51 protein-coding genes (1 of these 51 running past the window's edge) are annotated in these 56,004 nt (G+C 72.3%); 26 read left to right on the top strand and 25 right to left on the bottom strand.

Annotated elements, in window-relative coordinates; genetic code table 11:
* Positions 1–165 precede the first annotated feature (165 nt).
* From ACH41F_RS06805 to ACH41F_RS06795, 3 genes are all read left to right on the top strand, one after another.
* On the top strand, positions 166–1,485 hold the full coding sequence (locus tag ACH41F_RS06805) for a hemolysin family protein (RefSeq protein ID WP_398833527.1): 1,320 nt from the start codon (positions 166–168) through the stop codon (positions 1,483–1,485).
* Positions 1,482–2,504 (top strand): CNNM domain-containing protein, encoded by a 1,023-nt coding sequence (locus ACH41F_RS06800; protein WP_391231991.1) that lies wholly within the window; start codon positions 1,482–1,484, stop codon positions 2,502–2,504. Before ACH41F_RS06805 ends, ACH41F_RS06800 begins: the two co-directional genes overlap by 4 nt.
* 112 nt (positions 2,505–2,616) lie before the next feature.
* A complete protein-coding gene (locus ACH41F_RS06795) occupies positions 2,617–4,341 on the top strand; it encodes a hypothetical protein (protein ID WP_398833525.1) in 1,725 nt (574 codons plus the stop codon).
* 73 nt (positions 4,342–4,414) lie between these two features.
* Here ACH41F_RS06795 and ACH41F_RS06790 read toward each other — a convergent pair whose 3' ends face one another.
* The 7 genes from ACH41F_RS06790 to ACH41F_RS06760 all read right to left on the bottom strand — a co-directional run bounded on the left by ACH41F_RS06790 (position 4,415) and on the right by ACH41F_RS06760 (position 15,733).
* The gene (locus ACH41F_RS06790) at positions 4,415–5,056 is read right to left on the bottom strand and encodes a cutinase family protein (RefSeq protein ID WP_391231994.1); all 642 of its coding nucleotides are present in this window, start codon (positions 5,054–5,056) and stop codon (positions 4,415–4,417) included.
* A gap of 177 nt (positions 5,057–5,233) precedes the next feature.
* Positions 5,234–6,448, bottom strand: a complete 1,215-nt coding sequence (locus tag ACH41F_RS06785) for a helix-turn-helix domain-containing protein (RefSeq protein WP_391231995.1) — start codon at positions 6,446–6,448, stop codon at positions 5,234–5,236.
* A 122-nt stretch (positions 6,449–6,570) separates the two neighbouring features.
* Positions 6,571–7,512 carry an alpha/beta hydrolase gene (locus ACH41F_RS06780; protein ID WP_398833524.1) on the bottom strand — a complete coding sequence of 314 codons (942 nt, stop codon included), beginning with the start codon at positions 7,510–7,512 and terminating at the stop codon, positions 6,571–6,573.
* A gap of 21 nt (positions 7,513–7,533) precedes the next feature.
* Positions 7,534–11,532, bottom strand: a complete 3,999-nt coding sequence (locus ACH41F_RS06775) for a beta-ketoacyl synthase N-terminal-like domain-containing protein (RefSeq protein ID WP_398833522.1) — start codon at positions 11,530–11,532, stop codon at positions 7,534–7,536.
* Positions 11,529–13,298 (bottom strand): fatty acyl-AMP ligase, encoded by a 1,770-nt coding sequence (locus tag ACH41F_RS06770; protein ID WP_398833520.1) that lies wholly within the window; start codon positions 13,296–13,298, stop codon positions 11,529–11,531. The genes ACH41F_RS06775 and ACH41F_RS06770 overlap by 4 nt, the downstream gene beginning before the upstream one ends.
* Before the next feature lie 132 nt (positions 13,299–13,430).
* Positions 13,431–14,954, bottom strand: coding sequence for a carboxyl transferase domain-containing protein (locus ACH41F_RS06765; protein ID WP_391232000.1), 1,524 nt, complete (start codon positions 14,952–14,954; stop codon positions 13,431–13,433).
* 242 nt (positions 14,955–15,196) lie between these two features.
* On the bottom strand, positions 15,197–15,733 hold the full coding sequence (locus tag ACH41F_RS06760) for an AAA family ATPase (RefSeq protein WP_398833518.1): 537 nt from the start codon (positions 15,731–15,733) through the stop codon (positions 15,197–15,199).
* Positions 15,734–15,966: 233 nt separating this feature from the next.
* Between ACH41F_RS06760 and ACH41F_RS06755 the strand changes: the two genes are divergently transcribed.
* A complete protein-coding gene (locus ACH41F_RS06755; RefSeq protein WP_391232003.1) occupies positions 15,967–16,539 on the top strand; it encodes a dihydrofolate reductase family protein in 573 nt (190 codons plus the stop codon).
* 201 nt (positions 16,540–16,740) lie between these two features.
* Here the strand turns inward: ACH41F_RS06755 and ACH41F_RS06750 are convergent, their stop codons facing one another.
* Together ACH41F_RS06750 and ACH41F_RS06745 are read right to left on the bottom strand one after the other, a co-directional pair.
* Positions 16,741–17,607: a fructosamine kinase family protein gene (locus ACH41F_RS06750; RefSeq protein ID WP_391232004.1), complete on the bottom strand. Its 867-nt coding sequence runs from the start codon at positions 17,605–17,607 to the stop codon at positions 16,741–16,743.
* A 23-nt stretch (positions 17,608–17,630) separates the two neighbouring features.
* Positions 17,631–18,074, bottom strand: a complete 444-nt coding sequence (locus ACH41F_RS06745) for a GNAT family N-acetyltransferase (protein ID WP_398833515.1) — start codon at positions 18,072–18,074, stop codon at positions 17,631–17,633.
* Positions 18,075–18,174: 100 nt separating this feature from the next.
* On the opposite strand from ACH41F_RS06745, the gene ACH41F_RS06740 reads away from it, so the two are divergent.
* The 3 genes from ACH41F_RS06740 to ACH41F_RS06730 all read left to right on the top strand — a co-directional run bounded on the left by ACH41F_RS06740 (position 18,175) and on the right by ACH41F_RS06730 (position 20,516).
* Entirely contained in the window at positions 18,175–18,810 is a 636-nt protein-coding gene (locus ACH41F_RS06740; protein ID WP_391232007.1) for a YciI family protein, read from the top strand.
* Between the two features lie 4 nt (positions 18,811–18,814).
* Positions 18,815–19,387, top strand: a complete 573-nt coding sequence (locus tag ACH41F_RS06735; protein ID WP_398833513.1) for a GNAT family N-acetyltransferase — start codon at positions 18,815–18,817, stop codon at positions 19,385–19,387.
* Positions 19,388–19,556: 169 nt separating this feature from the next.
* Positions 19,557–20,516, top strand: a complete 960-nt coding sequence (locus tag ACH41F_RS06730; RefSeq protein WP_391232009.1) for an expansin EXLX1 family cellulose-binding protein — start codon at positions 19,557–19,559, stop codon at positions 20,514–20,516.
* Between the two features lie 15 nt (positions 20,517–20,531).
* Here the strand turns inward: ACH41F_RS06730 and ACH41F_RS06725 are convergent, their stop codons facing one another.
* Positions 20,532–21,176, bottom strand: coding sequence for a TetR family transcriptional regulator (locus ACH41F_RS06725; protein ID WP_391232010.1), 645 nt, complete (start codon positions 21,174–21,176; stop codon positions 20,532–20,534).
* A gap of 92 nt (positions 21,177–21,268) precedes the next feature.
* On the opposite strand from ACH41F_RS06725, the gene ACH41F_RS06720 reads away from it, so the two are divergent.
* From ACH41F_RS06720 to ACH41F_RS06700, 5 genes are all read left to right on the top strand, one after another.
* Positions 21,269–22,330, top strand: coding sequence for an oxygenase MpaB family protein (locus ACH41F_RS06720; RefSeq protein ID WP_398833510.1), 1,062 nt, complete (start codon positions 21,269–21,271; stop codon positions 22,328–22,330).
* A gap of 216 nt (positions 22,331–22,546) precedes the next feature.
* Complete coding sequence (locus ACH41F_RS06715; RefSeq protein WP_391232012.1) at positions 22,547–23,782, top strand: cation:proton antiporter; 1,236 nt, start codon at positions 22,547–22,549, stop codon at positions 23,780–23,782.
* A gap of 219 nt (positions 23,783–24,001) precedes the next feature.
* Positions 24,002–24,256 carry a DUF3040 domain-containing protein gene (locus ACH41F_RS06710; RefSeq protein WP_391232013.1) on the top strand — a complete coding sequence of 85 codons (255 nt, stop codon included), beginning with the start codon at positions 24,002–24,004 and terminating at the stop codon, positions 24,254–24,256.
* A gap of 86 nt (positions 24,257–24,342) precedes the next feature.
* Entirely contained in the window at positions 24,343–25,245 is a 903-nt protein-coding gene (locus tag ACH41F_RS06705) for a PfkB family carbohydrate kinase (RefSeq protein WP_391232014.1), read from the top strand.
* Between the two features lie 248 nt (positions 25,246–25,493).
* On the top strand, positions 25,494–26,558 hold the full coding sequence (locus ACH41F_RS06700) for a P1 family peptidase (protein ID WP_391232015.1): 1,065 nt from the start codon (positions 25,494–25,496) through the stop codon (positions 26,556–26,558).
* A 24-nt stretch (positions 26,559–26,582) separates the two neighbouring features.
* On the opposite strand, the gene ACH41F_RS06695 is transcribed toward ACH41F_RS06700, so the two are convergent.
* The gene (locus tag ACH41F_RS06695) at positions 26,583–27,161 is read right to left on the bottom strand and encodes a hypothetical protein (protein WP_391232016.1); all 579 of its coding nucleotides are present in this window, start codon (positions 27,159–27,161) and stop codon (positions 26,583–26,585) included.
* 166 nt (positions 27,162–27,327) lie between these two features.
* The gene (lpdA, locus tag ACH41F_RS06690) at positions 27,328–28,731 is read right to left on the bottom strand and encodes a dihydrolipoyl dehydrogenase (protein WP_391232017.1); all 1,404 of its coding nucleotides are present in this window, start codon (positions 28,729–28,731) and stop codon (positions 27,328–27,330) included.
* A 253-nt stretch (positions 28,732–28,984) separates the two neighbouring features.
* Between lpdA and ACH41F_RS06685 the strand changes: the two genes are divergently transcribed.
* Together ACH41F_RS06685 and ACH41F_RS06680 are read left to right on the top strand one after the other, a co-directional pair.
* The gene (locus ACH41F_RS06685) at positions 28,985–29,824 is read left to right on the top strand and encodes an endonuclease/exonuclease/phosphatase family protein (protein WP_391232018.1); all 840 of its coding nucleotides are present in this window, start codon (positions 28,985–28,987) and stop codon (positions 29,822–29,824) included.
* 87 nt (positions 29,825–29,911) lie between these two features.
* Entirely contained in the window at positions 29,912–30,790 is an 879-nt protein-coding gene (locus ACH41F_RS06680; protein WP_398833506.1) for a GNAT family N-acetyltransferase, read from the top strand.
* Positions 30,791–30,822: 32 nt separating this feature from the next.
* Here the strand turns inward: ACH41F_RS06680 and ACH41F_RS06675 are convergent, their stop codons facing one another.
* The 5 genes from ACH41F_RS06675 to ACH41F_RS06655 are packed head-to-tail and all read right to left on the bottom strand — an operon-like array spanning position 30,823 to position 36,141.
* Positions 30,823–31,689, bottom strand: coding sequence for an STM4011 family radical SAM protein (locus ACH41F_RS06675; RefSeq protein ID WP_391232020.1), 867 nt, complete (start codon positions 31,687–31,689; stop codon positions 30,823–30,825).
* A 10-nt stretch (positions 31,690–31,699) separates the two neighbouring features.
* On the bottom strand, positions 31,700–33,196 hold the full coding sequence (locus tag ACH41F_RS06670; protein ID WP_398833504.1) for an STM4012 family radical SAM protein: 1,497 nt from the start codon (positions 33,194–33,196) through the stop codon (positions 31,700–31,702).
* Positions 33,193–34,008 (bottom strand): STM4013/SEN3800 family hydrolase, encoded by an 816-nt coding sequence (locus tag ACH41F_RS06665; protein WP_398833668.1) that lies wholly within the window; start codon positions 34,006–34,008, stop codon positions 33,193–33,195. Before ACH41F_RS06665 ends, ACH41F_RS06670 begins: the two co-directional genes overlap by 4 nt.
* Before the next feature lie 7 nt (positions 34,009–34,015).
* Positions 34,016–35,170, bottom strand: coding sequence for an STM4014 family protein (locus ACH41F_RS06660; protein WP_391232022.1), 1,155 nt, complete (start codon positions 35,168–35,170; stop codon positions 34,016–34,018).
* Positions 35,171–35,181: 11 nt separating this feature from the next.
* On the bottom strand, positions 35,182–36,141 hold the full coding sequence (locus ACH41F_RS06655; protein ID WP_398833502.1) for an STM4015 family protein: 960 nt from the start codon (positions 36,139–36,141) through the stop codon (positions 35,182–35,184).
* A gap of 172 nt (positions 36,142–36,313) precedes the next feature.
* Here ACH41F_RS06655 and ACH41F_RS06650 point away from each other — a divergent pair, with 172 nt between their 5' ends.
* The 4 genes from ACH41F_RS06650 (at position 36,314) to ACH41F_RS06635 (ending at position 39,681) form a co-directional block, all read left to right on the top strand.
* Positions 36,314–36,640, top strand: a complete 327-nt coding sequence (locus ACH41F_RS06650; RefSeq protein ID WP_398833500.1) for a hypothetical protein — start codon at positions 36,314–36,316, stop codon at positions 36,638–36,640.
* A 254-nt stretch (positions 36,641–36,894) separates the two neighbouring features.
* Entirely contained in the window at positions 36,895–37,950 is a 1,056-nt protein-coding gene (locus ACH41F_RS06645; RefSeq protein WP_398833498.1) for a DUF6745 domain-containing protein, read from the top strand.
* Positions 37,951–38,238: 288 nt separating this feature from the next.
* On the top strand, positions 38,239–38,943 hold the full coding sequence (locus ACH41F_RS06640; RefSeq protein WP_398833496.1) for a SigE family RNA polymerase sigma factor: 705 nt from the start codon (positions 38,239–38,241) through the stop codon (positions 38,941–38,943).
* Between the two features lie 15 nt (positions 38,944–38,958).
* Positions 38,959–39,681, top strand: a complete 723-nt coding sequence (locus ACH41F_RS06635) for a hypothetical protein (RefSeq protein WP_398833494.1) — start codon at positions 38,959–38,961, stop codon at positions 39,679–39,681.
* Positions 39,682–39,696: 15 nt separating this feature from the next.
* Here the strand turns inward: ACH41F_RS06635 and ACH41F_RS06630 are convergent, their stop codons facing one another.
* The 6 genes from ACH41F_RS06630 to ACH41F_RS06605 all read right to left on the bottom strand — a co-directional run bounded on the left by ACH41F_RS06630 (position 39,697) and on the right by ACH41F_RS06605 (position 46,371).
* Positions 39,697–41,073 carry an AbfB domain-containing protein gene (locus ACH41F_RS06630; RefSeq protein ID WP_391232029.1) on the bottom strand — a complete coding sequence of 459 codons (1,377 nt, stop codon included), beginning with the start codon at positions 41,071–41,073 and terminating at the stop codon, positions 39,697–39,699.
* A 160-nt stretch (positions 41,074–41,233) separates the two neighbouring features.
* Entirely contained in the window at positions 41,234–42,583 is a 1,350-nt protein-coding gene (locus ACH41F_RS06625) for a jacalin-like lectin (RefSeq protein ID WP_398833492.1), read from the bottom strand.
* A 224-nt stretch (positions 42,584–42,807) separates the two neighbouring features.
* Entirely contained in the window at positions 42,808–43,551 is a 744-nt protein-coding gene (locus ACH41F_RS06620) for a leucine-rich repeat domain-containing protein (protein WP_398833490.1), read from the bottom strand.
* A gap of 61 nt (positions 43,552–43,612) precedes the next feature.
* Positions 43,613–45,316, bottom strand: a complete 1,704-nt coding sequence (locus tag ACH41F_RS06615; RefSeq protein ID WP_398833666.1) for a dolichyl-phosphate-mannose--protein mannosyltransferase — start codon at positions 45,314–45,316, stop codon at positions 43,613–43,615.
* Positions 45,317–45,403: 87 nt separating this feature from the next.
* Positions 45,404–45,760 (bottom strand): hypothetical protein, encoded by a 357-nt coding sequence (locus ACH41F_RS06610; RefSeq protein WP_398833488.1) that lies wholly within the window; start codon positions 45,758–45,760, stop codon positions 45,404–45,406.
* Positions 45,761–45,864: 104 nt separating this feature from the next.
* The gene (locus tag ACH41F_RS06605) at positions 45,865–46,371 is read right to left on the bottom strand and encodes a SigE family RNA polymerase sigma factor (RefSeq protein WP_398833486.1); all 507 of its coding nucleotides are present in this window, start codon (positions 46,369–46,371) and stop codon (positions 45,865–45,867) included.
* 600 nt (positions 46,372–46,971) lie between these two features.
* On the opposite strand from ACH41F_RS06605, the gene ACH41F_RS06600 reads away from it, so the two are divergent.
* From ACH41F_RS06600 to ACH41F_RS06570, 7 genes are all read left to right on the top strand, one after another.
* A complete protein-coding gene (locus ACH41F_RS06600) occupies positions 46,972–48,084 on the top strand; it encodes an ATP-binding protein (RefSeq protein WP_391232036.1) in 1,113 nt (370 codons plus the stop codon).
* 20 nt (positions 48,085–48,104) lie between these two features.
* The gene (locus tag ACH41F_RS06595) at positions 48,105–48,932 is read left to right on the top strand and encodes a roadblock/LC7 domain-containing protein (protein ID WP_398833664.1); all 828 of its coding nucleotides are present in this window, start codon (positions 48,105–48,107) and stop codon (positions 48,930–48,932) included.
* Positions 48,925–49,308, top strand: coding sequence for a DUF742 domain-containing protein (locus ACH41F_RS06590; protein WP_391232038.1), 384 nt, complete (start codon positions 48,925–48,927; stop codon positions 49,306–49,308). The genes ACH41F_RS06595 and ACH41F_RS06590 overlap by 8 nt, the downstream gene beginning before the upstream one ends.
* 3 nt (positions 49,309–49,311) lie before the next feature.
* Positions 49,312–49,872: an ATP/GTP-binding protein gene (locus ACH41F_RS06585; protein WP_391232040.1), complete on the top strand. Its 561-nt coding sequence runs from the start codon at positions 49,312–49,314 to the stop codon at positions 49,870–49,872.
* A 10-nt stretch (positions 49,873–49,882) separates the two neighbouring features.
* A complete protein-coding gene (locus ACH41F_RS06580; RefSeq protein ID WP_391232041.1) occupies positions 49,883–51,259 on the top strand; it encodes a cytochrome P450 in 1,377 nt (458 codons plus the stop codon).
* A gap of 92 nt (positions 51,260–51,351) precedes the next feature.
* Positions 51,352–52,599, top strand: coding sequence for a cytochrome P450 (locus tag ACH41F_RS06575; RefSeq protein WP_398833482.1), 1,248 nt, complete (start codon positions 51,352–51,354; stop codon positions 52,597–52,599).
* Positions 52,596–53,360: an enoyl-CoA hydratase-related protein gene (locus tag ACH41F_RS06570; RefSeq protein ID WP_391232043.1), complete on the top strand. Its 765-nt coding sequence runs from the start codon at positions 52,596–52,598 to the stop codon at positions 53,358–53,360. The genes ACH41F_RS06575 and ACH41F_RS06570 overlap by 4 nt, the downstream gene beginning before the upstream one ends.
* A 237-nt stretch (positions 53,361–53,597) precedes the next feature.
* Here ACH41F_RS06570 and ACH41F_RS06565 read toward each other — a convergent pair whose 3' ends face one another.
* Positions 53,598–54,893 (bottom strand): FAD-dependent oxidoreductase, encoded by a 1,296-nt coding sequence (locus ACH41F_RS06565; protein ID WP_398833480.1) that lies wholly within the window; start codon positions 54,891–54,893, stop codon positions 53,598–53,600.
* Between the two features lie 224 nt (positions 54,894–55,117).
* On the opposite strand from ACH41F_RS06565, the gene ACH41F_RS06560 reads away from it, so the two are divergent.
* Complete coding sequence (locus tag ACH41F_RS06560; protein WP_398833478.1) at positions 55,118–55,486, top strand: ArsR/SmtB family transcription factor; 369 nt, start codon at positions 55,118–55,120, stop codon at positions 55,484–55,486.
* A 17-nt stretch (positions 55,487–55,503) separates the two neighbouring features.
* On the opposite strand, the gene ACH41F_RS06555 is transcribed toward ACH41F_RS06560, so the two are convergent.
* Positions 55,504–56,004 carry the 3' end of a phosphodiester glycosidase family protein gene (locus tag ACH41F_RS06555; RefSeq protein ID WP_398833476.1) on the bottom strand. 1,059 nt of this gene lie beyond the right edge of the window, so only the last 501 of its 1,560 coding nucleotides appear in the window; the start codon falls outside the window, past its right edge; its stop codon occupies positions 55,504–55,506.

Genomic DNA, 56,004 nt, shown 5'->3' with positions numbered 1-56,004 from the left:
GGAACTGCCCGCCCGCTCCGTTCGTTCTCCCACCGCACATCAACTGAAGGAGCAAGACGTGTCCGCCACATCGACGGACTCCCCGGGGCACAGTCCCGGGCCACCCCGCCTCGCCGAGCGTGATCGCGGCACCGGACAGGGCGCCCCCTCTCGGTCGACACGCCGATGAGTGTCGTGAACGCCCTGCTCGGCCTGCTGGCCGTCTTCGTCCTCACCGCCGGCACCGGCTACTTCGTGGCCCAGGAGTTCGCCTACGTCTCCGTGGACCGGCTCGCGCTCGCCCGTGAGGCGGAAGCGGGTGACCGAAGGGCCGCCCGCGCCCTGACGGTGCTGGAGCGGCTGTCCTTCATGCTGTCGGGCGCCCAGCTCGGCATCACCGTCACCGGCCTGGTCGTCGGCTTCATCGCCGAGCCGTCCGTCTCCGCGCTCCTCGAGCCCGCCCTGACCGGCATCGGCATCCCCGAGGGCGCCGTCGGCGGGATCTCCGTGACCCTCGCCTTCGTCCTGGCCACCGTCGTCCAGATGGTGCTCGGCGAGCTGGCCCCCAAGAACCTCGCGATCGCCGTGCCGGAGCGGCTGGCGAAGTCACTGGCCGGCTCCACGCTGGCGTACCTCAAGGTCGTCGGACCGCTCGTCCGGGTCTTCGACGGCGCGGCCAACCGGCTGCTGCGCAAGGTCGGCATCGAGCCCGTCGAGGAACTGCACCACGGCGCGACCCTGGAGGAACTCGGCCATCTCATCGGCGAGTCCCACGAACAGGGCGAGCTGCCCAAGGAGACGGCCGAACTCATCGACCACGCACTGGAGTTCTCCGAGCGGACCCTGGACGAGGTCATGGTGCCGCGCGTCGACGCCGTCTTCGTCCGCAAGGACGCCACCGCCGCCGAGGCCGTCGACCTGATCGCCAAGCACGGCCACTCCACCTACCCCGTCCTCGGCGACCACCCGGACGACGTCCCGGGCGTCGTCGGGGTGCGCGAGCTGACGCGGCTGCCCGCCGCGATGCTGGCCGCCACGACCGCGGGCGCGCTGGCCCGGCGTCCGCTGCTGCTGCCCGACACCCTCCCGCTGCCGGACGCCGTGGAGCAGATGCGCGAGGGGGACGACGAGTTCGCGGTGGTCCTCGACGAGCACGGCGGCGTCGCCGGCATCGTCACCTACGAGGACATCGCCGAGGAACTGGTCGGCGACATCGCCGACGAGACCGACACGGTCATCGAGGTCGCCGTCGCGGACGGCACGGGCTGGCTGGTCGACGCGGGCCGCCGCCTGGACGAGGTCGCCGACGCCACCGGCGTCGAGCTGCCCGAGGACGACGACTACGACACCGTCGCCGGCCTGATCGTGGACCGGCTGGGCCGCTTCCCGGCCATCGGCGACCGGCTGACGGTCGAACTGACCGACGGCGGCAGCGCGGTCATCGTCGTACGCACCCTGGACCGGCATGTGCCGGAGCGGGTCCGGATCCACAAGGAGCGGTCATGAGCTTCCCGATGGCGCTCTTCGTCACCGTGCTGCTGCTGATCGGCAGCGGGTTCTTCGTGGCGGCCGAGTTCGCTCTGGTCGCCGCCAAGCGACACCGCATGGAGAAGGCCGCCGCCCAGGGACAGCGCGGAGCCAAGGCGGCCCTGGCCGGTATGCGCGAGCTGTCGCTGATGCTGGCCGGCGCCCAACTCGGCATCACCGTCTGCACCCTGGGTCTGGGCTCGGTCTCCAAGCCCGCCATCTCCCACCGACTCGATCCGCTGCTGCACGACCTGGGCCTGCCCAGCGCCCTCAGCTACGGCATCGCCTTCGTCTTCGCGATGGCCGTCGTGGTGTTCCTGCACATGGTGGTCGGCGAGATGGCCCCCAAGTCCTGGGCCATCGCCCACCCCGAGCACTCCGCCATGCTCCTCGCCCCGCCCTTCCGGGCCGTGGTCAAGGCGGTCCGGCCGCTGATCGCGGTGCTTAACAAGATCAGCAACGCCCTGGTACGGCTGTGCCGGGTCACCCCGCGCGACGAGCTCGCCTCGGTCCACAACCGGGAGCAACTCACGCACCTCGTCGAGGAGTCTGAGCGGCTGGGCCTGATCAGCGAGAGCGACTCGGAGCTGCTCACCCGCTCGCTCGTCGAGCCCGAGACCCCCGTCGGCGAACTCCAGGTCCCGGCCGCGGAGATCACCTCGGTGGACGGCGACGCGGGCATCGACGACATCCTGCGCCGCGCCGCCGAGCACGACCGCACCCGCCTTCTCGTACGGGAGGAGGGCGGGCAGGGTCGGGTGCTCGGCTCCGTCCACGCGCGCGACGCCCTCGTCGCCCGCGCCCAGGCTCGCGCCACGAACGCCCGTGTCCTGGCCCGCCCGGTGCCGGAGCTGACCCACGGCACCACGGTCGCCGACGCCATCGAGCTGCTCCGCCGCAACCGTGCCTCGCTCGCGGTCGTACGCGACGAGAGCGGGGCGCTGACGGGCATGGTGACGCTGGACGACCTGCTGGCCCGGTATCTGCAACCGGCGTGAAGCGCCGCCCGGGAGGGTGGCGCTGTGCCCGGATGACAAGGCCGCGGCGGAAAACTGAGTTCCTGCCAGCACTGCCTGAGGGAGGTGCCACCCGCCTCCTAGCGTCCATGGCATGGACATGATTCGCAGAAGGAAGGGAAGGGCGTGGCGCTGTGCCGCGCTGTCGGTGCTGCTGACCGCGGGGACGCTCACGGCGGCGGCCTCCGGCGCCCGGGCGGACGGGGCGCGGACCGAGACGCCGGTGGTGTCGAGCTCGCCGATCACCGGGGTGCGCGAGTCGGTGGTGCGGGTACGGGTGCCGTTGCCGGCGTCGGCCGGCGCCCGTCCGGCGGCGTGCGACTGGCTGTCGTATCTGCGCTACCGCGCGGTCGGCGGTCCGGCAGCCTCCGTCGACGCGGACCGGATCCTGATCGCCCAGCCGGGCATCCTGGAGGGCGCCGGGGCCTTCGACAGCGTCGCCCGCAACACCGTGGCGGCGGCCGCCGCACAGGGCCGGCACATCGAGTTCTGGGCGCTGGACCGGCGCTCCAACTGTCTGGAGGACCGCACCGGGATCGCCTCGGGCGACCAGCACGCGGCCGTCGACTACTACTACCGCGGCAAGCAGGTCGCGGGCCGGACCTTCGACGGCTTCGTGGGCAACGGGCAGTTGGGGTGGATGGCGGGGCTCGGCATCGAGCAGACCGTCCGCGACCAGTACGACCTGCTCGCGGCCGAGCTGCCGGGCCAGACGCTGCGCAAGCGGAAGGTGCTGTGCGGCGGGCATTCGCTGGGCGGGGTCGTCACCGGCTACTTCGCGGCCGCCGACTTCGACGGGAACCCGCGGACCACGGCCGACGCCGGGTACAACCAGTGCGCGGGCTACTTCGCCCTCGACACCACCGTCTCCACCTCGCTCGCCGACCTCAGCGGCAACCTGCCGGACGACGTCAACCTGCCCGACATCGGCCTCGGTCACGGGGTGGTCCAGGCCGGGCTCGACAGCGGAGTGCTGCCCCGCTCGCTGTCCGCGCCGGTCCTGCTCAACCCCGAGACCATGACGCTCCTCGCGATCGCCGGTCTCGGCGCCCTGCGCGGCCCGGGCGCCGAGGCCGACCTGCCCCGCTATCTGCCCTCCGGTCTGAACATCGACGCCACCAACCGCTTCCTGTTCTCCAAGGACACCGCCACCTTCGTCACCGGCACACCGAGCGTGAAGGACTTCCGGCTCACCAACGAGGCGGTGCTCGGGTCGCTGATGGACGACCACTCCGTGCCGCTCGCCTTCCTCCAGAGCAGTGTCGGATTCTTCGACGGGGGACCGCTCGCCGACAAGAACTTCCCCGTGGCCAACGGGGACCAGTCGCGGCCCGGGCTGTACGGCACCGAGTACAAGGCCATCCCGGACCGCCCCCGGGGGCCGCTCTACACATGGCGCAACTTCGACCGTGTCGGGGACGCCGACGACCCCGGGTACCGGTCGGCCGACGGCACGCCGTTCACCGCCGCGGGCAAGGAGGTCACCGACATCCAGGAGCTGGCCCGGAGCCTGGCCGAGCAGCCGCTGGACTTCACCGAGCAGTACTTCCCGACCAAGCTCGTCACCGACCTGCAACTGGCGACCTCCCCGCAGGTGAAGAAGCTCGTCGTGCATCCCGGCGGACTCACCGCCAACCCGACCCTGACGGTGCTCGCGGGCGACGGACTGCTCGCCGGCCGGGTCCCGGCCGACCTGCATCCCGTGGTCGCCGACGGCTACCAGCACCTCGACGTGCTCACCGCGGCGCCCGTGCAGAACAACGGCCGACCAGAGCCCGTCTCCACCAGCCTCGCGGGGTTCGCCGCGGACCCGCGATAGGCGCACCACGGCAGGGGAAGGGCCCGGGAGGTTTCCCGGGCCCTTCCCCTGCCGTGTGCTGCGGCCTCGGGACTCAGACCTTGCCCGCCGCGAAGGTGGCCGCGGCGTCCGCGTTCGCGGTGTAGCCGAGATGGGCGCCGACGTCGTTCCCACCGTTCTCACAGACCGGGTCGCCGGTCGCGCAGAAGTCGATGGTGCGGCTCTGGTAGGTGCCCGTGACGCTCTTGCCGAGGGCCCGGATCGGGTTGCCGAACAGCAGCACCGCCGCGACTCTCGGCTCGACCCTGGCCGGCAGCGTGGCGACGATCGGGCTGCCGACGACCGCACCGGCGCTGCTGATCCCGATGGAGTTGTCGACGACGTTCGCCCCCTGCGAATAGCCGACCAGAATGAAACGTTGATTCGGACAGGACGAGGCCTGCTGATTGACGTGGTTCACCAGATCCGAGTTGCCCCGGGCGGCGGACGTCAGCGAAAGGTCGGCAGGATAGTTCACCGCATAGCTGGAGAACGTCCGGCCGGTGATTTTCTTCTGCAGGGCGGAATACACGGGGTCGCCGACGATGAAACCGAGCGTGCCCGGTTCGAAGGTGCCGCGGGCGGCGACAACCTCGATGTCCGTGCAGGCCGCGGCCGATGCCGTCGGTGCCGAGAGGGTGGTGAGCCCGGCTCCGCCGACCAGTGAGAGCGCGGCGAGGCATAAACGGATGCGCATGGGATCCTCCGCGGGTGGGGCGCGAGACGCGCCTGCGAAAAAGGATGCCCTGAAGGTATTCGCTCCGCTCGGCGGACTGTTATGGACGGGGAAAAGGAAATGCCGCGGGTTTTTGTACCGGGGTGAGCGTCGACCGAATGGCGGGCGCCGGTCCGCCCGCCGACCGGGAACGGATTCTCACTCCGGCCGCGTGGGCAGTGATTCCGCCCGCAGCGCGAGGATGAGGTCGAGGCGGGTCTCGGGATCGTGCAGGGCGTCGCCGAACAGCTTCTCCAGCTGACGCAGGCGGTAGCGGACCGTCTGGGGGTGGATGTGCAGCCGGGCCGCGACATCGGGCACGTTGCTGCCGCCCAGCAGCCAGGCCAGCAGGGTCTCGGCGAGCCGGGCGCGCTGCCCCGGCAGGACCGTGTCGAGCGGGGCGAGGGCATGCGCGCGCAGGGTGTCCAGCAGCGGCTCGTCGGAGTGCAGCAGCAGCGTCGCCAGATGGTCGGAGCAGCGCACCACGCCGTGCCGGGGCAGCACACCGCGGCCCATCAACCCCAGCGCCCGGGTCGCCCAGCGCAGAGACCGGGCGCCCTCGGTGACCGGCACCGTCGGGCCCACCGCCGCCGGACGTCCGCGCAGCGCCAGGGCGAAGCCGCGACCGGCCCAACGGCCGGAACCGTCGGGATCGGGCACGACGATGCGGGGCGGCCGGGACTCCATGTCCGACAGCGCGCCCGCCATCGCCGGCGCGTCGCACTGGTCGGGGGAGGCGGCGGCCAGGGCGACGACGGCGATCTGGCGCGGCACCGGCCAACGAGCCCGGTGCGCGAGGTCGTTGACGGCCTCCAAGGCCACCGGCCCCGGTCCCAGCAGCAGGTTCAGCAGGCGTTTTCGACGCCGTTCCAGCTCGTCCGTGCTGCGCAACTGCCCTGCCGCGTACCCGGCCGCGGACGCCTCCGCGACCTCGTGCACCGTACGGAACGCCAGTTCGCCCAGTGCGGCCACGACCGTCGAGTCCAGCCCCAGGTCCTCCGCGGTGCGGCCCATCAGCCGCCAGGCGTGCATCCCGCCGATGCGCAGCGCGGACTGCAACGGGTCCAGGGCGCGGCCCTCCACGGCCGTACCGCGTCCGAGCTCGTAGTACGTCGCCGCGATCGACTCCCCGTCGTCGCACGGGTCGGCGATGTGGTCGACGAACAGGGTCAGCGCCTGCACCACCCCCTCCCGCAGCCATTTGCGTTCGGTCTCGTCCGCGGGTCGCGCGTACTCCGGGACCTGGCGGCGGACCTCTTCCTCCACCTCGTCGGCCACGGACTTGAGCCGGGCGCGCAGCAGCTCCGCCAGTTCGGGCGGCACCGGTGCGGTCCCGCGACCGTCCGGCACCTCGTGCGGTGTGGGGGCAGTCATCGGGGACATTCCTTTCGCCCGGATGCGGGTCGCGCGAGCGCTGTGGCCCACGGGACGGCTGGGACCGCCCGGGTTGGACGGGCGTCCCCTCCGCTCCGTTCCGTGCCCCCACGGCGCGGACATTACGCGGGCACCCCCAGCGCACCGGCGAGCATCGGCCACGAGGAGGCGAGCTCGCCCTTCCAGTAGGCCCAGCTGTGCCCGCCGCCGGTGTAGAGGTGGGTCGTCGCCGGGATGCGCAGGCGCGCGAGCGTGTCGGTGAAGCTGTGGGCCGAGGGCCACAGGGCGCTCTCCAGGATCCCGGGCAGCGGATCTCCGCTGCCGCCGCCCACCCCGCTGCCCTGGGAGACGTAGAGGGCGGTGCCGCGCAGTCCCGCGGCGCGGGCGCGCGGGTTGAAGTCCCGCCAGGTGAGGAGGTTGAGGACCGGGTGGCCCCAGAGGGAGACGGGGGACAGGCCCTCGCGGGCGACGATCGCGTCCACGATGGTCGGCACGCCCGGTGCGGTGGTGTCGAGGACCCCGCTGTAGGAGGCGGCCGCGGCGAACACGCCCGGGTGCCGGGCGGCGTGGGCCATGGCCCCGTAGCCGCCGGTGGAGACGCCGGCGACGACCCGTCTGCCGGAGGCCCGGTATTCCCGCGCCAGCAGCCGTGGCACCTCCTGGACCTGGAACGTCTCGTAGTCGGGGCCGTCGCGCCAGGCGCTGGGGATGCCCGTGGGGCCCCCGTCCGGCATCGCCACGATCAGGTCGCGGCCCTGGGTGAAGGCCTCGATGTCCGTCTCCCGGGTCCAGGAGGTGTAGTCGTCGTGGGCGCCGTGCAGCAGGTACAGCACGGGGTAGGTCCGCCCGGTGTCGGTGTCGAAGCCCGACGGGAGGATCAGCCGCACCGGAGCGCTGCGGCCCAACGCCGCGGAGGGCACGGACAGGTCCAGGGTGCGCGGGCCCAGCCGGGTCGCCGCCCGCGCGTGGCCCGTGGTCGCGGCACCGAACAGGACGGCCAGACCGGCCGCGGCGGCCGTTCTGGCGGCGGTGCGCCGGGTCATTCCGGTGGCGGGGTGGGACATGGCGGCTCCTCGTGTTCCGGTTCAGGCGGACGGGGCCCGCTCGGCGAGCGCCCGGCCGAGATGGGCGGCGATCTCCTCGACGCATGGCGGGTCGAGCAGCGCCAGATGGTGCCCGGCCACCGGTACGACCTCCAGGTCCGGGCAGACCTCGTCCCAGCCCAGCGCCTCGTCGTCCCGCTCGTAGGCCGGATCGCGCACGGTGTGGGGGGCGGGCTCGGTGGCCCGGTACAGCAGGGTCCGGCCGTGGTAGGGGCCGGGCCGGTGCGCCTCGCCGATCCGCAGGTCGAGGTAGGAGGCGCGCTGGTGCTCCAGGGCCGCGGGCGGGACGTCCGCCGCCGCGCGCAGCGCCCCGAGGACGGCGTCGATGCGCTGCTCGTCGTCGTCCATCGCCACCAGGTCGTCGTACGGCAACTCCAGGGGGATGCCGTAGGTGTCGGCGACGTGCGCGGCGAAGCCCTCGAAGTGGCGTCGGACCCGGTCGGCTTCGGTGAGGCCGGGGTGCGGGAGTGGGCGCACGGAGTCGATGAGCACGAGCAGGCCCACCTCGCGTCCCGCCTCGGTGAGTTGCCGCGCGGTCTCCTGGGCGACGAAGCCTCCGAAGGACCAACCGCCCAGCAGCACGGGCCCCTTCGGGTGGGTGGCGGTGATCGCCTCGGCATAGCGGCGGGCCTTGTCGGACACCGTACGGGCCTGCTCGATCCGGTCGAGTCCGAACACCGGCTGCTCGGCGGGGAGCCGTTCGGTGAGCTGCCGGTACACCGAGGTCGGTCCACCGGCGGCGTGCACGAGGAACAGCGGCGGGTGGGAGCCGGTGGCACGCAGTGGACGCGGGTGCGCACCACCGGCGGTCGAGGGGAGCCTGTGCTCCACGCGGTCGGCGGCCTCGGCCACGGTGGCGGCGCCGAGCAGGTCGCGCAGGGGCAGGTCGATGCCGAACTCGCGCTCCATGGCGGTACGGACGCGGACGGCCATCAACGAGTCGAGGCCGAGGTCGGCGAGGGCGGCGGCCGGAACGACACGGGCCGGAGAGTGGCCGCTGACGGTGGCGATGTGGTGGCACAGCCGGGCCAGCACCGACGAGGACTCGCCCGCGGGCTCCGCCCCGCCATCGGGCTGACGGTCGTCCCGTTCCGGTGCGTCGCTCGGTCCAGGTGTCGCTCCGGCCCTGCCGTCCGTCCACCAGTGCCGCACGTGCCGCCAGCGCGGCCCGGGTACGTCGACGACCTGGCCGGCCGGCAGCGGGAGGCGCTGGCCCGCCGCGTAGAGCGCGGCCAGCCGGGTCGCGAACGCGGCGGAGCCGTCCGCGTCACGGCGCAGCGAGGCCAGCGCGAGCGCGCCGGGCACGCAGTCGGTGACGGCCCCGGTGAGGACCGGATGGGGGGAGATCTCCACGAACGCGGTGTGCCCGTCGGCCGCGGCGGCCGTGACGGCCCGGTCCAGGCGCACCGGCCTGCGCAGGTTCGCGACCCAGTGGGCGGCGTCGAAGGCGCTCTCGGCGCGCGGGTCGTCGAGGACCGTGGAGTACACCGGCACGCGCGGCCGGCGTCCGCGCACCCCGGCCAGCTTCTCGGCCAGCTCCGGCAGCAGCGGGTCGACCTGCGGGGAGTGCCCGGCGCCGACCACCCGCAGGGACCGGGCGGACCTGCCCTCCTTCTCCAGCCGCTCCACCAGCCGGGCCACCGCCACCGCCTCGCCGGTGACGACCTTGTGCCGGGGTGAGGAGTGCACGGCGACATGCACCCCCGGGAAGTCTTCTCCCAGCCGGTCGAGTTCACGGTCGTCGAGGTCCACGACGGCCATGGCGCCACCGCGCAGTCCGTTCAGCAGCCGGGCGCGCACGGCGATGACGCGCGCCCCGTCCGCCACGTCCAGGGCGCCCGCGCACACGGCGGCGGCCACCTCGCCCATGGAGTGGCCGATCACGGCGGCAGGCTCGACACCGCGGGCCCGCCACAGCTCGGCGAGCGCCAACTGTAGGCCGAACATGAGGGGTTGGGCACTCTCCAGCCGGTCCAGGCCGGTGCCGGAGGCGAGGTGGTCGTACAGGGACAGACCATCGCACTCGGCGGCGAGCTGGGGGTCCAGCTTTTCCACCGCGGCGGCGAACGCGGGCTCCTCGGCGAGCAGTCGGCGCCCCATGCCGGCCCACTGGCCCCCGTACCCGGAGAAGATCCACACGGTGCCGGGGCCGACGAGGTCGCGGTCACCGGTGACGACGCGGGCGTCCGGGCGGCCGGCGGCCAACGCCCTCAACGCGTCCCGGAGTTCGTCGCGCTCGTCGGCGACGACGGCGGCGCGGACCGGTCCCCGGCCGGTGCGCCCGGCGAGGGTGCGGGCCACGTCGGCCGGGTGCGCGGCCGTGGTCTCCAGCCAGTCGGCGACCCGTCCCGCGGTGTCGCGCACCCGCTCCTCGTCGGCGTCGGAGAAGAGGTGCAGCCGGGTGGCGGGCTCGTCGAGCGGCTCCGGCGGGGGACCGGCGGGCCGCCATTCCTCCAGCACCGCATGGGCGTTGGTGCCGCCGAAGCCGAACGAGGAGACGCCCGCGGTGGCCGTGCCGCCGTAGCGGGGCCACGGCTCGGGCTCGGTGACCAACCGCAGCCGGTCGTCGTCCAGCGCGCTGCCGTCCGCGCCGTGCAGGGAGGGCGGGATGACGTCGTGGCGCAGTGCGAGCACCGTCTTGACCAGCCCGGCGATGCCCGCGGCCGACTCCAGGTGACCGAGGTTGCCCTTGACCGAGCCGAGCAGCAGCGGCTGGTCGGGGTCGCGGCCCGGTCCGAGTACGGCGGCCAGGGCGCCCGCCTCGATGGGATCGCCGAGCGGGGTGCCGGTGCCGTGCGCCTCCACGAAGTCGACCTGGCCCGGGGCGAGCCCGGCCCGCGCGTACGCGGTCTCCAACAGGGCGCGCTGGGCTGCCGGGTTGGGAGCCATGAGCCCGTTGGAGCGCCCGTCGGAGTTGACGGCCGTGGTGCGGATCACCGCCAGGACCCGGTCGCCGTCCCGCTCGGCGTGCGACAGGCGCTTGAGGACCACGGCCGCGCAGCCCTCGCCGCGTCCGATGCCGTCGGCCGCGGCCGAGAACGGCTTGCACCGCCCGTCCGGGGCGAGGACACCCGCGCGCCGGAAGGCGACGGTGACCGCGGGCGACAGCAGCAGGTTGACACCCGCCGCGATCGCCGTCTCGCTCTCCCCGGCCCACAGGCTCACGCAGGCGTGGTGCACGGCGACCAGCGACGAGGAGCAGGCGGTGTCCACGGCCAGGCTGGGGCCGCGCGTGTCCAGGACGTACGCCAGCCGGCCCGCGGTGATGCTCAGGGCCGCGCCGGCCGGTGCCCAGGGGTCGACGGCGGCCGGGTCGGCACCGGTGAGCTGGCCGTACTCCGGGGCCGACACCCCGACGAAGACACCCGTGGCGGTGCCCGCCAGCGACACGGCCGGAACGGCGGCGTGGTCGAGCGCCTCGTGCACCACCTCCAGCAGGATCCGCTGCTGGGGGTCCATCAGCGCGGCCTCGCGGGGGGTGATGTGGAACAGGTCCGCGTCGAACCCGGCAATGTCGTCGAGATAGCCGCCGTAGGGGAGCGCGTCGGCGGGCGGGAAGGCGGTGAAGTCGCGCCACCGGTCCTCCGGCACCCGCCGGACGGCGTCGACGCCCTTGGACAGCAGCCGCCAGTAGTCGTCCGGGCCGTGCACCCCGCCCGGCAGCCGGCAGCCCACGCCGATGACCGCGATGGGCTCGCCGTGGCCGCCGGACGCCCTGACGAGCGGCGCCGGGCCGGGCGCCGTCCCGCACAGCCGTGCCACCAGGGCGTCGCCCGTCGATGCCTCCCACAGCAGGGTCGCGGGCAGTTCGCACCCCGTGACCCGGGACAGTTCGGCGGCCAGCGCGACCGCGTCCCGGGAGGACATGCCCAGGTCGGTGAGCTGTCGGTCCATGGGCACGTCCTCGGGCGCGCCGCCGTCCCAGGAGGCCACCCGCTCGGCGATCAGCCGGCGCAGCGCGCCCGCGTCGACGCCCCTCATCCCGCGGCCTTCCGCGACTCCGGGGACGGCGTGTAGACGCCCTGGAGATAGCGCTCCCGGGTCAGCGCCCGGGAGACCTTGCCGCTGGAGGTCCGCGCGACCGCCCCCGGCGCCACGACGACGACCTCGTGCAGCCGCAGCCCGTGCCGGCTGGAGACGGCGCCGCGCACGGCCCGTACGACGTTCGGCACGTCGAGGTCGGCGAGCGTCGTGCCGCGCACGTGCTCGGCCACGACCACGACCCGTTCCGCCGGGGTTCCGGGGACGGCGAAGGCGGCGAGCCGGTCGGGTCGTACGGCGGGGTGCGCGTCCTGGGCGGTGGCCTCGATGTCCTGCGGGTAGTGGTTGCGGCCGTCGACGATGACCAGGTCCTTGAGCCGGCCGGTGACGATGAGCTGCCCGTCCAGCACCGCCCCCAGGTCCCCGGTGCTCAGCCAACGGCCGGGCGCGTCCTCGGTGTCGGCGAACCCGGCCCCGAAGACCCGCTCGCTCTCCTCCCGCCGATTCCAGTAGCCCCGGCCGACATTGGGCCCCTGCACCCGGATCTCACCCACCTCGCCCTCGCCCAGCACGGCGCCGGTGGCGGGGTCGGCGATCCGGACGCGCTGACCGGCCGGGCTGCCGCACCCGGCCAGCAGGACGGCCCGCGGGTCGTCGGGCCGGGCGGGCAGCGCCTTCCCGGAGGCGAGGGCGTCCCGGTCGAGGGCGAACCGGGCGAGGGGTTCACCGGGCCGGGCGGCGCTGACGAAGACGGTCGCCTCGGCGAGCCCGTACGACGGACAGTGGGTGGCGGGGGCAAGGCCCCGGTCGGCGAAGGCGGCGTGGAAGCGGTCGGCGGTGCCGGGGCGCACCGGCTCACTGCCGTTGATCAGGGCGGTGACGCCGTCGAGCCGCAGGTCCGCCTTCTGGGTGTCGGTGATCGTGGCGGCGCAGTAGTCGTAGGCGAAGTTGGGCGCGGCGCTGAGGGCGCTGGGGTGCGCGGCGAGCAGCCTGAGCCAGCGCACGGGCTCGCGCAGGAAGGCCGTCGGGTCCATCAGCACCGACAGCAGCCCGCGGACCACGGGCGCGGCGACGCTGAGCACCAGCCCCATGTCGTGGTAGAGCGGCAGCCAGCCCACGCAGGTCACCCGGTGGACGTCGGCGCCGTACGCGCTCAGCGCCTGGCGGGCGTTGGCGACCACGTTGGCGTGGGTGATCTCCACGCCCGCCGGGGCGCGCGTCGAACCGGAGGTGTACTGGAGGTAGGCGGTGGCCCCGGGGTCCGTGGCGGGCGGCCGGAAGCCGCCGGCCTCGTCGTCGGACACGGCGTCGGCGCCGACGATCCGCGTGTCGGGGGCCGCCTGCGCGCAGAAGTCCGCCACCTCCTGCCGCACGGCGCTCGTGGTCATGACGGCCGCCGGCCGGGCGTCGGCGAGCACGCCCGCGAGCCGGTCCGCGTGTCCGGGCAGCCCCGGCGGGTACAGGGGTACGGCGACCATCCCCGCGGACAGCGCCGCGAGGAACCCGGTGACGTACTCCGTGCCCTGGGGACACAGCAGCGCGACCCGCGCCCCCGGTGCGCCCTGCTCGGCGAGCCGGGCGGCGAGGGCCCGCACGCGCAGGTCCAGACGCCGCCAGGTGAGGGTGCGGTGGACACCGCGCGAGTGCGGCGCGGGATGGTCGACGAAGGTGAACGCCCGGCGGTCCGGGCTGGTCTCGGCCCAGTGCCGCACGTACTCCGGCAGGGTCCGGCACGCGGGCGCGATCAGGGGGCGGCGGCTGTCCATCGGTCGTGGCTCCTCACGTCGCGGGATCGGCCTGCGGGGGGCCGGCGTTCGATCCCGGTCGGATGCGCGGGGTTGCGCGGGGCCTTGCGGGGGGAGTTCGGGAGGGCCTTGCGGAGGCCGGGGGTCGGGGTGTCAGAGGGGGATGTTGCCGTGCCGCCGTTGCGGCAGGTGGGCGCGCTTGCTGCGCAGGGCGCGCAGGGCGCGGCAGATGTGGTGCCGGGTCTCGCGCGGGGCGATGACGGCGTCGACGTAACCGCGCTCGGCGGCGAGGTAGGGCGTGCCGTGGGTGCGCTCGTAGGTGGCGATCAGGTGGGCCCGCAGCGCCTCGGGGTCCTCGGCGGCGGCCAGTTCACGCCGGTGCAGGACACCCACCGCGCCCTCGGCGCCCATCACGGCGATCCGGGCGGTCGGCCAGGCGAGGTTGACGTCGGCCCCGAGGTGCTTGGAGCCCATCACGGCATATCCGCCGCCGTACGCCTTGCGCACCACGACGGTCACCTTGGGGACGGCCGCCTCGGCGTAGGCGTACAGCAGTTTCGCGCCGCGCCGGATGATGCCGCCCTGCTCCTGGCGCAGCCCGGACAGATAACCGGGCACGTCGGTGAAGGTCAGCAGGGGAATGCCGAACGCGTCGCAGAACCGGACGAACCGGGCCGCCTTCTCGGAGGCGTCGATGTCGAGGACGCCGGCCAGGTGCAGCGGCTGGTTCGCCACGACACCGACCGACTGACCTTCGACGCGGGCCAGGGCGCAGATGATGTTCGGCGCGAACAGCTCCTGCACGTCGAGCAGTTCGCCGTCGTCGACGACCGCCCGCAGGATCTTCCGCATGTCGTAGGCCTGCCCGAGCCGGTCCGGGACGATCGAGTCGAGCGGCTCCCCGGCGGGTGCGTCACCGGGCGCGTACTGCGGCGGCCGCTCCATGTTGTTGGCCGGGAGATACGACAGCAGGTCGCGCACGGTGTCGAGGGCGTCCTCCTCGTCGGCGGCGAGGAAGTGGGCGTTGCCGTTGACCGTGTTGCTGGTGCGGGCGCCGCCCAGGTCCTCGGCGGTGGTGCGCTCGCCGGTGACCGTCTCGATGACGTCGGGCCCGGTGACGAACATGTGCGAGGCGCCGTCGACCATCACGGTGAAGTCGGTGATCGCGGGCGAGTAGGCGGCGCCGCCCGCGCAGGGTCCGAGCACCACCGAGATCTGCGGGATGACCCCGGAGGCCTGGACGTTCCTCCGCACCAGCTCGGCGTAGAGGGCGAGGGAGGTGACGCCCTCCTGGATGCGTGCGCCGCCGGAGTCGTTGAGGCCGATGACCGGACAGCCGGTCTTCAGCGCGAGATCCATCAGGGCGACGGTCTTCTCGCCGAACGCCTCTCCCATGCTCCCGCCGAACACCGAGGAGTCCTGGGCGAACACGCACACCTGGCGGCCGTCGACGGTGCCGAACCCGGTGATCACCCCGTCGCCGTAGGGGCGTCGGCCGTCGTCGCCCGTGGACCGGGCCCGTACGAACAGCCCGGTCTCGGTGAAGGACCCCTCGTCCACGAGCCGTTCGATCCGCTCGCGGGCCCCGAACTGTCCACGTCTCCTCGCGCCGCCTCCCGTCGCCTCCTTCGCGCGCCGGCCGAGATCGGCGATGCGCTCGGCGGTGTCGCCCCGCATGTCCGCGGCCCTCTGCTCCGGACCGGATGTCGCAGCCCCTTGTGTCACAACCACCTCCGAAGTGGTTGTCGAATATGGCAGCGTGCCGACCGGGGCCGCGACGAATCACCGGCGTCTTTGGGGTAGTTGAGTCATCGACCGCACAATTTCATCCCGGCGTGACAAGGCCCGCCGACCTTCAGGACCCGTTCGAGGTGTGGCCCGTGGTGCTCAACGCCCGCCGATGGTCTCGACCCGCCGCCTCAACCAGCGCCCCCGACCTGCGCATCGAGGCCGGACGCGCGCATCACTCGGTCGATCGTCACCGTGAGCGGGCTGCTCGCCGGGACCACCGTCTCGACACGACCGGGAAGGACGTCCAACGGCCGGTACCACGACCGCAGTTCGGTCGGACCCACCACGTCCGCGATGGCTTTGGTGGCGTGCCGGACAAGGGTCTCCTCGAAGGGGACGTCCAGGTAGAAGCAGTGGGCGCGGTCACGGTAGTCGGCAACGAGCCCGGCGAGCATGTCGCCGTAGTGCGCCGCGTACAGGATGCCCTCGAGCACGGTGTGGAAGCCGTGTTCGAGGGCGTGCCGCACCGTCAGGTCGATCAGGCCGATGTTGGCGCCGCCGGGGATATCGCGCTCGCGCAGCACCTCACGGCGCAGGGTGTCCTGGCTGACCAGGGCGACACCGCGGCCGTACCGGGCCCGCACCCCGGCGGCCACCGAACTCTTGCCGCTCGCGCTGTTGCCGCGCAGGACGATCAGGCGGGTGGGGGAGAGGACCGTCGTCACCTCGGGGACCCTACCGCTCGGGCGCCCCGGGTCCGTCGGTCCCGGCGCGGAGGAACTCGTGCACGCCCGCGAAACGGCTGGTCATCGGGGCTGGTGTCGGTGGGTGGTCGTCTCCTTGGCCGGTCGCGAGCGGGTGCCTGTGGTGACGAGTGTCTGTCGGACCGATGAGTATGGCCGCCACGCCAGGTCTACATGCGGTGAGACCAGTCGGAGGAAGACCACAGGAGGTCGGAGTGTCCAGATCAGTGCTCGACATGTCGGTGTCGGTCGACGGGTACATCGCCGACACCGAGGATTTCCTCGGCGGCGTCGACGGCGAGCGGCTGCACAAGTGGGCCGACGCCGACGGGGAGTCCGGCCGGCCGTCCGGGCCGGCCGCGCAGTTCCAGGACGAATGGAATGCGGCCGGCGCGGTGCTCGCGGGACGGCGGACCGCCGAGCTCATGGACCACTGGGGTGGTGATCACGGTGGTCTGCCGATCTTCGTGCCCAGCCACCGCCCGCCCGGCCCGGCCGCCCGTTGGGGCTATCCACTGGTGACGTACGTGACCGACGGGATCGAGAGCGCGATGGCACAGGCCAAGGCCGCGGCCGGAGACAGAGACGTGCAGGTGCGGGGCGCGTACACGGCGCAGCGGGCGCTCGAGGCCGGGGTGCTGGACGAGGTGCAGATCCATCAGGTACCGGTGCTGCTCGGGCGCGGCCGTCGGCTGTTCGACGTGTTGCCGTCGGAGATCGAGTTGGAGATCGTCCGGGTGATCGACACACCGCAGGCCACCCACATCCGCTACCGCGTCCGTCGCTGAGCGCACCGACAGACGATCTTGAGTGTGGGCGGTCGCCCGTGACCGGAACGAGTACGCGATCACCGAGCCGCACCCCCCCGTGATCAGCAACTTCGGTGGCACAAGCTGCACATGTTGGTGCCGGGCGGACGCCCTGTCACGCCCAGACCACCTCACCCGGCACCGACGCCACCCGCGTGGCACGCCACCGTGGAACACCGCTCAGCGCCCGGTCAGGAGTTCCCTGGCCGTGCCGAGGGCCTGCTCGGCGTAGGCGCGCCCGAAGAGGACGGCGTGGACCAGCAGCGGGAAGAGCTGGTGGAGGCCGACGCGCCGCTCCCAGCCGGGGGCGAGCGGGGTGACGTCCTGGTAGCCCTCCAGCACCTCGGTGAGGTGCGGGCAGCCGAAGAGCGCCAGCATCGCGAGGTCGGTCTCCCGATGCCCGCCGTGTGCCGCGGGATCGATCAGCCACACCTGGCCGTCGGCGCCCCACAGCACGTTGCCGTTCCACAGGTCCCCGTGCAGCCGCGCCGGCTCCTCGTCCGGGCCGGCCAGCTCGGCGAGGCGCTCGCAGACCCGCTCCACCACGGCCGCCTCGTCGCGCAGCACGGTCCCCCGGTCCGCGGCAGCGCGCAGATACGGCAGCACCCGGTGCTCGGCGTACCACCGGGGCCAGTCGTCACCAGGCACGTTCCGCATCGGGGCCCGTCCGATGAACGCCTCGGCCTCACCGCCCGGCGGCGGCGCACCGAAGGCCGGAGCGCCGGACGCGTGCAGCCCGGCCAGCGCCCGCCCGAACCGCAGCGCGGCCTCGGCCCCGGCCCGCCCCTGCGGAACGGACCCGGTGACCAGCCACCGCCCCTCCACGCCGTGCACGGCCGGCACCCGAACCGCCCCCGCACCGGCCAGCCACTCCAACCCCGCGGCCTCGGCACGGGCGGCCTCCGCGCTCCCGGCGTCCTTGACCACCACCGGCCCTTCGTCGACCGAGACCTCGGTGACCGTCCCCGACAGCGGCCTCCGCGCCGTCACCGCGCGCCCGGTGACCCGCGCGGCGACCGCCTCCGGCCCGTCCTGTTCCTCGCGCACCGCGCCCTCCGATCAACCGGCCCTCAGGCGGCCGGCTCACGCACCATGAACACGTCCACCGGGTCCTCGGACTCGACGGTGAACCCGTGCCGCTCGTACAACCGCCGCGCCGCACCGCCCTGGAGCACGTTCAGCCGGACCGGCAGCCCTTCGCGGTCGCACCGCTCGAGGAGCAGCCCCAGCACAGCCGATCCGATGCCGTCGCCTTGCAGATCCGGCGCCAGGTAGAAGTGTTCCAGCCAGTACGCGTCCTCGGCCGGCCGCAACGCCACGCACCCGGCGAACGCGCCGCCCACCTCGATGACCCAGGTCTGCTCGGGTTCGAAACCGTCCCGCAGCCGCTGGCGCACCCGGTGCTCGTCGTAGCGCCCGAGCCGTTCCAGATCGGGCCGCATGACCACGGCACGCAGCTCGACGACCGCCTCGACGTCGGCCGTCGTCGCCGGTCGCACCTTCCAGTCGGCCATGATCACCACGTTACGGTAATGCGCGTGCGTCCGCGGTGCGCGGGTCGCTACGATCCGGCACCGCCGACCACGGCGTACGCGAGAGCTTCCAGGGGGCGTCATGGAGTACTTCTTCTACTGCCGGGACCGGCAGGGATCCATGCCGCTGCGCATGGAACTCAACGAGGATCACTGGGCGTTCATGGACCGCTACGTCGACGTGATGATCGCCCGCGGTCCTACGCTCACGGCCGACGGCGAGGGCGTGACGGGCAGCATGCACATCGTCGACCTGCCCGACGCGGCCGCCGCGCGGGAGTTCGCGTTCGACGAGCCCAACCACCGGGCGGGCGTCTACAGCGAGGTGATGATCCGTCGCTGGCGGAACGTACTGGGCCGCACGATGTGGGAGTTCACCGGCGCGCGTGCCGGCCGGCCCCGATTCCTGGTGATCGCCCACGGCAAGCCCGACGCCACCGGGGCGTCCGACCGGCAGTTGGCGGAGCAGCACCGGTATCTCGTCGACGGCTACCGTCACCACCTCATCGCCTACGGCCCGTTGCTCTCCGAGGACGGAACCGGGTGGAGGGGTACCGCCCTGCTCGTCGAACTGCCGGACCGCGGCGCGGCGGAGGCCCTGATGGCGGAGGAACCTTGCGCCCGCGACGGGCTGTACGAGCGTGTGGAGATCCACGACTGGCGGTTCGGTGGCCGCCCCGTCGACGAGGACGACGACCCGCACTCCGAGGGATCGTGACGCCATGACCATCGAGGTTCGCCCGGCTTCGGTCTTCGAGGACGTCCGTCTCGTGATCGGGCCGAAGTCGCCCGCCGCGTCCGTCTGCTGGTGCCTGAGCTACCGCATCCCGTCCAAGCTCAACAACGAGCTGCGCGGCCCGGCCCGCGGCAGTTTCGTCGCCGAGCTGTGCCACGCACAGCCCCCGCCGGGCGTGCTCGCCTACGACGGTGACGAACCCGTCGGGTGGGCCGCCGTGGCACCGCGTTCGGAGACCACGTTCGCCCGCAACCGCAAGATCCCGCACGTCGACGACCTGCCGGTGTGGTCGCTGTGGTGCATCCGGGTCCGCCCCGGACACCGTAAGCAGGGGATCTCGCACGCCCTGATCACCGGCGCCGTGGACTTCGCCCGCTCGCACGGCGCGCCGGTCGTCGAGGCGTACCCGCTCGACAACGGCGACGCCCGGGTCGACCTGACCATGGCGTACGCCGGCATCCGCAAGAACTTCGAGCGTGCCGGATTCGTCCACGCCGCGGACACCACGTCCGTGCTGGCCGGTCATCCGCGGATCCTGATGCGGCTCGACCTGCGCTGACGGCCATCGGCATGGGGCGCCTCCGCGGACATGCGGCGGCGGGCGGCATTTCTCCCGACGCGGGGCGGCAACCTTCCCGGTTCCGGCGGCCACTAAGGGGGCGGAGGCCCTCTTGCCGGGCCTCGTACGCCCAGCACGCGTGCTGCCGAACCATGTAAGGACCTCATCCGTGGCGTCGTCCCCTTCCCACCGCCGTCGTCCCGACCGGCAGGGCACCACCTGGGTGGTCTCCGCGATCGTCGTCGCGGCCGTCGCCCTCGTCGCCTCCCTCGTCGTGGCCTTCGCCCCTGACGACGGAGGCGAGGCCACCGCGTCGTCGGCGAGCGTCGAGGCACGGGCGGCGTCCACCTCGCCCGACGAGTCGCCCGCGACGGCGTCCCCCAGCGCGTCGGCCTCGAAGAGTGCCGCCCCCTCGAAGTCCCCGAGGACCACCCCGTCGCCGTCCGCGAGCACTCCGAAGGCCAAGCCCTCGACCACCACGCCCCGACGGACGTCCACCACCGTGGCACCGACGGCCGGACGCGTCCGCCCCGGCGTCACCTACCAGGGCAAGGCCACCTTCTACGACACCGGGAACGGCGACGGCGCCTGCTCCTACGGCCCCACCGCCGACGTCATGACCGCGGCGATGAACCACACCGACTACGAGACCTCCCAGGCGTGCGGGGCGTACGTGCGCGTGCGCGGAGCCGACGGTGCCACCGTCACGGTGCGCATTACCAACGAGTGCCCGCTGCCCTGCGCCCCCGGCCAACTCGACCTCAGCCCGCAGGCGTTCGCCAAGCTCGCCACCCCCTCGCGCGGCGAGATCCCGGTGACCTGGACCCTGTTGAGCCCCGCCACGTCCGAGAAGATCGCGATCCGCTACAAGACCGGCTCCAGTCAGTACTGGTGCGGTGTCCAGGCCATCGGCCACCGCAATCCGGTGGCCCGCCTGGAGGTTCGCACCAGCGCCGGCTGGACCCGGCTGGCCCGCACCGAGTACAACTACTTCCTCTCCGAGCAGGGCGCCGGGTGCGGGGGAGCGATCCGGATCACCGACATCTACGGCGAGCAGCTGACGGTCGAGGGGATCGCCGTGCGCCCGGGGGTCGCGCAGCCGACGGGGGTCCAGTTCGCCGCCCACTGAGCCCGGGCCGCGCGGTCAGCGTGACGGCCCCAGCGCGCCGAGGATCAGCCTGAGCTGGCCGGTCAGTTGGGGCACGTCGAACCTGCCGGGGTCGGTGAGCGCGATCCGCCCGAAGTGCTCCGCGCAGGCGACGAGGGCGTGCGCGAGGACCCGTGGGTCGAGTCCCGTGTCACCGTCGGCGAGCAGCAGCGAGATCCACCTCTCGACCAGCAGCCGGAACCGTTCCCGGTCCGCCTCGATACGGTCGCGCACGGCGGCCGGCATGTTCCCCGGCGGCAGCAGGATCAACCGCCAGGTGTCGGGGTCCTCGTGGAGCATGCCGGCCATCCTGCGCACCGCCTCGGAGCCGAACGCGGCCGGGTCACACAGGTCGCCGACGTCGGGAACGGTCTCCAACAGCCGGGCGTAGGCACGCTCCTGCTCCCGGTCGAGCAGTGCGAGGAGCAGGGCGTCGAGGTTCGTGAAAGCGCCGTAGACCACCGACCGGGCGACACCGGCCCGCTTGGCGACGGCGTCGATCGACACCCGGTCGTAGCCGTCGTCGACGATCACGGCCAGGGCCGCGTCGAGCAGCTGCTCCCGGCGCTCCTCCATCGGTACACGCGGGGCGTAGGGCCGCCGCCTGCGCGGCCGGTCCGACGCATTCGTGGTCGCTGACACCTTGGCAGTTTACGACACCCGTGTCTTAATTTACGACAGCAGTGTCTTAATCGGTCGGCGGCCCACGCCGCGCACGCACAGGGAGCGGCTCCATGGCGAGGTTCATGCGCGACGAGGTCCAACCGCACGAGGACTACGGCTTCTTCGGCCCGGGCTCGGTGGTGTGGAAGGTCTGGAGCTATCCGACGGCACCCACGGTGGGCTTCCAGCGCGCGGTGGTCGTGGAGGAACTCGACCCGCCCCTGGTGGCCGCCGTCCACCGCACCCAGGGCATCTACCAGCGCGCCCGCACGCGCTACGACCGGACGTTGCGCTACTTCGCCATGGTGGCCTTCGCCGGCACCCGCGAGGTGTGCAGGGCCGCCGACATCCTGGTCAAGGTCCACTCCAAGGCGATCGGCCAACTCCCGTACGGCGGCGGGACCTACGACGCCAACGACCCGGCCTCGCAGCTGTGGATCCAGCTCACCGGCTGGCACTCGATCCTCTACGCCTACGAGAAGTACGGCCCCGGGAAACTCACCGCGCGGGAGGAGAGCGAGTACTGGGAGGCCTGCGCGGTCGCCGCGGAACTGCAGACCTGCTCCCCGGACGACATCCCCCGCACCCGCGACGGCGTCCGGGCCTACTTCACGCGGATGCGCCCCCAGCTCTCCGCCAGCCCGATCGCCCGCCAGGCCATGCACCACCTCCTGAGGACCGAACTCGTCCTGCCGCCGGTGCCCTGGTGGGCGAGGCCGGCTCGCCATGTCGTCGCGAGGGCCCAGCGCACCGCCACGATCGCCACCATGCCGCGCTGGATGCGTGAGATGGCCGGCATCCGGCAGTCCCGCCTCCTCGACCTCCTCATCGTGCCCGTGATGAAGGCGTCCTTCGCCCTCGCCCACCTCAGCCCGACCCTCGAACTGCGCCTGCTGGGCCTGCTGTCCCCCTCCACGGTCCCGGTGATCGCCCCCGTCAAGCTCGGTGTCCCGCCGCGCACCGCGGAGGTCCTGACCCCGGCCCAGGCCCGCGACCGCCACGGTTACGCCAGACCCGCCGAGGCACACCTGGAGTTCCGCGCCCGCCAGGCCACCCGTGTCTTCGGCGACGGCAAGGCCCCGAGCGACCAGGGGCTGATCGAGTCCCAGGAGATCCTCGGCCCGCTCGCGTGACCTGACGCGCGTCGGCTCACCCGCGGAAATGGGTGACGACACGGATGGTCGGGGGGCGGGAGCCATGTCAGCGTGGAGATCGCGCCGATCGGGCCGGTGGTGACACCCGGCCCGGGCGCGGTCCCCGAGAACGCCGACGCACCACAAGGAGTACCTGTATCCACCCCCGCCATGTGACGCAGCACCGATCCTTCTCCCCGCGGAGGGCGGTGACCCGTGGGACACGCTGACACCCTCCTCGCCCTGGGCGGCGCCTTCCTCGCCGCCGCCCTGCTCGCCCGCCTCGGCGGCCGGATCGGCCTTCCGACCATCCCCCTGTTCATGCTGGCCGGCATCCTGCTCGGCCCGCACACCCCGGGGATCGTCCTGGTCCAGGACGCCCACGACTTCGAGATGCTCTCCGCGCTCGGACTGGTGCTCCTGCTGTTCTACCTGGGCCTGGAATTCCACCTCGACGACCTCAAGAACGGCGGCAGGCGCCTGCTGGCGGCCGGCGGCATCTACCTGCTGCTGAACGTCGGCGCGGGGCTCGGCTTCGGCTTCGCCCTCGGATGGGGCGCCCGGGAGGCCCTGGTGCTGGCCGGCGTGCTGGGCATCTCCTCGTCCGCGATCGTCACCAAGATCCTCATCGACCTGGGCCGCCTCGGCCTCCCCGAGACCCGTCTGATCCTGGGCGTCATCGTGGTGGAGGACATCTTCCTCGCCCTGTATCTCGCGGCCCTCCAACCAGTCATCGGCGGCGCGCAGGGCGCCGGCGACGTGCTGGGGCAGGCGGGCAAGGCCTTCGGGTTCCTGCTCGTGCTCGCCGCCGCGGCCCGCTACGGAACACGGCTGGCGGGGCGCCTGGTCGCGACCCGCGACAACGAACTGCTCGTGATCAGCTTCCTCGGCGCGGCGGTCCTCGTCGCCGGGATCTCCGAGGTGCTGGGTGTCGCCGACGCCATCGGCGCCTTCATGGTCGGACTCATCCTCGCCGGAACCCCGTCCGCCGCGCGCATCCGCCGGCTCGTCCACCCCTTGCGCGACGCCTTCGCGGCCATCTTCTTCTTCGCGTTCGGACTGGCCATCGACCCCTCCGTCGTCGTGAGCGTCGCCGGGCCGGTGGCCGCGGCGGCGGCCCTGACCGTGGCCATGAACGTCGTCGCCGGCCTCCTGGTGGCCCGCCTGTACCGCTACGGCCCCGAGCGCGCCGCGGACATCGCCACCACCCTGGTCGCCCGCGGCGAGTTCGCCCTGATCCTCGCCGCGATGGCGACCAGCGCGGGCCTCGACGACCGCCTGGCACCGTTCGTCGCCGGGTACGTCCTGGTACTCGCCGTCCTGGGCCCTGTCGTCGCGGGCCGCGCGGAACTCCTGGCCCGGGCACTGACGTTCATAGGTGCTCCGACCGCGGCCAGGCCACCGGTGCCCGACGCTTGTTTGCACGGGTCGACGACCAGGGAAAATGCATAGAGGGCCGGCCGGCGCGAGCCGGTACGCCCCGTTGACCGCGCTCTGCGCTCTCACCGCTTGTACCGTGTCACCGGCCGGCCGGCCGCTCGCCCAGCCGCGCCGAGCGTCGTGGCTGCCTGGACCGCGTCGCACACCTGTCCGCGCCGGACCCGACCCCGTTCACGGCAGACGCTGCCCCGCTCGTCGCGGACCGGCGGTGCATGGCGCGAAGGAGGAGTCATGCCCCGATCCGAGGACGAGCGTCCGGTCGTACGGGAAGCGCGGTGCGCGTGCGACGATCCACGCCTGGCCAGGGCGATGAGCGTCGGACGCCTCCGCCGACCCCGCGAGTACCGTCGTTTAGGGACCTGGTGGGCGCTGGTCGCCGCCACCGCCGTCCTCGTCGGCGGGGTGGTCCTGGCCCAGGGGCTGCTCATCGCCACAGGCCTGGTCGGGGCCGGTCTGGCGGCGCGGCTGATCGACCCGCCGGACTGACCCCTGCCAGGCCGGCTGGTGAGGCGGGACAGGTCGGCGCCGCCAGTTCGTACACTGATCACCCGCACCGGTGGCAGGAGGCGAGCGTGAGCGAACCGCTGGCGAACCGACGCCCTGAAGGCCTGTTCGTGGGTCTGTGCACCCTCGACGTCGTCCAGCTCGTGGACCACGTGCCCGCCGCCGACGAAAAACTGACGGCTTGTCGACAAGTCGTCGCCGCGGGCGGCCCGGCGGCGAACGCGGCCGTCGCCTTCCGTCATCTGGGCGGCGCGGCCCGGCTGTTGACCGCGGTCGGCTCCCATCCGCTGGGTCTCGCCGCCGTCGAGGACCTGCACGCGTGCGGCGTCACCGTGTCGGACCTGACACCCGACTCGACCGAACCCCCGGCGGTCTCCTCCATCATGGTCACGGCGTCCACCGGACAACGCGCCGTCGCCTCCACCAACGCGACGGGCCACCGCCTCACCCCGCCCGGCGACCTCGACGCGCTGGTGGCGTCCTGCGACATCGTCGAGTTCGACGGCCACCACATGCAACTCGCCCTGCACGCCGCCCACATCGCCCGTGCCCTCGGCCGCCCGACCGTACTCGACGGGGGCAGTTGGAAGGACGGTACGGAGAGCCTGCTGCCGTCGATCGACGTCGCCGTCTGCTCGGCCGACTTCCACCCGCCCGGCACGACCACCCCGACGCAGACCCTGCGCTTCCTGCGCGACCGCGGAGTCGGCTGGGCTGCGGTCTCCCAAGGGGCGGCGCCCCTCGTGTGGTTGGGTCCCGACGGCGAGGGCGGCACCGTGGACATCCCGCCCGTCCCCGTCCAGGACACCCTCGGCGCGGGGGACGTCCTCCACGGCGCCCTCACCCACCACCTCGCACGCCAGGGCCAGTTGACCCCGGCGGCCTTCGCCGAGGCCCTGCGCGCCGCGGCCGGCGTCGCCTCGCGGGCCTGCGCCTCCTTCGGCACCCGCGCCTGGATGCGAGGCGGGTAGAGCCGACGGCTCCGCCCGACCGGAGGCACTGCGCCACGCCGTACATCCGTCCAAGCACCGCCGGTCTTCTTCCATGGACGTGATCCGGCGCCGTGTGTGAGCAGACCACGAGCCGCAGGTCAGCGCGCCCGCGACGAGTCGCGGCTGCGCGTGCCGGGCCCGCCACCTGCCGTCGCATGACCCCGCAGCCGTAGGGGACCCTGACCGGCATTCCGGCACCTGCCACCGCTTTGGCTACTGTGCCGATCATGCGCCCCTCCGGTCCCTCCCTCTCCTCGCCCCCGCCCGGCATCCCACCCCGGGCCCGTGACCTCGGACTGGGCGTCGGTGACCTGCCCACCGGGCCGTTGAACGCGGTCACGGACGTGTCCGGCATCCGGGTGGGGCACACCACCCTGATCGAGCCGCCCCGCGTGCACAGCGGTGTCACCGTGATCGTGCCCGAGGGCGTGGGCCCCGCGAGCCCGCTGCCCGCCGGGGTCTTCGCGGGCAACGGCTACGGCAAACTCCTCGGCGGTACGCAGATCAGCGAGCTCGGCGCCCTGGAGACCCCCGTCCTGCTCACCTCCACCCTGTCCGCCTTCCGTGCCGCCGACGCCCTGGTCGGCTGGATGCTCGGCCGTCCCGAGGCGGCCGGCGCGCGGAGCCTGAACCCGGTGGTGGGGGAGTGCAACGACGGGCTGCTGTCCGACATCCGCTCGCGTCCGGTGCGCGAGGAGCACGTGCGCGCCGCACTGGAGACGGCACGCGGCGGGCCGGTGGCCGAGGGCTGTGTCGGCGGCGGCACCGGACTGACGGCGCTGGGCTTCAAGGCCGGCATCGGCACTTCCTCCCGCCGCCTCCGCCTGGCGGGTCAGGACGTCACTCTCGGAGTTCTGGTGCAGGCCAACTTCGGCGGCACGCTCCGCGTCCTGGGCCGCACGGTCACCCCCGCCGACGTCGGACTGCCGGTCCCCGACCCCGTTCCCGACACGGGTTCCTGCATGATCGTGGTGGCGACCGACGCACCCCTGGACGCCCGGCAGCTGACGCGTCTGGCCCGGCGCGCCGTCTACGCGCTGGCCCGGGTCGGCGCCGGCTACGGCCATGGCAGCGGTGATTACGGGTTGGCCCTCGGAACCCGGCCCCTGGGGACTCCCGCGGGCCCGGCCGTCGTGTCCGACGACGGCCTCGACCCCCTCTTCGTCGCCGTTCTCGACGCGGTGGAGGAGGCTGTCCTCAACTCCCTGCTGTCCGCCACCCGCATCACGGGCCCGGGGGGTCACACGCGGCACCCGCTGCCCGCGGACCGGCTGCTCGCCCTGCTCGGGTGATCAGCCGGTGATGGGCGACAGCGGTCAGCGCATCCGCGGGTTGAGGGCGATCAGACGGTCCCGGAAGCCGGGGTCGGGCCGGTTGGGCTCCAGTTCGCCGGTGGTCGGGTTCAGGTAGCCCCAGTCGCCCTCGCGGCCGGCGCCGCACACCATCAACGTCAGCGTCCTGCCGGGTGCCTGGATGTCCGTGACCTCGTGAAAGGTGCTGAGCGGCACCTCGTTCGTGTCGCCCGCCATATGCACCTGGGTCTCGGTGACGACCTGGCCGTCGACCACCTCGTAGCGCTGCTCGGTGTAGCCGCCCGCGAGAATGTGCGCGGTGAACTCCCACGGGTGGTTGTGGGGCCGCGACTTCTCGCCGTCGCGCAGGTCGGGGGCCATCCACAGGTTGACCTTGACGGTGCGGCCCTCCTCCCGGCGCAGCACCGCCTCCGCCTTGTAGCCCACACCGTCGGAGTCGGGAACGAGCAGCCACCGGTCCTCGGACGTGAACTCGGCCCAGGTCAGGGACTCGTCCGGCGTGAACCGCGCGAGCCCGTCGACGGTGGCGTCGAAGAGCTCCTCGTCGACGGTCAGCCCGGGCACGACCCGAACGGTCCGCATGTCTTCTCCCCGCGTAGAACGACATTGACCTGTGCAGGCTATCGGCCCGATGTGACACGGGTTCGACTCGCTCACGGCTGTTCGGGGCCGTTCGGGGGACTTGTGCCGGGGTCGTGCGGCGGGAGGCGGACAGGGCGGGGGCGGCCCTGTCCGGCCCGTCGCCGTGTCAGAAGTTGATCATGTGTCCGGCCAGGCCGTGCACCGCTTCCTTCACCGCCTCGCCGAGCGTCGGGTGGGCGTGCACGTTGCGGGCGATCTCGTGGACCGTCAGATCCCACTGCTGGGCCAGCGTCAGCTCGGGCAGCAGCTCGGTGACGTCCGGGCCGATCATGTGGGCGCCGAGCAGCTCGCCGTACTTCGCGTCGCTGATGACCTTGACGAAACCGGTGGAGTCGCCCAGGCCGTGCGCCTTGCCGTTGGCGGTGAACGGGAACTTGGCGACCTGGACGTCGAAGCCCTTCTCGCGGGCCTGCGCCTCGGTCCAGCCGAAGCTCGCGATCTGCGGCTGGCAGTACGTGGCGCGCGGGACCATCACATAGTCCAGCTCCATCGTCTCCGCGTCGGCGATCGTCTCGGCGGCGATCACCCCCATCGCCTCGGCGGTGTGCGCGAGCATCAGCTTCGCGGTGACGTCACCGATGGCGTAGAGGTGGGGCACGGAGGTGCGGCAGCGGCCGTCGACCTCGATCGCGCCCCGCTCGGTGAGCGCCACGCCGGTGTTCTCCAGGCCGTAGCCCGTGACGTTCGGGGCGAACCCGATCGCCTGGAGGACCTTGTCCGCCTCCAGCACCTGCTGGTTGCCGTCCTTGCCGGTGACGGTGACGCGCACCTGCGGGCCGGACTCGTCGATCGACTCCACCCGGGTGGAGGTCAGGACGTCGATGCCGAGCTTGCGGTACTGCTTGGCGAGTTCGGCGGAGATCTCCTCGTCCTCCAGCGGGGCGACCCGGTCGAGGAACTCCACGATCGTGACCTTCACGCCGTAGTTGTGCAGCACGTAGGCGAACTCGATGCCGATGGCGCCGGCGCCCGCGATGACGACCGAGCCGGGCAGCCCGTCGGCGAGGATCTGCTCCTCGTACGTGACCACGCGCTCGCTGCGCCGCGTCCCGGGCAGCAGCTTGGGGGTGGCGCCGGTGGCGATGACGCAGTGGTCGAAGCCGATGGTGCGGGTCGTCCCGTCGCTCAGCGCCACGCTCAGCGTGTTCGCGTCCAGGAAGGTGCCCCGGCCGTCGAACTCGGTGATCTTGTTCTTCTTCATCAGGTAGTGGACGCCCTTGACGCGGCCGTCGGCCACCTTGCGGCTGCGCCGGAAGGCCTCGCCGTAGTCGAACGTCACCTGCCCCTCGGCCTTGATGCCGAAGGTCTTGGCCTCGCGGGTGAAGATGTGGGCGAGCTCCGCGTTGCGCAGCAGTGCCTTGGTCGGGATGCAGCCGACGTTCAGACAGACCCCGCCCCAGTACTTCTCCTCCACCACCGCGACCCGCTTGCCCAGCTGGGCGGCGCGGATGGCGGCGACATAGCCGCCGGGGCCGGCGCCGAGCACGACGACGTCGAAGCGGTCATCCATGACGTATCTGCCTCTCCAGGTTCTCCACCGTTACCCCCCTGATCATCCGCCGACACGGAACGTAACGGGAACTCGGGGGTCGGATTCGTTGCTCCGAGCCGTGGGACGGGGGCCCTGTGGCTACCTGTCGATTGGCTGACAGTCTCCCGGTGATCATGCGGAGTCGGTACGCCCGTCCCGTAATCTCGTCTGTAAAGACGTCTGTCATGACGTCGAATGCTGTGTGCACGCGCGTATCCGCGGTGAGGGGGCGTTGGCGTTGGGGAAAGGCACGCGGTTGGTCGCGGGCGCCGCGATCGTGGCCTGCGTCGCGCTGGCCGGCCGCAGCGCGACGGGCGATGCCACTCCGGGCGGGTCGCTGCCCCCCGAGGCCGTCAAGGACGTCGTGGCGAACCGGGTGATGACCTGGAATCTCTGCAACCCGTGCGACGCGAGCAACGCCGACCAGGCCGCCGAGATCGCCGCCTACGCGCCCCAGGTCGTCGCGGTGCAGGAAGCGTGCGTAGGGGACGTCGAGAAGATCCGGGACGATCTGGAACGTCTCCACGGGCTGGTCTACCACGTCGAGTACGGGGCGGTGCTGCGCAACTGGGGCCGCTGCGGGGGAGTGCCGTGGAGTCCGGGTGGCTACGGACAGGCGCTGCTGTCGGCCTCCCCGATGACGGACCGTGTTCTGGAGGAGTACCCCGACGGCGGCTCCGAGGACCGCGGGTACCTGGCGGTGACCACCAAGGTGGGCGGAGAGACCGTCCGGGTGTTCAACACCCACCTCGCCGAACGACGTCAGGAAGAGGTCCGCGCCGAGCAGGCCGACGTCCTCGCCAAGAAGGTCGGGACGTACGACCGTGCGATCGTCCTCGGCGACTTCAACGCCGTGCCGTACGCCTCAGAACTCAGCCCGATGTGGGCGCTGGCCACGGACACCGACCCGCAGTGCGACCCCTCGTCGGCCGGAGCCTGCCGGACGACCACCGACTGGCAGAGCAAGTTCGACTACGTCTTCCTGCGCGGCATCACTCCGCTTCAGCATCATGTGCGGCCCAGCGAGTACTCCGACCACCACCTCGTGTACGCCGATCTGAACCTGGGCTGAGACCGACCACGTGCGGGACGCCCCCCAATGAGGCGCCCCGCCGAAAGCCGGGTGCGCGGGAGTGGCGGGGTGGTGTGTGATCGGGGCATGGCGATCGAGACGGCCCATCCCGATGTCGACGGACTCGACGCCGTGGTGCGGGTGTTGGGGCAGTGGCAGGACGAGCCGGCACCCGTGCAGCTGCATCCGGGGGACGTGGGGTGGTTCCGGCGGTTCGGCGCGGAGCGGACCGCGCGGGCCGTACGGACGTGGCGCCGGGCCGGGCGCGTGCTGGCGGTCGGACTGCTGGACGGCCCGGATCTGCTGCGGCTGGCGATCGCGCCGGACGCCCTGCGGGACGAGGAGCTGGCGCGGCGGATGGTCGAGGACGTGTCGGTGCCCGGGCGTGGGGTGCTGGGCGAGGGCTCGGTGTACGTCGAGACGCCGCCGGGCGCGCTCGTCCGCGAACTGCTGGCCGGGGAGGGCTGGGAGAACGACGAGCCGTGGACCCCGCTCCGGCGCGACCTCGCCGGACCCGTGCCGGATCCCGGCGTACGCGTCGAGGTGGTCGGACCGGAGCAGGTGGCCGAACGGACCGCGGTCCAACGGGCGGCCTTCGACGGGTCCACGTTCACCGACACGAGCTGGCACGCGATGGCGGCCGGCCCGTCGTACCGCGACGCGCGGTGTCTGCTCGCCCGCGACGAGCGGGGCGAGGCGGTGGCCGTCGTGACGCTGTGGTCGGCGGGTCGGGGCAGGCCCGGGCTCATCGAGCCCATGGGCGTGCACCCGGCCCACCGGGGCCACGGTCACGGCCGCGCCATCACCCTGGCCGCGGCGCGGACCCTTCAGGAGCTGGGCGCGTCCAGCGTGGTCGTCAGCACCCCCAGCACCAACATCGGCGCCGTCGCCACCTATCGCTCGGCCGGCCTGGAGCCCCTGCCCACGAAGCGGGACCTGCGTCGGAAGGGGGCGGCCGCCCGCTGATCCGGGTCGGAGCCGACCGACCCGGTGTGCGCCTACGGGCCGTGCGCCTCCGCCGTCCTGGCCGCCGGGACCCGTTCCAGGACCCCGCCCGCGAACACGTCGTACAACGGCAGGGTCTCCAGATGGACATAGCCGATGTGGCAGTCACAGACGGCGAGCGGGCAGGGGCGTGGGCGCAGGGCCTCGCGGTAGGAACCGTCGTAGAGGTTGCCCAGTTCGGCGCGGACGAAGTGGCAGCGCCGGACGGTGCCCTCGCCGTCGACCGAGACGACGGACTCGCCGGTACGGCAGGGCAGCCCCCCGCTGGCGTGCGGGGTACGGCTGTAGGGGAAGAGGGGGTCGAGCGCGGTCCACTCCTCGGCCTCGGCGTCCTGGTACGTGTGGCCCTCGGCCGCGTTGATCCACAGGTAGACGTGTGCCGGCAGGTCGGTCCGCAGGCGGCGGGCGGCCTCCAGATGGTCGGGCAGCCCGACGACACCGACGCTGAACCGGACGCCGCGGTCGGCCAGGTCGCGGCACTTGGCGAGGAAGCGGTCGTAGGGGGTCTGGCCCGGGTGGAAGGTGCACCACAGGGCGAGGGTGTCGAGGTCGGCGTCGGCGAGCCAGTCGGTGCGGCAGCTGAGATTGGTCTGGATGGCGACGCGGCGGATGTGCGGCAGCCGGGACAGTTCGGTCAGGGCGCGTCGGTACCAGGAGCGCACCAGACCCTCGCCCCAGGGGGTGAACAGGATCGAGAGCCGGTCCTCGCTCTGGGCCGCCGCCCAGGCGGAGAAGCGTTCCAGTGCGGCACGGTCGGCGCGGAGTTGGGCGGTGGAGTCGCGGCGCTTGGCGAACGGGCAGTAGGGGCAGTCGTAGTCGCACGAGGCGAGCGGGCCCCGGTAGAGGAGGGTCAGGTCCACGGCTCGCCGCTCACTTCCGCTCGTAGGCGGCCATGGCGGCCCGCACGGCGGGGGAGAACAGCTCGGGTCCGATGGCGTCGGAGTGGGCGAGCCCCTCGGGGGTGAGCCGCAGACGGGTGGCCGTCTCGTCCAGCCACCTGCGGTCGGCGAGGCGTTGGAGTTCGGTGCCGAAGTCGTCGGCGGGGGCGTTCCCGAAGCGGGCCCGGTAGTCGTCGACGGCGAGGCCCTCCGCCTGGAGAAGCGACTGGAGGAGGTGGCGGCGGCGCGCCTCCTGGGCGTCCACGCGGTAACCGATCTCCGCGTGGGCGAAGTCCGTGGTGGCGACGTAGTCGTCGATGATGCCGCGGATCTCGTGCATCCCGACCGCGTAGTCGAAGGAGTAGTGCAGGTCCGTGGTGTACGAACGGGCGCCGCAGCCGAGACCGATCATGCCGTCGGTCTGGCAGGCGTAGTCGTCGGCGCCCTGCGGCGGTGCGTCGGCCCGGCGGAACATCCGCATGGACTGCTGGACGTAGCCGCGCGCCAGGAGATGGTCGCGGCCCGCCCGGTACAGGCGCAGCCGCTGTTCGTCCCAGGCCGGGTCGGGGCCACCGCCGGCGCGATGGCGGTCGAGGCCGGTCAGGGGGCGGACGTAGAGCGGATAGAGGTACAGCTCCTCGGGGTGCCAGGCGAGGGCGGCGTCCAGGGAGTGCCGCCAGGTCTGCTCGGTCTGGCCGTCGATGCCGTAGATGAGGTCGATGTTGAGGACTGGGATGCGGCTGTCGCGGACGCGGGTGAGGGCGGCCTCGACGTCCGCGCGTCGCTGGGGTCGCACCGCGGACCGGGCCTCGGAGTCGACGAAGCTCTGCACGCCCAGGCTGAGGCGGGTGGTGCCGCGGGCGGCCAGGACGGCGAGGCGGTCCGCGGTGGCCGTGGCGGGCGAGGCCTCCACGGACAGCGGGATCGCGCGCAGGTCGGCGCCCGTACGGTGCTCGGCGATGTCGAAGAGGCGTTCCAGCTCGGGCGCGGTGAGGAAGGTGGGGGTTCCGCCACCGAAGGCGGCGGTGGCGAACCGAGGTTCGTCGCCGCCGCCCAGCGCCGCGCGTACGGCGGTGGCCTGCCGCTCCAGCGCGTCCAGGTAGGCGCCGGTCAGGCCCTCGGGGGCGCCGATGCGGGTGAAGAGGTTGCAGAAGCCGCAGCGCACCTCGCAGAACGGTATGTGCAGGTACAGGGAGAGGGCGCGCTTGTCCTGCGCCGCCCACAGCGAGGACAGCGCGGGGCGGTCGGGCAACCGACGGTAGGCCGTCTTGTGCGGATACGCGTAGACGTAGTGCTGGTAGGGCGAGGTGGTCGGGTGGTGCTGGTCCGGCGGGACGGTCGGGTGGTACTGGTCCGGCGGGTCGGTCGGGTGGTGCCGGTCCGGCGAGGTGCCCGCGTCGTGCTGGTCCGGCGGGGTGGCCGCGTCGTGCTGGTCCGGCGGGGTGGCCGCGTCGTGCTGGTCCGGTGAGGTGGCGTGGGCGGTGGTCATCGGGCGGCCTCGGCAGGGTCGAGGAAGAAGTGGGCGTAGGGCACGGTCCACACGGAGGTGTGACCGAGGCGGTGGCCGGTGTAGCCGTCGTCGCCGTAGGCGGTGCCGTGGTCGGAGCAGACGATGGCGAAGCAGCGGCGCCGGGAACTCATGGCGTCGAAGAGGCGGTCGATGTGCCGGTCGACGTACTCCAGCGCGGCGGCGTGCGTGGCGCGGCTGTCTCCGGCCTCGCGCGTCGCGCCGGGCAGGTGGAACCAGTTCGGCTGGTGCAGGGCCGAGACGTTCACGAAGAGGAACAGGCGCTGCTCGGCGGGGAGTCGGGCGATGACCCGCTCGGCACACGCGATCTGGTTCTCGAAGGAGTGCGGCGAGGTGACGCCGAACTCCGGCTCCCAGTGGGCCTCGTGGAAGAGACCCGGCAGCACCGAGCCGAGCGGGCCCTGCTGGTTGAAGAAGCCCACGCCGCCGACGCAGGCGGTGTGGTAGCCGGCCCCGGCGAGACCGGAGACGAGGTCCGGGGTGTCGTAGACGAAGGTGCCGTCGGCGGTGGTCTCGCTGCCGGCGAAGCTGGCCGCGAACAGTCGGGGGTGCGGTCCGGGGGCGGCCGGAGTCGGCAGGAAGCCCGCGAAGATCGCCTGGTGGGAGGCGTAGGTGAAGCTGCCCGGAGCGTGGCGCTCCTCCCAGCGGCCGCCGGGCAGCCGGCGGCCCAGTCGGGGGAGGCGGCCCTCGGCGGCCAGTTCGGCGGCCACGTCGTAGCGCAGGGTGTCGAGGGTGACGAGGAGGATGTCGTCGTGGCCGACGACGTTCCTCATGTCGGGCTCAGGCATGGGGTGTTCCTGTTCTTGCGGGTGGAGCCGGTGAAGCCGGTCGTGCGGGTGCGCGCAGGGCGGCGGCCACCTGAGCGCCATAGGTGTCCAGGCCCTCGGCGCCGCTGCCGGGCAGGCCGGTCAGCCGGGGCAGCAGATCGCCGAAGGCGTTGACCTCGCCGACGAAGGCCCTGCGCCAGCCGATGGCGGGCAGCAGGTCCACGCCGACGCACAGGGTGCGCGGGAAGCAGTGCGCGGCACGCTCGCCCACCTCCAGCACGTCCGACCAGCGCGCGCCCGCCGCCTCGACGGCCCGGCGGGCGGTGTCGAGGTCGCCGCGGCTGCCGCCGAGGTGCAGGTTGGTCAGGGGTGAGCGGCTGGTGCGGACCACCGCGTGGGTGGCCCGCCCCGCCACCACGACCACTCTCAGATCGGCGGCGCGGCCGTGCTGGGAGGCCTTGGGGAGCCAGCGCTCCAGGTGCAGTCCGTCGGGTGCCAGGGCGTCGACGATGACGGCGATGTCCTGCTCCCGTTCGTAGCGGCGCACCCTGAGCGAGTTGTGCAGGCCGTCGTGCGGGGTGAGTTCCACGGAGGTGGTGGCCCGGACGCGGCCCCCGCCGCCGGTCTCGACGGCGAGCACTCCCGAGGCGGACGAGCCGTGGGCGGGCTTGACGAACACCCGGGGCATGCGGTGCTCCCGCATCAGCGCCCGTACGTCGTCCCAGCCCTGGACGCGCGCGCCGGTCGGACCGGACGTGGGCGAAACGGGGACGGGCACTCCCGCCGCGTGGAGCACACCGTGGCACCGGCGTTTGTCGAAGAGCACGGCGAGATCGTCGGTGTCGGCCAGCCGGATGCCGCCGCGCAGTCCGCGCAGCGCGGCGGTGAACCCGGCGTACCAGCGGCCCGAACCCTCCACCCGGGTGGGATCGGTGGTGCCCCGCAGCAGACGGTCGACCTCCGGATGCTCACCGGGGGAGTCGATCCGGACGAACTCGTCGTCGGCGAAGTCCGCTCCCCGCGCGCGCAGGACGTCCAGCCAGGGCACCACGCGCGGCCCGGGCAGGCCGGCCGCGCGCACCGCCTCGGCGAAGAGCGACACCCGGCGGTTGTCGGGGTTGCCGACGACCGCGAAGCGCGCGGGGGTGGCGGACGACGGGGGAGCCATGGGGGGTGAGCTCACTCGCCCACGGCGACATAGCGCCAGACCGTGCCGTCGTCCTCGGTGTCCTCGTCCGCGTCGCCGCGGTCCAGGTCGACGTCGACGCCCGCGGTCTGCAAGGTCTGCCGGAAGCGTTCCACGAAGGGCTCGCTGAGGTAGTGGTGGTGCAGGTCGAGCTTCTTGAGGTGGGTCAGGGGCTGCCCGGCCAGGAGCGCGGCGGCGCCCTCGTCGGTCAGGACGCCCATGGACAGGTCCAGCACCTCCAGGCGGGCCACGACGGGGGCCGAGGCGACGGCCGCGGCCACGGCGTCCTGCATCTCGCTGTTGCGCAGGGCGAGGTGACGCAGCTTCGGCAGCCGGGCACCGGACAGCAGGGGCTCCAGGTCGGAGACCTCGCTGTCGCCGCCGTAGTCGGGGGTGCCCAGCCACAGGTCCAGGTGCTCCAGCGCGGGCAGGTCGCTCGCTCCGATGCCCCGCACCACCTGCGCGGGCAGCCCGCCGGTCTCCACGACGAGCTTGCGCAGCGAGGTGTGGGTCAGCGCCGTGAACCCCAACCCCGAGCCGCCGCGCACACCGAACTCCTCCAGCGCGGGGAAGCCGGCGAGGAGCGGGGTGACGTCGGTCTGGTTGATCCAGGAGATCTCGGACTCCTCCATCACCATGTCGCCCAGGAACAGGGCGCGCAGCGCCGGGAAGCGGTCCCGGGCGGCGAGCAGGGCCTCGATGACGGCGGAGGAGTCGGTCTCGTAGGCCTCCTCCCAGGCGCCGACGACCAGGGCTCGGACCCGCTTGGTGTCGACGGCGTCGCAGAACCGCGCGAAGGCCGCCGTCCAGTTCTCCTCGCTGTCGTACACGTCCGCGGCGACGCGCCAGGCGACGGAGTCGGACTCGGGCAGGTCACCCACCTCGGTGTCGGGGCCGGGGAAGGCGTGGACGGGCAGCCGGTGGAACACGTCGAGGTGGTTACCGATGGTCATGCGGCTGCTCCCGAAGAGAAAGAGTGTGCGGTCCGTGATGCCGCAGTTCTACCAACAGGCACTGACAACGCCGTTCGCCGGGTCGGGGATCGGGGGCGTTGTCAGTGCCGCCGCCTACGGTCTTGGTCATGAGGCCGGTGCGGGTGGCGCACCCGGCGGGAAGGGGACAGCCATGTACCGGCAGGGAGACGTGCTGATCGTGCCCGTGACGGAGGGGGCGGTGCCGGAGCACGTGGCCCGCGCGCCTCGCGAGCGACGGGACGGACGGGGGCGCCTGGTGCTGGCGCTCGGCGAGGTCACCGGGCATGCCCACGCGGTCGTGGGGCCGGGGGAGTTGGTGCGTGAGCCGGGCCCGTTCGGTCCCTTGCTGCTGCACCTGCCCCAGGGCGGCCGGGTGGTCCACGAGGAGCACGCGGCCATCGCGTTGCCCAAGGGCTGGTACCGGGTGATCAGACAGCGGGAGTACGTGCCGGGCTCCGTGCGGATCGTGGCGGACTGAGCGGCGTCCGCTGAACGGAACGTGGTGGAGGAACGGCGTTCGGTGGCGCGCATCGTGGCGGGCTGAACGGCGTTCAGTGAAAACGGACATGCCGGACTGAACGGCGCTCGGTGGAGCGGAACGTGGCGGGCTCAACGGCGTCCGCTGAGCGGAGCGTGGCGGAGGAACGGCGTTCGGCGTGACGGACATGGCGGGCTGAACGGCGTTCGGTCGACCGGGTCCTGGCGCAGGAACGGCGTTCCGTGGAGGGCAACATGACGAGGACGGACATCGAAGTGACAGAGACGGAACAGGGCGCCGCCACCGAGGGGCTGGGCGCCTGGCGGGCCTGGGCCGCGTCGACGGCGCCCGCCGAGCGGGCCACCGCCGAGGAAGGCGTGCGGCGGGCCTATCGGCTGGCGGGGCTGGCGGAACCGGAGCGCGTGGTGTGGGCCGGATCCCCGTCGCAGGCGGTGACGTTGATACGGCAGCTGCCGGACCCGGGGCCGAGTGTGCGCGACGCGGTGCGCAACGCGCCCTGGGTGCGTGCGCGGAGCCGGTTGCACGCCGAGCTGGGCGCCGCCGGGTGGTCGGAGCACTGGGCGGCGACCGGCGGCAGGCTGTGGGAGTCGACGCAGGAGCTCGTGGACCGGATCAGGTCCGGAGTCGTCGAGGAACTGGCCGGCCGGGACACGGGTCGGGAGGCGGCCCAGGTGCGGCTGCTCCTGGTGGACGCCGTGCTCGGGCAGCACGACGCGCCCTGGCTCGCCGCGTTCCCCGCCGACGACGGCCCGCTCGACGCGCTGGCCACGGTGTGCCGCAGCGCGGGCTGGTGGTGGCCGTTCGCCCGCGTCGCGGTGCTGTCGGAGCGGCCCGTGGCCCTGCACCGCGACGAGGCGGGCCGACTCGACCACGGCGAAGGACCCGCGCTCGCCTATCCCGACGGCTTCGCCCTGCACGCCTGGCGCGGCATGCCGGTACCGGCCGCCTTCCTCGCCGAACTGTCCTCGCTCACCCCCGAGCGCATCCGTGCCGAGGAGAACGCCGAGCTGCGGCGGGTGATGCTGGAGTACTACGGCTACGACCGCTACCTCGCCGACTCCGGCGCGCGCCCGGTCCACCAGGACGAGACCGGCACCCTGTGGCGCATCGACCTGACCGACGACGAACCCGTGGTGATGGTGGAGGTGCTCAACTCCACCCCGGAACCGGACGGAACCCACCGCACCTACTGGCTGCGGGTGCCCCCGTCCACCCGGACCGCGAGAGCGGGCGTGGCGTGGACCTTCGGGCTCCAGGCGGAGGCGTACGCACCCCTGCGGGAGACCTGAGGGGCGGACCTCACCTCGTCCAGGGTGCCGCTCGCCCGCGGACGCACGCCTGGGTGCGCTCGCCCACGGACGCACGCCCGGGTGCCGCTCGCCCACGAACGCGCACCCGCACACCCGCCGGGCACCGCGTACGGGCCGCACATCCGCCGCCGCGCCGCGAACTGACGGCGACCTATTTCCGCGCCCCATGCAACCCGCGGTGCCCGAGAGCGGTGTTACTGAAAGAAGCTCGTGCGCCTGACCAGCGCGCGAACAGCGGTAGGAAACGGGAAAAACGGGGTGTACGTGATGACCAGCCCTACGCCCACCGCCTCTCGAAGAGGGGCGGTACCACCGGACCCGGACCGGGAACGGGACACCAGCCCCGGAGGGGAAGACGAGGGGGAACTCGCCCAGTACGAAGCCACGTCCGCAGCCGTGCCCTCCACCGGGTCCGGAGCCGATCCCGGAGCCGATCCCGGGGACGACCCCGACCTCCTGGACTTCGACACCTACGCCGCCGTCCGGTGGCCACGGCTGCTGCGCACCGCGTACCTGCTGACCAACGGCGACCACCACGAGGCGGAGGACCTGGTCCAGGTCACGCTCGCGAAGGTCTATCTGCGCTGGCACCACATACGCACGCTGGACGTACCCGACCAGTACGTCCGGCGCGCCCTGATCAACAACAACACCACACGGCAGCGAAAACGAAGGGTGGTCCAACTCCTCACCCCGCATCTGCCCGAGCACCGGGTCCCGGCCGGGAACGCCGGCGGCCCCGACAGCTACGACACCAGGTCGGAGCTCTTCGCCGCCCTCGCCACGCTGCCACCCCGGCAGCGGGCGGTGGTCGTGCTGCGGTACTGGGAGTGCCTGAGCGAGGAGGAGACCGCGCGGATCCTCGACTGCTCGGTCGGCACGGTGAAGAGCCAGGCCAGCCGGGCACTGAAGAAGCTGCGCTCCAGCGCGGCACTGTCCGACTACGCCGCCACGATGGCGCACGGGCACTAGAAGGACGTGGCAGACATGAAGAGCGACATCACGCCGCAGCCGCCGGTGCCCGAACTGTGGCAGGTGCTCGACGACGCCACCCGGGAGTGCGCCCCCACGGTGTTCCCGGGCGAGCGGATCGTCCGCCGGGCACGGACCATGAGGCGGCGCCGCAGGCTGGCCACCGCGGTCGTGGCCGTGGCGCTGCTGGTTCCGCTGGCCGGCAGCCTGGCCTTCCAGCCGCACCGCACGGCCCCGCCCGCCGTCAGCGCGGCCACCTCTTCAGCGCCCCGCCCCTTCGCTTCCCCCGAGTCGGCCCAGGACCGCTCCCCGGTACGCGTCGTTCGTGTCGGGGAGCGGATCGAGGCCGGACTGGGCGTCTGGTACGAGCTGAAGAAGCGGGAGTTCTGCACCGCGAGCCCGGAGGAGGCGGAGGCCGGGTGCGTGGGGCCGGTGGACGTGGTGCAGCCGGGGACGGTGCCGATGACCGCCAACCAGTACTTCCGCAAGGAGGGAACGGTGAGCATCCTCGTGTACACGGGGAAGACGCCCGCCGCCCGGATCACGGTGACGGAGAACGGTCGGACCGCCGAACTCCCCATTGTGCGGCTGGCCGGGCGGCCCGCCTATGTGAGCACGTACGCGGTCACCGCGCCGACGTCGGGGGACGATCCGCGCGGGATGTTCCACGGCGTCCTGTTCCGCGTGTACGACGCCCACGGCAAGGAACTGGCGAAGTTGGGCGACCACTCCCTCTGAGCGTTCGCCCAGCGGTCAGTAGCCGACGCGGAAGGTCGCGTCCTGCTGGGCGGCGGCCGTGGAGATCGGGTCGATGCGCAGCACGTAGTTGGAGTGGCGTATGTACCGGGTGGGGTTGTTGTACGAGCGGAAGGAGGCCCAGCTCGCGTCCGCGAGGCCCGCGGTGCGGTAGAAGGTCGCGTCGCCCGCGAACGCCGACGTGCCGTCGTTCACGTCGAGTTGGAGCGCGTAGTTGTAGTGCCGCAGGTAGCGGGTGGGGTAGTTGACCGACCGGAAGGAGACCCCGGAGCTGTCGGCGAGCCCGGGAACCAGGGTCCACAGGGAGTCCTTGTACGGCTCGATCGGGTACTCGTCGATGCGGCCCGCGTAGTTGGAGTGGCGGACGTAACGCGACGGATAGTTGTACGACTTGAGCCGGTTCCAGGCCGGCGCGCCCCACTTGGCGAGCAGGTTGTTGTACTCGGTGGTGGTGATCGTCGTGATGCCGCAGTGCTTGGAGTTGACCGGCTGGGTGTAGGTCCTCTGGTCCAGGGCGGTCCAGGTGCCGGCGGCGAGGCTGCTCGACTGCCAGGCGTAGAACACCCCGTTGGGGGTGTACGTGTCTCCCCACAGCCACCAGTTGCCGGACGTCAGGGACTTGACCACCGTCGGGGCCTCGGTGCCGCCGTGCGCCACGCCCGCGCTGTACTCGGTGAAGCTGCCCGGGTTGAGGGAGGTGGACCGGGCGCTGACCAGGGTCTGGTTCTTCTTGAAGAAGAGGTAGTTGTAGCCGTTGACACCCACGGCCATGTCGCCGTCGATGACGTCGTAGCCCGGGTCGAAGAAGACCTGCGGGGCGGAGGCGGTCACGAAGTCGCTGGTGTAGTTCACCATGATCACGTTGTGGCCGCTGGAGTTCACCGAGGAGTAGATGACCGCGTACTGGCCCCGGCCGGCGTCCCAGAACGCCTCGGGAGCCCAGCTGTGGGTGGTCATGTCGTGCAGTTTCAGGCGCCGGTAGCCGGTGAAGGTGCGCAGGTCGGCGGAGTCCCAGACGTGGATGTACTGGCTGTTGTAGCTCCAGTCGGTGCCCTTGAGGTCGGTGGCGAGGACGACGAAGGTGCCGTCCTGCTTGCGCATGAGGAAGGGGTCGCGCAGACCGAGGGCGCCGGCGGTGGGGGTGACCAGGGGGTTGTTCTGGTTGAGCGGCGTCCAGTTCAGCCCGTCGGGGCTCACGGCGAGGTGCAGGCCGTAGTCGGTGCCGTCGCCGAGGTTGGTCGACTCGGTGAAGTACACCATCGCGTACGCCGAGTCGGCGGCGTGGGCGGTGCCGGAACCGAGGGTCAGGGCGAGCGGCAGGGCGGCGGTCATGCCGAGCAGGCCACGACGGCTCAGGTGGGGATTCGCGCTCATCTTTGTTCTCCAAGGTGGTGTGCGGGGAGCACCTCAAAGTGCGGGATTTCGAACGAGGTTCGGGAAATCGGTCAGAACGTAGGGCGTGGCTCTGTGCGCGTCAATCACCTGGTGCATCTTTGGTGAAGTCTGTGCACACGGGCCACGCCCCGCGGGTGGCTCAGCGCTGGGTGTACACGAACCCGATCTTGTCGACCTCGTCTCCCGCGCGCCCGTGGAAGCCGGCGATCTGCCAGCCGGCGGGGGCGGTGCGGGTCACGCAGTCGGAGGTGGTGGTGCCACCGGCGAGAGTGCGGCCGAGGCTGGTCGTGAACTTGGCGTAGAAGATCCGCGTGTGGTCGTCCTTCACGCCCTGGCAGAGGTGGGCCGAGGTCAGGTACTCGCCGCTGCCCAGCGTCAGCGAGGACGCCGTGCCCCCGGTGCCGCCGTGCCGGAAGGTGGTGCCGTTCGCGAGGGTCAGGCTCATCTGGTCGACGCGGGAGGCGGCCCGCAGCGTGACGGTGGTGGCGCGGGCGCCGGCCGGGACGCCCGCGATGTCGTTGAAGTAGTCCCCGTGCGGGCCTCCGAACTGGTCGCTCAGCTGGAAGGCGGAGTTGCGTGACCAGGTGAAGCCGACGCTGATCGGGTCGTGGTCGGAGAGCATGAGCCCGGCGTCGGTGAGGAACCGGGAGTGCTCGTTGTTGTACGACGTGGCGTTCAGCGAGACGAGCTTGCTGCCGCGGTAGAGGACCTTGTCGACGATCTCGCAGGTGTTGGGCACGGTGGTGCCCGACTGGTCGCAGACCAGGGCGTCACTGCCCTTCGCGGGCGCGCTGCCGCCGCGCACGAGCTGGACCCACGGGTCGGTCAGCCCGTTGGCCGCGGCGAACTCGGCGATGGTGTCGCCCGAGCGGGTGTAGCGGGTGTTGGTGTCGCCCATCACCACGACCGCGTTTCCGGCGGAGTGGGTGGAGATGAACTGGGTGAGCTGGCTGAGGTTGGCGGCGCGCGCGGCGAGGTCGTCGGCGTTGGTGCCCGCGTTGGTGTGCAGGTTGTAGAAGTCGACGTAGACGCCCTCGGCCAGGCGCTCCCGCATGAACGTGAAGCCCTTCGGGGTCAGGCAGTCGCCCGAGCCGTAGGTGCAGGTGTTCCAGCGGACCCGCTCGAAGTCGCCCTCGTCGTAGGGGATCTTCGACAGGGTGTTGAGGCCGCTGCCGATCCCGGCGCCGCCGCTGGTCGGTGTGCGGTAGGCGTGGTTGGTGTCGGCGGCGTAGAGGGCGGCGTGGTAGTTGAAGTCCTCCTGGACGTTCACGATGTCGTACGGCGCTATGCGCCCGCCGATGGCCGTGGTGGCCGACTCGCGCGGTGTCGGGGCGCTGGAGATGGCCTCGGGCAGGCCGGCCACGTTGTAGCTGAGGACGTTGAAGGCGCCCGAGTCCGCCGCCGAGGGGGCAGCCACCGAGGGGGCGGCCGCGGTGAGACCGCCGACGGTGGCGGCGGCCGCCGCCAGGCAGGCGAGAAGTCTGCGCATGGGGAGTGTCTCCTGAGGGAGGGAAAGCGGTTGTGAGGGGAGCGTGACGGAAGTTACCGCTGGTTACCCCGGTCCTGTCGAGTGTTTGGGCGTTCTTTCACAGGAGTTGTGGGCCGTACATGGACGGTTCGGGCGATCGACGCCAGGGATTCATGGATCACGAGCTGCACGGCCGGCACACCCGGGGGACAGGGGGAGGCCGCCCAGAGGTGCCGGTCTGTCGGTCAGTCCCAGTCGGACGGGGGCTGCTCGACCGTGCCGCCCGTGTGCGGGGAGGCGATGTAGTCCTCGGCACCCTCCGGCAGGGCCGAGACGCACGCCGACGAGCAGGCGTTGACCAGCAGGGGCAGTACGTCGGTGGCCACCCGCAGGGAGAGCCAGACCTGCCGGAGCCCGCCCCGCTCGATCGGGCGGTCGCAGACACTGCACCGGTGGACGGCGGTCACACCCCGGCGGCCGGGGTCCAGATGGCGGGGATCGAGGTCCGTGTCCCCGCGGGGCTGGAGCTGGGGGAAGGGCGGCCTCGTCTTGTAGTTCCCGAACAGCGCGCGTGTGCTCACCGTGCTGCGGGTCAGCTTCCGGCAGCGGGTGATCTCGTAGGGGAACCAGTGCAGCCGGTAGGAGGTGTACGGGGTGAACTCCTCCAGGTTCGTCATGGCGCCGATCTCCGGCGGGACGCGGACGAGGTTGCTGCCGTAGAGGACGAGGTGCCTGACCTCCGTCAGCTTCGCGATGCTCGGCGGCAGGGTGATGACCTGCCGCCGCTCCTCGGCACTGAGTTCCTTCAGCGGACGGAACTCCTCGCGGCCGTCCCGCGCCGCTTCGTCGACGAGTTCCAGGAGGCGTCGCCAGCCCGGAGCGGTGGTGTCCTGCCGTTCCGGGTGGAACCCGACGGCGGTCCTGGTCGGCGGGTGGGACTGGTGGACGCAGGAGCAGGTGTCCCTGTGCGCCGGTGGCTTGTCCGTCATGGGGTGAAGATACGCAGAGAGAGGCGGTGCCCCCCACCGCATACCGCGGCGGCGGCGGCGCTCAGACCCAGGTGTCGAACCACATCCTGGCGCGCCAGTCGGCGTAGGGAATCGTCTGCCCGGTGTAGATCGGGAAGAAGTAGACGAAGTTCCAGGCGATGAGCAGGACCAGCACACCCGCCGCCACCAGCCCGCGGATGCGACGTGCCTCGCCCGCTCCCGGCGGACCCGCCATGGCGCCGGCCATCATCGTCACGGCCAGGCACAGATACGGGACGAAGACGACCGCGTAGAAGGAGAAGACCGTGCGGTCCTGGTACAGGAACCAGGGCAGATAGCCGGCGCCCGTCGCGCACAGGACGGCTCCCGCGCGCCAGTCGCGGCGCAGCGCCCACCGGTGGAGCAGGTACACGAGGGCGCAGCAGGACGCCCACCACAGCAGCGGTGTTCCCAGCGCGACGATCGCTTGCGAGCAGTCGACCGTCGTACGGCAGCCGTCCTGTCCGGGCCCGGGGGACTCGTAGTGGAAGAGCACGGGGCGGCCGAGGACCAGCCAACTCCAGGGATTCGACTCGTAGGTGTGGGGAGTGTGGAGCCCCACGTTGAACTGGTAGACGTCATGCTCGTAGTGCCACAGGCTGCGCAGCGGGGCCGGGATCCAGGACCAGGTGCCGCCGCGGTGGTCCGCCCAGTGGCGGCCGTAGCCGTTGTCGGACCGGAACCAGCCGGTCCAGGTCGCGAGGTACGTCAGGGCGGCGACCGGGACGAGGGAGAGGGTCGACCAGCCGAAGTCCTTGCGCAGCACCGCACGGTAGGGGCGGTACGCACCCGCCACACGGCGCGCGCCGACGTCCCAGAGCAGGGTGAGGACGACGAAGAAGGCGAGGAAGTACAGGCCGTTCCATTTGGTGGAGGCCGCCAGACCCAGGAAGACGCCCGCCGCGAGCCGCCAGGGGCGCAGGCCCGTCCCGGCGTGGTCGCCGGTGTGACCGTCCGGGCGTATGCGCCCGCGCTCATCGGCCGGCAGGGCCGCGGCGAGTCGGGCGCGGGCCTTGTCGCGGTCGACGAGCAGGCATCCGAACGCCGCGAGCACGAAGAACATCACGACGAGGTCGAGCAGCGCGGTGCGGCTCATCACCAGGTGCAGGCCGTCCACCGCCAGCAGCGCTCCGGCCAGGCAGCCCATCGCCGTCGAGCGGAACAGGCGGCGGCCGATGCGGCACAGCATCAGCACCGACAGCGTGCCGAGCAGCGCCGGCATGACGCGCCAGCCGAGCGGCGTGAGGCCGAACACCGTCTCGCCGAGGGCGATCACCCACTTGCCCGTCGGCGGGTGCGCGACGAAGGACCCGCCGTCGGTGAGCGGGATGACCTGCGGGTGGGCCAGGATCTGCGGGTCGGCGATCTTGCGGTCCGGCCAGGTGCCCTCGTATCCGAGCCGCAGCAGGGACCAGGCGTCCTTGGCGTAGTACGTCTCGTCGAACACCACCGTCCGCGGACTGCCCAGGGCCCAGAACCGGGTCAGCCCCGCCAGCAGCGCCACCAGCAGCGGTCCGCCCCAACCCGACCAGCGCGCCAGCCGGGACGCCGTAGCGGAGGAGAGACCGAGCGTGCGCCACGCCCACGTCCCCGGTTCGGGGAACGGTGCGACCAGGCGGTCGCGCACCTCCGTACGCGGGGGCTCGACGTACCCGAAGCGGCGCAACCGCCGCTCCCAGGGGATCGACTGGCGGTACGTCACCTCGCGGGGCTCGTCGACGGACACGGGCGCGTTCTCGTGGATCACGGGTGGGCTTCCTGGGGGCTGGTGGACGAGCGGTGCGTGGGCGCGGACGGTCTGCGGGCGACGGTCTCAGGGGCGGTACGGCACCGGCACCGGCGCGCCCGACGACGTGTAGGTCGGTGCCGGTACTCCCTGGGCGCTGGAGGCGGGGCGGGCCGTGGGCGGGGCCGAGACCGACTCGGCGGAGGTGACGGGGCGGGGCTGGGGTCCGGCGGGGTCGCCCTGGGCGAAGGGTCCCGACAGGACCATGAGGACGACTCCGAGGCCGGTGATGGTCAGGACCGACCCGAGAGCCATCCACGCCGTCCGGGACCGCTGCCGGGCGCGCACACCGGCTTGCAGACGGCGCCGGTGGTTGCCTTCGTAGGGCGTCTCCTGGTGGCTGTCACGCAGCATGCGCGCCAGTTCCTGCTCGAAGTGATCCATGACTCCCTCTCCACTCGACTCGCGGCGCCTGATCGCCTGACCCCGCCCATCCGCCCCGCTCACCCCGTTCGCCCCGCTCGACGGACCACCTCCGCCAACTCGGCCTACTCGACCGGCTCGACCGCGTCGGACATCAGCCGGCGTAGCCGGGCGACGCCGCGGGCGGTGAGGGAGCGCGCGGTTCCCAGCGGGCAGTCCAGCACCTCCGCGACCTGCTGCTCGGGCAGGTCCTGGTAGTAGCGCAGCACCACCGCGGCCCGCTGCCGCGGCGGAAGTGACGCCAGCATGGCTTCCAGCCGGGTCCGTTCGTCCACGGCGGCGATCTCGTCGCCCGCCCCGGGCGGGTCGGGGAGTTCCGCCACGGGGTGCTCGCCCCACCAACGGCGCCGTGCCGAGCGCGCCGCGGCCCGGGCGAGGATCTTGCGCACATACGCCTCGGGTGCCTGTGCGGCCACCTTCGGCCAGGCGAACCACAGCTTGACCAGCGCCTCCTGGAGCAGATCCTCGGCCCGGTGCCGGTCTCCGCCGGTGAGCAGCCGGGACAGGTGGAGCAGCGCCGACCAGCGAGCCGCCACGAACCGGTCGAAGTCCTCGGCCCGCGACCGCCCCATGGTGACGCCCCCCTTCCCCTCGCCGAGCACGCCGGCCCCAGCCGCGAGCCGCTTCACCTTGCCGAGCGCGCCGACCCTTGCCGTGAGACGCCCTCACACCTCTTGGAAAGACGCCGACTCACCCCTGGCTATGCACTCCTGCTGTGTGGTGTGAGTCACATGTGTCCGCCGGGCGGCTGTCGCAGATGTTCCGCTCATTCCGCTTCGTCTCGTCGGGCCCGCGCGTCCGGCCTCCCGCCGGTCCCGTGGCCACGGCGTCCCCGGAAGCCCGCAAGCGGTGCGTTCCGTGATCTGTGGCCCCGTCAACAGGCCTTGTCGCGCTGACATGTTGGAGGCGGCGACAGGTGAGGGGGGATCACTTCCGGTTGGGTTGACGGTGGTAGCATTCCGCGCGTCTGCGGCCTTGATCCACTTCGCTCTGGCGGCGGTCCGGAAGCGGTCCGCTCTTGGCACCGAACAGCCCCTGCGTGACGGGCTGCGGATCCTCGTGAGGCGTACCCGTCGACGCCTGCATGCCATGCGCCGAGAAAGGTTTCCATGACTCAAGACGTGCTTCTTTGGTGCCTGGTTGCGATAGCGGCGATAGCCATAGCCGCAGTCGTGGCACTCGTACTCCGCAACAGGGCCCTGGGGGTCCGGAAGAGGGAGGCCGAGGCCGCGCTGGGGCAGCGGCTGAGTTACGCCGACGCCGAACTCAGCCGCGTCCGGAGCGAATTGGAGAAGATCCGCGCTGACCAGGACGCCGTCATCCGGGAGGCGGAGCAGGCCGCGGAGGAGAGCACCAAGTCGGTGCTCAAGGGTGCCGCCCGCTTCCTGCAGAGCCTCGCGGCCGAGCAGACGGCGCTGCTGGACGAGGTCCAGCGCAAGTACGGCGGGCACAGCGTCCTGACCGACCTGATGGACGTCAACCACGCCAACGCGCAGATGGCGCGCAAGGCCCAGGGCATCGCGGTCATGTGCGGCGCGCCGCTCGGCCGCCGCAACCAGCCGGCCAGCGTCTACGACGTCGTCCGCAGCGCCCAGAGCCAGATCCGCAACTTCCACCGCGTCGAGATCATGCAGCCGAGCGGTATCGCCCTGAAGGCGTCCGCCGTCGCGCCGGTCGCGCTCGCCGTGGCCGAACTCCTCGACAACGCGGCGAGCTTCTCGCAGGCGGAGGCGCCGATCGAGGTGACGTTCCAGCGGGTGCAGAAGAACCTGTGCATCGTCATCGACGACGCCGGCGTCAGCATGAGCGACGAGGACCGGCAGAAGGCGACCGAGCTGCTGTCCGGCGACGCCGTGCCCCGGCTGTCCCAGTTGGGTGCCCAGCCGAAGTTCGGCTTCCCCGTCATCGGTCTGATCGCCCGTCAGTACGGCTTCAAGGTGGACGTCACCGGCGTTTCCCGGTACGGCGGCGTCCGGGCCGTCGTCCTGCTGCCCGAGGAGCTGTGGACCATGGAGGAGACCCCACCGCCGGCCACCGAGGCGCCGGTGAGCAGCATCCGGCCGGTCGAGGGCCGCGAGCAGGGCGAGGCGCGTACGGTGCACGGTCTGCCGAAGCGCGGCGCCCGCAAGTCGCCCATCGCCAGCGTTCCCTCCGCCGGCCCCGGCGCCGACGGGGAGCCGGCGCCCAGGAGAGCGCGCGGTGGCGGGCTCGGGGCCTTCCAGCGCGGCACGTTGACCGGCCGTGACCTCGATGCCTCGACGCCCGAAGGGTCCGATGACGCATGACGACCACAGACATGTCGTGGATGGTCCAGGACATCGTTGACAACGTTCCCCGGGCGCGGCACGCCGTGGTGCTGTCCGCGGACGGCATCCCGCGCGGGTCCACCGACGGGTTGACCGACTCGGACGTGCGGACCATCTCGGCCGCCATGGCCGGGATGCAGTCGCTCAGCCGGGCCACCGCCCACTTCGCCGGCACCGCTCAGGACCGGCAGTGGAACCAGACGATCATCGAGTTCGCGCACGGCTGGGTGTTCCTGATCGGGGCGGGGCAGGGCGCCTACCTGGCGGCCGCCGCGGAGCCCGACGTCGACATGCAGCAGATCTCCTTCCGTATGCACCGGCTGGTCGCCCGGCTCGGCAACAACCTCACGGCGCCGCCGCGGGTCAACGCCGGTGACGGCACCCGCTCCGGGGACGACGCCGCGGCGCTGCGGGACGGGGAAGGCGGTTCCGGGTTCGCCCTGCCCGAACTGGACGAGGCGATCCGCTCGGTGCGCGGCGCCCGGCACGCCCTGCTGCTGGGGGCCGAGGGGCTGCCGCGGGGGGCGAGCGCGGGCATCGGCAGGGACATGGCGGACACCATCTCCGCGGCCATGACCGGCATCCACGCCTACAGCCGTGCGACGGCGCCGTTCGCGGGCGGGACGCGGGACGACGAGTGGCGGCAGACGGCCATCGAGTTCCAGCACGGATGGATCTTTCTGATCGCGGCCGGTGAGGGTGCCTTCCTGGCGGCCTCCGCCGAACACGACTGCGACATCGAGGAGTTCACCACGCGCCTGAGCGATGTGGTGCCCAAGCTCGTCGCGCGGCAGGTGCCGCAGGGAGGGAGGCTCGGCGATGCATGAGGAGTCGGACGGTGAGCTGGAGCTGACGTCGGCCTTAGTGCCCCTTTTCGTCATCGCCAAGGGGCGTTCGCTGCCTGCGGAGAACGAGTACGAGCACACCACGCTCGTGACCGCCCAGGAGGGCGCCTCGGCCGCGGCGCGCACCCTGTCCCCGGAAGCCCGCGCGGTCATGGACCTGATCGCCGACGGCTTCCTGTCCGTGGCCGAGGTCTCCGGCTACACCCGGCTGCCCCTGGGCATCGTGCGCATCCTGCTGGCGCAGATGGCGGAGGACGGCCTCATCGTCGTGAGGAATCCGGCGCCGCGGGCCGAACGTGTCGACCGCGAACTGCTCATCGCCGTGCTCGACGGCCTGAATTCCCGATTCGGAGCGTAAAGCGTGTATCTGGATCCAGCCGTCTCCCGCTCCGTGAAGATCCTCGTCGTGGGCCACTTCGGAGTGGGGAAGACGACCTGCATCGGCAGTATCTCCGAGATCGAACCGCTCCAGACCGAGGAAGAGATCACCGAGGCCAGCGAGGGCTTCGACGACCTCTCGGGCACCCCGAACAAGACGACCACCACCGTCGCGATGGACTTCGGGCGCCTGACCCTCAGTGACACCCTGGTCCTCTACCTCTTCGGCACGCCGGGACAGGAACGCTTCAAGGAGATGTGGGAGGGCCTGTCCCGGGGCGCCCTGGGCGCGTTGGTGCTGGTCGACCCCGAACGGCTGCACGAGAGCTTCCCCATCCTGGACCTGGTCGAGCAGTTCGGCCTGACCTACGCCATCGGCGTCAACCGTTTCGACGGCACCCCCGACTACCCCCTCGACGAGGTGCGTGAGGCGCTCAACCTCACCGCGGAGACCCCGATCGTCCACTGCGACGTCCGTGACCAGGACTCCTCGGCCCAGGCACTCATCACCCTCGTGAAGCACCTCATGTCCATACTTGGCTAGGAGCCACGGCATGCATCAGCAATCCGACCCCACCGGCATCCCGGCCGGCTGCCCCGCTCACGGCAACGTCCCGCTGTACGGACCCGCGTTCGGCTCCGACCCCGAGGGTCACTACGCCCATCTGCGCTCGCTGGGGCCCAGCGCCCCGGTCGACATCGCGCCGGACGTCGAGGTCGAGCTGGTGACCAGTTACGACGCGAGCCTGTACATCCTGCAGAACCCCGCCCTGTTCGTGCGGGACTCGCGCCGCTGGAACGCGCTGAACGAGGGTCGGGTACCGGCGGACAGCCCGGCCCTGCCGATGATGGGCTACCGTCCCAACGCGCTGTTCAGTGACGGCGCGGCGCACGCGCGGCTGCGGCAGGCGGTCACGGACAGTCTCGCCACCGTCGACCAGGTCCGCCTCGTGCGCCTGACGCAGCAGTCGGCGGACTACCTGATCAGCCGCTTCAGCTCCGAACCCCTCGGCCAGGCCGAGTTGATGGCCGCCTACGCCCAGCCGCTGCCGCTGCTCGTCTTCGGCGACCTGTTCGGCTGCCCGCCCGAGATCGGCGACCGGGTCATCGCCGGGATCAGCGGCATCTTCCAGGGCACCGCCGGCGCCGACGAGATCCTCGGCGGCGCGCTCGCCGAGCTGATCGCCCTCAAGCGCCGCCAGCCCGGTGAGGACCTCACCACCCGTCTGATGGTGCACTCCGCCCGGCTGACCGACGAGGAGGTGCTGCACCAGCTGGTGACCCTGCTCTCCGGCGGCACCGCGCCGCTCGGCGCCGCGATCGGCACCGGCAGCGCGCTGTATCTCAGCGAGGAGTGGCCGAGCGGGCTGCCGATCGAGGACGCGATCGTGCAGACCCTGTGGAACTACGCCCCGATCGCCAACTACGCGGCCCACTACCCCACGCAGGACGTCGAGTTGGGCGGCAGGACGGTGCGCGCGGGCGACCCGGTCCTGATCTCCTTCGCGGCGGCCAACACCGACCCCAAGCTGACCGAGCACCGCGAGCAGCTCAGCTCCAAGGCCCACCTGGCCTTCGGCGCCGGCCCGCACGCGTGCCCGGCCAAGGACCCGGCGTTCATGATCGCGTCCACGGCCGTGGAGTCCCTGCTCAACCGGCTGCCCGACGTCGAACTGCGCGTCCCCTTCAAGGAACTCGCCTGGGTGCCCGCGCCGTGGAGCCGGTCCCTGGTGACCGTCCCGATCCGGTTCAGCCCGCGTACCGTGCCGTCCGCCGCCGCCTCCCGGCCGGCCGCGCCGCGTGCCGCCGACACGGCGCTGCCGTCCGCCGTGACCCCGCACACGGCCTCGACCGCTCGGCCGGCGCAGGACTCCTCGCACCGCAAAGGCGGGCTGTTCAGTCGATTCCGGGCGTGGGTGAGTGGGGAGTGACGCAGGTAACGCTGTGAGAACGCAGTGTTATTGGATGGTTCAAACACCTGACGGGTACGTATGGCGGCTGATTCCAGAAAGGGGCCGCCATCGTGGGCACTACCACGGCTCGGTCGTTCAACCGTCGCGCCACCGTCTCCCTGTTCTCCCGTCTGCGCACCGCTGACGGGCAGTCCGATCCCTTCCCCGTCTACGCACAACTCCGGGAGCGGGGCTCCGTCAGCCCCGCCCCCTGGGGTGGCTTCCTCGTCACCGGATACGCCTCGTGCGACCAGATACTGCGCAGCAGCGCCTGGCTCGAACCAGACACGCGATGGCGAGAACGGCAGGGGGCGCGCACACGGTGGAGCGCCCCCTCCGCGCGTGAGATCAGCCGCACCCTGCCGGCGCTCAACCCTCCGGAGCACACCCGGGTGCGCCGGTCGGCCGGCAACTTCGACCGCAGCACCATCGAACGGATCGGCCTGCGGGCGAGCCAGGTGGTCGACCGGCTCCTGGACACCGTGGAGGAGCATCTCCACGCCGGGGAGGCCGACTTCGCCGCCCTGGTGGGCGAGGAACTTCCCGTGGCCACCATCGGCGACTGGCTCGGACTGCCGAGCGCGGACTGGCCGCGCCTGCGCGAACTGACCCACGACCAGGTGTTCACCCAGGAACTGCTCCCCTCCGCCAGCCAGTTGGCCCGCTCCGACGCCGCCATGGCCGAACTGCGCGCCTACTTCCTGGACTTGGTACGCGAACGACGTGCGCGTCCCGGCGAGGACCCGGTGTCCAGATGGATCAGCACCTGGGACGCCCTGGAGCCGGACCGGGACAAGGCCGACGAGGCGGTCTACTTCCTCGCCCTGTTCGTCCTGCTCGCCGCCCTGGAGACGACCTCCACCCTGCTGTCGACGATGACCCTCCTGCTGGTCGAGGACCCTGACCGCTGGAGTCTGCTCGCCGAACACCTCGACCTGGTGCCCGCGTTCGTGGAGGAGGCGCTGCGCTACGACCCGCCCACCCATGTGATCAGCCGGATCGCGGCCGAGGACTGCCTCCTGGAGGACGTCGAGGTGCGCGCGGACGAGATGGTCCACCTCATGATCGGCGCCGCCCACCGGGACCCCGCCCGGTTCGCCGACCCTGACCGGTTCGATCCCCGCCGCAGACCCACCCACCTGTCCTTCAGCGGAGGCATCCACTACTGCCTCGGGGCGCCCCTGGCCCGGCTGGAGGCCCAGACCCTGCTCCGTCAGACGATCACCCGCCTGCCGCGCCTCACCCTGGTCCGCCGCCCCTCGTGGGCGCCCCGGGTGGCGTTCCGGCGCCTGCTGAACCTGGATGTCGCCCCCGCATGAACCCGACCGCCCCCGCAGTCCCCTCGCACAAGCCGCTCGACATCGCCCAGAGCGGACCGGTTCTCCATGTCGAACTGCCCGACGACATACTGAGCGTGGCCGTCCTGGACGGACTCATCGCCCTCCTCGACGGCCTCCACGACCGGCCCGACGTCCGTGTCATGGTGCTCTCCTCCCCGGGTGAGGACTTCTGCCTGGGCGCCGACCGCCTGGAGTACCAGGAGGCCCTGGCCGCGGACCCGACCGGTGCCACGATGCGCCGCGTCGCGGACAAGGCCCACCGTCTGTGCCAGGCCCTGGAGGACACGCACGTCGTCACCATCGCCCGACTGCACGGCAAGGTCATCGGCGCCGGCCTGGCGCTCGCCGCCTACTGCGACCTCCGTGCCGGTTCGGACACCTGCCGCTTCCGCATGCCGGAGGTCGGCGTGGGTCTCGCCCCCGCCTGGGGCGGAGCCATGGGCCGCCTGATCGCGGAGGCCGGCGCCGCGAGGATCCGCGAACTGATGCTCACGTGCGAGGTCTTCGACGCCACCACCGCGCACCGCCTGGGCCTCCTGCACAAGGTCGTCCCCCTCGACCAGCTGGACGGCACGATCGCCGCCTGGACCAGACCCCTCACCCGCCGTTCCCCCGAGGCACTCCTGCTGACCAAACGCATGCTCACCGGTTACGCGAAGGCCGCCCGCACGGCCGACGTCGCCCTCCTCGACTCCCACCTCCTGACCGCCCAGCTGACCGCCCACCGAAGCCGCGGCTGACAACCCCCCGCCACACGGGCCCGGTTGGCGACCACGTCCCGGCCCACGGCGACCAACACACCGAGGAAGAACCGTCACCCCCTGACCCCCACTCCTCGCACTTGATGCCCCCACCGTCGCGAAGACTGCCCCGCGGGGTGGGGGCCAACTCATGAAAGCCGCCTGGACACTTGTGCGGCCTGCGGGAAGCCGACGCGCAGGGCTCTCGAAGGTGAACCCCCCGCTGGGCGGGCGCGTTCAGCAGCACCCGGCGGACTGCTCGGGTGCGTCGAAGAGGCCCGCGCCGCCGCAGACGCCGGTCTCGGGGAGGGTGAGTTCGACGCGCTCGGCGGCCTCCTGGTCGCCCGCGATCGCGGCGGTGACGGAGCGGACCTGCTCGTATCCGGTGAGGGCGAGGAAGGTGGGGGCGCGGCCGTAGGACTTCATGCCGACGAGGTAGACGCCCTGTTCGGGGTGGGAGAGCTCGTTCACGCCGTGCGGGTAGACCGTGCCGCAGGAGTGGACGTTGGGGTCGATCAGCGGGGCGAGGGAGGTCGGTGCCTGGAGGCGTTCGTCGAGGGCGAGGCGGAGTTCGGAGAGGAAGGACAGATCGGGGCGGAAGCCGGTCAGGGCGATGATCTCGTCGACCGGGTCCGAACGGCGGCCGTCGTCCGCGACGAGGACGAGCCGGTCGCCGTCGCGCTCCACGGCCTGCGTGCGGAATCCGGTGACCGCGCTCGCGTGACCGTCCTCGACGGCCGCCTTGGCGCGCAGGCCGAGGGCGCCGCGGGCGGGGAGCTGGTCGGCCTCGCCGCCGCCGAAGGTCGCACCGGTGAGTCCCCGGCGCAGGATCCACAGCGCGTGTGTCCCGTCCGCTGCCTCCTCGGCCAGGTCGGCGAGGGCGGCGAGGGCGGTGAAGGCGGAGGCCCCTGAACCGACGACCGCGGTACGCCGGCCCGCGTACCGAGCGCGGACCGACGGGTCCTTGAGATCCGGGACGCGGTAACTGACGTGATCGGCGGCCGACTTCTCGCCGAGGGCGGGCAGGCCGTTCGCGCCCACCGGGCCGGGCGTGGACCAGGTGCCGGAGGCGTCGATGACGGCGCGGGCGCTGACGAGTTCTTCATGGCCGTCGGCGAACTGGAGGTGCACGGTGAAGGGTTGCTCGTCCCGGCCGGAGTCGACGACGCGGTCCCGGCCCGCGCGAGCGACACCGGTCACCCGGGCGCCGTAGCGGACCTTGTCCCCGAGGGCGTCGGCGAGTGGCTGGAGATAGCGCTCGGCCCAGTCGCCGCCGGTCGGGTAGCGGGCGGCTTCGGGGCGTACCCAGCCGGTGGGGGCCAGGAGCTTCTCCGCGGCGGGGTCGACGACCTCGGCCCAGGGGGAGAACAGGCGCACATGGGCCCAGTCCCGCACGGCGGTGCCCGCGGACGGCCCGGCCTCCAGGACCAGCGGCTCGATGCCTCGCTCGACGAGGTGGGCGGCGGCGGCCAGACCGATGGGGCCGGCTCCGATGACCACTACGGGCAGTGGGCCGGTGGTGAGCGCGTTCACGAGGCTCCCCTTTGTTTCGATGTTTGTCGATGGCTCGTTCCGGCCAGAATGGCACCTGCTTCGACGGGTGTCAACATAGACGTTCATCGAATCATTGAGCGCACCACTGCCAATGAGCCCACCCGCGCCGATGAACCCGCCCACGCCGATGAACCCACCCCTGCCAGGCCCACCCCCGTCGGTACCGCCTGGCCCGCTGCTTCGACATATGTCAACATAGACACATGTCGAACACGAACCTGCTCCCCGTCCTGGAACCCGCCGCCGACGCCGTCGCGCCGTGCTGCCCCCCGCTCACCGAGCGCCCCTTCACGGCGGAGGAGGCCGAGACGGCCGCCCGGATGTTCAAGGCGCTGGGCGATCCCGTACGGCTGCGGCTCTTCTCCGCCGTCGCCTCTCATGAGGGCGGCGAGGCGTGCGTGTGCGACATCTCCGACGTCGGCGTCTCCCAGCCGACCGTCTCCCACCACCTGAAGAAGCTCAAGGACGCCGGACTGCTCACCTCCGAGCGGCGTGGCACCTGGGTGTACTACCGGGTCGAGCCCTCCGTGCTGGCCGCGATGGGCAAGCTCCTCACCATCGCGGAGAACTGACTCGCCCTCCGGGTGCGTCAGCCCTGGTCGGGGTCCCGCAGGATCTGGACGGTGTCGCCGACCGCCCGCTCCCCGGTCGCATCGGACGGCGTGTTGACCAGGACCCCATTGACGGCCATCGCCGTCGAGCCGCCTCCGTCGAGGTTGAGGGCCTGGACGGCGCCCAAGGTCCGCATGAACCGCGCGGCCTCGGCGAGCGTGAAGCCCTCGCTGACGCCCGGCTGCCGGCCGTCGACGGTCGCGAGCAGCAGCCTGCCGTGCCGGTCGACGCCGGCCATCGTGCGGGGCTGGCGGACGTTGGACCACGCGAAGCCGAAGGAGAGGTCCAGCGGGTCGAGCGTGCCCTCGGTGGCGGCGTCGATGTGCACACGCCCGTTCTCGACCAGGGTGGGCGCCGCGCTGACCACGCTGTCGTCGGGCCCGAGCGCGATCCGCCGTCCGGACGCGTCCCGCACCCTCTCACGCAGGTGCAGCCGGCGGCCCACGTCGGCGTGCTCGGCGAGCCAGGTGGCCGCCTC

It is taken from the genome of Streptomyces sp. NPDC020489 (assembly GCF_044386545.1).
In the GTDB taxonomy this organism is placed as follows: domain Bacteria; phylum Actinomycetota; class Actinomycetes; order Streptomycetales; family Streptomycetaceae; genus Streptomyces.
This window is presented reverse-complemented; position numbering and strand designations above follow the sequence as displayed.

Bases quoted from the DNA above. Each gene is read 5' to 3' on its own strand.
- ACH41F_RS06720 (WP_398833510.1), top strand. From the start codon at position 21,269: ATGGCGAGGTTCATGCGCGACGAGGTCCAACCGCACGAGGACTACGGC.
- ACH41F_RS06670 (WP_398833504.1), bottom strand. From the start codon at position 33,196: ATGACCACCGCCCACGCCACCTCACCGGACCAGCACGACGCGGCCACC.
- ACH41F_RS06560 (WP_398833478.1), top strand. From the start codon at position 55,118: ATGTCGAACACGAACCTGCTCCCCGTCCTGGAACCCGCCGCCGACGCC.
- ACH41F_RS06660 (WP_391232022.1), bottom strand. From the start codon at position 35,170: ATGGCTCCCCCGTCGTCCGCCACCCCCGCGCGCTTCGCGGTCGTCGGC.
- ACH41F_RS06800 (WP_391231991.1), top strand. From the start codon at position 1,482: ATGAGCTTCCCGATGGCGCTCTTCGTCACCGTGCTGCTGCTGATCGGC.
- ACH41F_RS06795 (WP_398833525.1), top strand. From the start codon at position 2,617: ATGGACATGATTCGCAGAAGGAAGGGAAGGGCGTGGCGCTGTGCCGCG.
- ACH41F_RS06580 (WP_391232041.1), top strand. From the start codon at position 49,883: ATGCATCAGCAATCCGACCCCACCGGCATCCCGGCCGGCTGCCCCGCT.
- ACH41F_RS06650 (WP_398833500.1), top strand. From the start codon at position 36,314: ATGTACCGGCAGGGAGACGTGCTGATCGTGCCCGTGACGGAGGGGGCG.
- ACH41F_RS06645 (WP_398833498.1), top strand. From the start codon at position 36,895: ATGACGAGGACGGACATCGAAGTGACAGAGACGGAACAGGGCGCCGCC.
- ACH41F_RS06590 (WP_391232038.1), top strand. From the start codon at position 48,925: ATGCATGAGGAGTCGGACGGTGAGCTGGAGCTGACGTCGGCCTTAGTG.
- ACH41F_RS06595 (WP_398833664.1), top strand. From the start codon at position 48,105: ATGGTCCAGGACATCGTTGACAACGTTCCCCGGGCGCGGCACGCCGTG.
- ACH41F_RS06775 (WP_398833522.1), bottom strand. From the start codon at position 11,532: ATGAGGGGCGTCGACGCGGGCGCGCTGCGCCGGCTGATCGCCGAGCGG.
- ACH41F_RS06735 (WP_398833513.1), top strand. From the start codon at position 18,815: ATGACCATCGAGGTTCGCCCGGCTTCGGTCTTCGAGGACGTCCGTCTC.
- ACH41F_RS06765 (WP_391232000.1), bottom strand. From the start codon at position 14,954: ATGCGGGGCGACACCGCCGAGCGCATCGCCGATCTCGGCCGGCGCGCG.
- ACH41F_RS06610 (WP_398833488.1), bottom strand. From the start codon at position 45,760: ATGGATCACTTCGAGCAGGAACTGGCGCGCATGCTGCGTGACAGCCAC.
- ACH41F_RS06605 (WP_398833486.1), bottom strand. From the start codon at position 46,371: ATGGGGCGGTCGCGGGCCGAGGACTTCGACCGGTTCGTGGCGGCTCGC.
- ACH41F_RS06695 (WP_391232016.1), bottom strand. From the start codon at position 27,161: ATGCGGACCGTTCGGGTCGTGCCCGGGCTGACCGTCGACGAGGAGCTC.
- ACH41F_RS06640 (WP_398833496.1), top strand. From the start codon at position 38,239: ATGACCAGCCCTACGCCCACCGCCTCTCGAAGAGGGGCGGTACCACCG.
- ACH41F_RS06805 (WP_398833527.1), top strand. From the start codon at position 166: ATGAGTGTCGTGAACGCCCTGCTCGGCCTGCTGGCCGTCTTCGTCCTC.
- ACH41F_RS06655 (WP_398833502.1), bottom strand. From the start codon at position 36,141: ATGACCATCGGTAACCACCTCGACGTGTTCCACCGGCTGCCCGTCCAC.
- ACH41F_RS06710 (WP_391232013.1), top strand. From the start codon at position 24,002: ATGCCCCGATCCGAGGACGAGCGTCCGGTCGTACGGGAAGCGCGGTGC.
- ACH41F_RS06745 (WP_398833515.1), bottom strand. From the start codon at position 18,074: ATGGCCGACTGGAAGGTGCGACCGGCGACGACGGCCGACGTCGAGGCG.
- ACH41F_RS06785 (WP_391231995.1), bottom strand. From the start codon at position 6,448: ATGACTGCCCCCACACCGCACGAGGTGCCGGACGGTCGCGGGACCGCA.
- lpdA (WP_391232017.1), bottom strand. From the start codon at position 28,731: ATGGATGACCGCTTCGACGTCGTCGTGCTCGGCGCCGGCCCCGGCGGC.
- ACH41F_RS06625 (WP_398833492.1), bottom strand. From the start codon at position 42,583: ATGCGCAGACTTCTCGCCTGCCTGGCGGCGGCCGCCGCCACCGTCGGC.
- ACH41F_RS06740 (WP_391232007.1), top strand. From the start codon at position 18,175: ATGGAGTACTTCTTCTACTGCCGGGACCGGCAGGGATCCATGCCGCTG.
- ACH41F_RS06780 (WP_398833524.1), bottom strand. From the start codon at position 7,512: ATGTCCCACCCCGCCACCGGAATGACCCGGCGCACCGCCGCCAGAACG.
- ACH41F_RS06700 (WP_391232015.1), top strand. From the start codon at position 25,494: ATGCGCCCCTCCGGTCCCTCCCTCTCCTCGCCCCCGCCCGGCATCCCA.
- ACH41F_RS06620 (WP_398833490.1), bottom strand. From the start codon at position 43,551: ATGACGGACAAGCCACCGGCGCACAGGGACACCTGCTCCTGCGTCCAC.
- ACH41F_RS06790 (WP_391231994.1), bottom strand. From the start codon at position 5,056: ATGCGCATCCGTTTATGCCTCGCCGCGCTCTCACTGGTCGGCGGAGCC.
- ACH41F_RS06680 (WP_398833506.1), top strand. From the start codon at position 29,912: ATGGCGATCGAGACGGCCCATCCCGATGTCGACGGACTCGACGCCGTG.
- ACH41F_RS06770 (WP_398833520.1), bottom strand. From the start codon at position 13,298: ATGGACAGCCGCCGCCCCCTGATCGCGCCCGCGTGCCGGACCCTGCCG.
- ACH41F_RS06570 (WP_391232043.1), top strand. From the start codon at position 52,596: ATGAACCCGACCGCCCCCGCAGTCCCCTCGCACAAGCCGCTCGACATC.
- ACH41F_RS06630 (WP_391232029.1), bottom strand. From the start codon at position 41,073: ATGAGCGCGAATCCCCACCTGAGCCGTCGTGGCCTGCTCGGCATGACC.
- ACH41F_RS06665 (WP_398833668.1), bottom strand. From the start codon at position 34,008: ATGAGGAACGTCGTCGGCCACGACGACATCCTCCTCGTCACCCTCGAC.
- ACH41F_RS06635 (WP_398833494.1), top strand. From the start codon at position 38,959: ATGAAGAGCGACATCACGCCGCAGCCGCCGGTGCCCGAACTGTGGCAG.